We start from the raw sequence: 57,671 nt of genomic DNA on the forward strand, positions 1-57,671 counted from the left end.
TCTGTTTTCGCTCTGGTCTTTGCTTTTGCTTTTAACACTCAAGCCGGCCGGTAGGCCGCTGTGCTCTTGCTTTTGATTTTGATCTGCGGGCCCCGTYAACCACGATGGCCGCAAGTAGGCACGGTGGAGCGGGTAAATCGGCAAGGATGCCGATTTAGCCGCGCCGGGCCATGGATGGCCCGTCGCGGCGGCCCGCGCAAGCGTGCCGGAGTGCGGGCATGCCGAGCCTAAGCGAGGCWCCGAGTGGTGGGGCAAAGACCTTTTGGTTACTTTTGGGGCGTTTGCCAAAAGTGACCCGCTGTAAGAGCGGAACCCTAAGCCGCCGTTACCGCAGCAACGGATATGTACACCACACCACACCACAACCCCCCCACCCCCTGTTGGCCCACCTCTTGCTAAAGAATCCCCACAGGTAGCCAACGGCGGTTGCCCCCTCCACGACAAAGACGTCGCACACCCGGTTTGCCCCAGCGAACCCGGTGGCGGCGTTTTTTCGTTTTGGCCCCATAGCCCGGGGCCGATGGGGCGGCCACAGCCGCTCCATCACCAGGCCTTCTCATAAGACCCCTTACCGCTGAGGTGCGTGATGAAATCAAGCTTCTGGAAATCCGGTCACACCCCGACCCTGTTCGCCGCGTTCCTGTATTTCGACCTGAGCTTCATGGTCTGGTACCTGTTGGGCCCATTGGCGGTACAAATCGCCGCCGACCTGCACCTCACCACCCAACAACGCGGCCTGGTGGTCGCCACCCCCATCCTGGCCGGCGCAGTGCTGCGGTTCCTGATGGGCATGCTCGCCGACAAACTCTCCCCCAAGACCGCCGGCCTGATCGGCCAGGTGATTGTCATCGGCGCCTTGTTCGTCGCCTGGAAACTCGGAATCCACAGCTACGAGCAAGCCCTGCTGCTGGGCATGTTCCTCGGCATGGCGGGAGCCTCGTTCGCCGTCGCCCTGCCCTTGGCGTCCCAGTGGTACCCCGCCGAGCACCAGGGCAAGGCCATGGGCATCGCCGGCGCCGGCAACTCCGGGACGGTGTTTGCGGCCCTGCTGGCACCGGTGCTCGCCGCCGCGTTTGGCTGGAGCAATGTGTTCGGCTTCGCACTGATCCCGCTGATCCTGACGCTGATCGTCTTCGCCTGGCTCGCCCGCAACGCCCCGCAACGACCCAAGGCCAAGTCCATGGCCGACTACTTCAAAGCCCTGGGCGACCGCGACAGTTGGTGGTTCATGTTCTTCTACAGTGTGACCTTCGGTGGTTTCATCGGCCTGGCCAGCGCCCTGCCCGGCTATTTCAACGACCAATACGGCCTGAGCCCGGTCACCGCCGGCTACTACACCGCCGCCTGCGTATTCGGCGGCAGCCTGATGCGGCCTTTGGGCGGCGCCCTGGCCGACCGTTTCGGCGGGATTCGCACCCTGCTCGGCATGTACGGCGTGGCAGCGATCTGCATCGCGGCGGTGGGGTTCAACCTGCCAAGCTCCTACGCAGCACTGGCGCTTTTTGTGTGCACCATGCTCGGTTTGGGTGCCGGTAACGGTGCAGTCTTCCAACTGGTGCCCCAACGCTTTCACCGCGAGATTGGTGTGATGACCGGCCTGATCGGCATGGCCGGCGGCATCGGCGGTTTCGCCCTGGCGGCGGGCATGGGCGCGATCAAGCAAAGCACCGGCAGCTATCAGTTGGCGCTGTGGCTGTTCGCCAGCCTGGGCGTGCTGGCCTGGTTCGGCCTGTACGGCGTCAAGCGTCGCTGGAGAACCACCTGGGGCTCGGCTGCGGTGACGGCTGCACGGGTCTGATGAGCCTGCAACTGAGCTTCGCCCAAGCCAGCGCCACCGGCCCACGGCAGGAAAACCAGGACGCCTTGCGCCTGGTCACCCCCGCCCCGGAGCTGGCCGCCAGCAAAGGCTACCTGTGTGCCATCGCCGATGGCGTCAGCCAATGCGCCGATGGCGGACTGGCTGCACGCTCGACCTTGCAAGCGCTGGCCCTGGACTATTACGCCACGCCGCAAACCTGGGGCGTGGCCCAGGCCCTGGAACGCTTGCTGGTGGCCCAGAATCGCTGGCTGCAAGCCAACGGCGGCGGCCAGCCGTTGCTGACCACCCTCAGCGCCCTGGTGTTTCGCGGCCAGCGTTTCACCCTGGCCCATGTGGGTGATTGCCGGGTGTATCGCTGGCTCGATGGCCAGTTGCAGCGCCTGAGCCAGGAGCATGTGTGGGAGCAACCGGGCATGCAGCATGTGCTCAAGCGCGCCATGGGCCTGGATCAGCATCTGGTGCTGGATTTCCTCGACGGCGAGTTGCAGGCAGGCGAGTGTTTCCTGCTGCTCAGCGACGGCGTGTGGGCGACCCTGGATGACAACAACATCAGCGCAATCCTGCGGGAACAGTCGGACCTGGACCTCGCGGTAAACACCCTGGTCAGCGCCGCGCACCTGGCCGGTAGCCAGGACAACGCCAGCGCCCTGCTGGTCCGCGTCGACCAGCTTGGCGCCGCCACCCTCGGCGATGCGCTGGTGCAGTTGCAGCAATGGCCACTGCCGCCCCCTCTGAAACCCGGCCAGCGCTTCGAAGGCTGGCACGTAGAGTCGCTGTTGGGGCAAAGCCGCCAATCCTTGCTCTATCGGGTGCGCGATGCCCATCAACAGGCGTGGCTGCTGAAGACCTTGCCGCTCAGCCACGACGATGACGTGTTCGCCGCCCAGGCATTGCTGTCAGAGGAATGGTTCCTGCGCCGGGTCGCCGGCCGCGCGTTTCCTGAAGTCCATCCAGCCAGTGGCCGTCAGCATTTGTACTACGTGATGCGTGAATACTCCGGCCAAACCCTGGCCGAACTGTTCAAGCACCAGGGCCCATTGCCCCTGGCGCAGTGGCAAACCCTGGCCGAGCGCCTGTTGCGTGCCGTCGGGCTGCTGCACCGCCGGCAGATCCTGCACCGCGACATCAAGCCGGAAAACCTGCTGCTGGGCGAGGATGGCGAATTGCGTGTGCTGGACTTCGGCCTGGCCTACTGCCCCGGGCTCTCGGAGGATCGCGCGCACCTGTTGCCTGGCACGCCAAGCTTTATCGCCCCGGAAGCCTTCAACGGCGAACGCCCTACCCCGCAACAGGACTTGTATAGCGTCGGTGTGACCTTGTATTACCTGCTCACCGGGCATTACCCCTATGGCGAAATCGAAGCTTTCCAGCGTCCCAGGTTCACTACGCTTGTCGGCGCCAGCCGTTACCGCCCCGACCTGCCCGACTGGCTGCAACAGAGCCTGGAGCGCGCAGTCGCCGCGCAACCCGAGCAACGTTATGAAACTGCCGAGGAATGGTTGCTGGTACTGGAGCAGGCGGATCGCCGCGAGTTGAGCACGCGACCAAAACCGCTGCTGGAGCGCGAACCGCTGAAGGTCTGGCAAACGTTGGCCGTGCTGTCGTTGCTGATCAATCTGGTGCTGTTGTACTGGCTGTTGCACCACTAAGAGGCGAAATTTCTCGATACATCGCCGCGCCACTTAACAAAACCGGCCAAAATCCTACTTGGCACAACCGCTGCATTAGCTTTCCCATCAACACACATATAGCCGCACCTTCAACGTCGAAGGTCGGGCTTCCCGAGAGAACGGGACCAGGACAAAGGCGTCCTCGCTACTTACGTAGCGGGGACGCCTTTTTTTGTTGCGCACGATTTGTCGAGCCACTGCGGAGAACGACATGAAGAAACTCAAACTGGTGATGATCGGCAACGGCATGGCCGGGGTTCGCACCCTTGAAGAATTGCTCAAGCTGAGCAGCGACCTGTACGACATCACCGTTTTCGGCGCCGAGCCCCACACCAATTACAACCGCATTTTGCTGTCGCCGGTGCTGGCCGGTGAGCAGACCTTCGAAGAGATCGTGCTCAATGACTTGAGCTGGTACCTCGATAACAACATCAAGCTGTTGCTTAACCGCAAAGTGGTGCAGATCGACCGGGTCAAACGCAAAGTCATCGCCGAAGACGGCAGCGAGGCCGAGTACGATCGCCTGCTGATCGCCACCGGCTCCACGCCTTTTATCCTGCCGATCCCGGGCAATACGTTGCAGGGTGTGATCGGCTACCGCGACATCGCCGACACCCAGGCCATGATCGACACCGCCAAGACCCACAAGCACGCGGTCGTCATCGGCGGCGGCCTGCTGGGCCTGGAGGCCGCCAACGGCCTGATGCTGCGTGGCATGCACGTGACCGTGGTGCATATCGGCGAGTGGCTGCTGGAACGGCAATTGGACAAGACCAGCGGCCAGTTGCTGCAAACCGAACTGGAAAGCCGTGGCCTGGTGTTTCGCTTGAAGGAGCAGACCGAGGCGCTGCATGACGCCGGCAACGGCCGCGTCGGCTCGGTGCAATTCAAGAATGGCGATGTGATCCCCGCCGACCTGGTGGTGATGGCTGCGGGCATCCGCCCCAACACCGAACTCGCGGAAAAATCCGGCATCCCGTGCAACCGTGGGATTCTGGTCAACGACACCCTGCAAACCTACGACCCGCGCATCTATGCCATCGGCGAATGCGCCAGCCATCGCGGGATCGCCTACGGCCTGGTGGCACCGCTGTTCGAGCAGGCCAAGGTCTGCGCCAACCACCTCGCCCAACTGGGTTTCGCGCGCTATCAAGGCTCGGTGACTTCGACCAAATTGAAAGTCACCGGCATCGACCTGTTCTCCGCCGGGGACTTCATGGGCGGCGAAGGCACGGAGACCATCACGCTTTCCGACCCGATTGGCGGTGTGTACAAGAAGCTGGTGATCAAGGACGACATCCTCGTCGGCGCCTGCCTGTACGGCGATACGGCTGACGGCGGCTGGTATTTCCGGCAGATCCGTGAGAACCATGCCATTGGCGAGATCCGCGATCACCTGATGTTCGGTGAAAATGCTTTGGGCGATGTAGGCCACCAAGGCCAGGACAAAGCCATGAGCATGGCCGACACCGCCGAAGTCTGCGGCTGCAACGGCGTGTGCAAGGGCACCATCGTCAAGGCGATTCAGGAACACGGTCTGTTCAGCGTCGACGACGTGAAGAAGCACACCAAGGCTGCCAGTTCCTGCGGTTCCTGCGCCGGGCTGGTGGAACAGATCCTGATCAACACCGTGGGCGGCGCGGCGGACGTCAAACCGAAAAGCGAAAAAGCCATCTGCGGCTGCAGCGACCTCAACCACGGGCAAATCCGCCAGGCCATCCGCGACCAGCACCTGCTGACCATCGCCGGCACCATGAGCTACCTGAACTGGCGCACCCCGAACGGCTGTGCCACCTGCCGCCCGGCACTCAACTACTACCTGATCTCCACTTGGCCCGGCGAGGCAAAAGACGATCCGCAATCGCGCCTGATCAACGAACGCGCCCACGCCAATATTCAGAAAGACGGCACCTACTCGGTAGTCCCAAGGATGTGGGGTGGTGTGACCAATCCGTCGGAACTGCGGCGCATCGCTGATGTGGCCGACAAGTACAACGTGCCGATGGTCAAGGTTACCGGCGGGCAGCGCATCGATTTGCTGGGCATCAAGAAGCAGGACTTGCCCGGCGTGTGGAAAGACCTCGATATGCCATCCGGCCATGCCTACGGCAAATCCATCCGCACCGTGAAGACCTGCGTCGGCAGCGAGTTCTGCCGCTTTGGTACGCAGAACTCGACGCAACTGGGGATTGAGCTGGAACATGACCTGTTCAATATGTGGTCGCCCCACAAGGTCAAGCTGGCAGTGTCCGGCTGCCCGCGCAACTGCTCGGAAGCGGGGATCAAGGACGTGGGAATCATCGGCGTCGATTCCGGCTGGGAGATGTACATCGGCGGTAACGGCGGGATCAAGACCGAGGTCGCCGAGTTCTTCGTCAAGCTGAAAACCGCCGAAGAAGTGCGCGAATACAACGGCGCTTTCCTACAGCTCTACCGGGAAGAAGCCTTCTACCTGGAGCGCACCGTGCACTACCTGCAACGGGTCGGCATGGAGCACATCAAGAAGGCTGTACTGGAAGACCCGGCGCGGCGCCAGGCGTTGAATGAACGCCTGCAATTCTCCCTGTCGTTCGAGCAGGACCCGTGGAAAGAACGCCTGGAACAGCCGCTGCTGAAAAAGGAATTCGACACCATCCCCGTCAAACTGCTGGAGGTGCCGGCATGAACTGGCTGGATATATGCGCCCTCGAAGAAATCAACGCCCTGGGCTCGCGCATCATCAGCGGGCCAAAAGGCGACATCGCGATTTTTCGTACCAGTGACGACGAGGTTTTCGCCCTCGACGACCGCTGCCCGCACAAGGGTGGCCCGCTGTCCCAAGGCTTGATCTACGGCAAGCGCGTGGCCTGCCCGCTGCACAACTGGCAGATCGACCTGGAGTCCGGGGAGGCCCAGGCACCGGACGTCGGCTGCGCCCATCACCACCCGGCCCGTGTGGAAAACGGCCGGGTGATGTTGGCGCTGCGGGACGCCGGTTGATGAACCGCCAGACCACCGCGTCCACCTGCTGCTACTGCGGGGTCGGTTGCGGCGTACTGATCGAGCATGATGGCTCGCAGATCCTCGGCGTCAGTGGCGATCCGAGTCATCCGGCCAACTTCGGAAAATTGTGCAGCAAGGGCTCCAGCCTGCACCTCACCGGAGACCTCACGGCCCGCGCGTTGTACCCGGAACTGCGGCTGGGCAAAGGCCTGGCCCGCAGCCGCACCGACTGGGATACCGCCCTGGAGCACGCGGCGAACGTGTTTGTCGAAACCATCGCTGAACACGGGCCGGACAGCGTCGCGTTCTATATTTCCGGGCAGTTGCTGACCGAGGATTACTACAGCTTCAACAAACTGGCGCGGGCGCTGGTGGGCACCAACAACATCGACAGCAACTCGCGGCTGTGCATGTCTTCGGCGGTGGTCGGCTACAAGCGCAGCCTGGGGGCCGACGCGCCACCGTGCAGCTACGAGGACCTGGAGTCGAGCGACTGCGTGATGATCGTCGGCAGTAACATGGCCTACGCGCATCCGGTGTTGTTCCGACGCCTGGAGGAAGCCAAGGCCCGCCGGCCACAGATGAAAGTGCTGGTAATTGATCCCCGGCGCACCGACACCTGCGACTTGGCGGACCTGCATCTGGCGATTCTGCCGGGTACGGATGTCGCATTGTTCCATGGGATCCTGCACTTGCTGTTGTGGGAAGACTGGATCGACCGCGACTTTATCCAGGCCCATACCGACGGCCTGGTCGAACTCAAACGCCTGGTTCACGACTACACACCGCAAATGGTCACGCAGTTGTGCGGGATCAGTGTCGAGCAACTGCACCTGTGTGCGGAATGGGTCGGCACCTCGGCGAGTTTTCTGTCGTTGTGGTGCATGGGGCTCAATCAGTCCACCGCCGGCAGCGCGAAGAACAGCGCCTTGATTAACCTGCATTTGGCGACCGGCACCATCGGCCGCCCTGGCTGCGGACCTTTCTCCCTGACGGGTCAGCCGAATGCCATGGGTGGGCGGGAAACCGGCAGTTTGTCGAATTTACTGCCTGGCCATCGTGAGGCTGCCAACCCCGAACATCGGGCAGAAGTAGCCGCGTATTGGGGGGTCGACCAACTGCCGGCCAGCACCGGGCTGACCGCCATCGAATTGTTTGAACAGATGCAGGCCGGCAAGATCAAGGCCTTGTGGATCGCGTGCACCAACCCCGCCCAATCCCTGCCCGACCAGAACACCGTGCGCCAGGCCCTGGAAGCGTGTCCGTTCGTGGTGCTACAGGAAGCCTTTCGTACAACCGAGACGGCGCGTTACGCCGACCTGTTGCTGCCAGCCGCGAGCTGGGGCGAGAAGGAAGGCACAGTGACCAACTCTGAGCGGCGCATTTCCCACGTTCGCCGAGCCATCGCCCCACCTGGGGAAGCGCGGCCGGACTGGGCAATCACCGTGGATTTTGCCCAACGCCTGGAGCAGCGTCTTTGTCCCGGAAAACCGGGGCTTTTTGCCTTTGAGCAACCGGCACAGATCTTTGATGAATACAAGCTGCTGACCCGTGGGCGGGACCTGGACCTGTCGGGTATCAGCCACGCGCTGCTGGACCGGATAGGCCCGCAGCAATGGCCATTCCCGGCCGATGCGGTGGGCGGAACACCAAGGCTGTACACCGACGGATTTTTCCCTACGGAGACTGGCCGCGCGCACTTTGTCGCCGACCCTTATCGCGCCGCCAAGGAGCAGCGTGACGCGCGCTTCCCACTCACCCTGATCACCGGCCGCCTGCGGGACCAATGGCATGGCATGAGCCGCACCGGCACCGCTGCGCAGCTGTTCGGCCATGTCAGTGAAGCAGTGCTCAGCCTGCACCCGGACGAACTGCGTCGCCATCGCTTGAAGGAAGGGGATCTGGTCAGCCTGAAAAGCCGGCGCGGCAGCGTGATTGTGGCCGTCGGCAGCGATGACAGCGTGCGTCCCGGCCAGGCTTTCCTGCCGATGCACTGGGGCGACCGTTTTCTTAAAGGCGGCGTAAATGCGCTGACCCAGCCGGCATTCGACCCGCTGTCCAAACAGCCGGAACTCAAGCACAGCGGCGTGCGCCTGGAGGCGGTGCGGCTGCCCTGGCACTTGTTTGCGCTGATTGAAGGCGATGTGCAGCAACACTTCGAAGCGTTGCGACCGCTGTGTGACGGCTTTGCCTACGTCAGCCTGAGCCTGACCGGACGCGAGCGGCCTGCCCTGCTGATTCGTGCGGCGCATCACGAGGCGCCCGCCCTTGAACTGCTCAAGCAGATCGACCAACTGCTGGGCCTCAACGACGGCCCCGTGATGGCGTACGACGACCCGCGGCGCTCCATTGGCAAGCGGGTAAAGATTGAAAAAGGCCGTATCACCGCGATCCGCCTGGCTGGCGAAACCCTGGCTCGCCACTGGCTGCAAAGCCTGTGGCTGGAAGGTCGCACCGATGAGCAGTTACGCCGCTGGTTGTTGGCGCCATTGAGTGCGCCACCGGGGGGCGGCTCAAGCAGCAACAAGACGCTGTGCAACTGCAAGAACGTCAGCGAAAGCGCGGTCTGCGCCGGCATTGCCCGGGGCCTGGACCTGAACGGGCTGAAGCAGGAACTGGGTTGCGGCACGCAATGCGGCTCCTGTGTGCCGGAAATCAAACGGTTATTGGCGAGTGGCAAGCAGCCAATCGCGATCAGAGTGTGAGGCAAGCATATGAGCGCAAAAGTCTGGCTGGTGGGCGCAGGCCCCGGCGATCCGGAACTGCTGACACTCAAGGCGGTGAGAGCCCTGCGGGAAGCCGATGTGGTGCTGATCGATGATCTGGTCAACCCGGCGCTGCTGGAGCATTGCCCCGCTGCACGGCTGATCACCGTGGGCAAACGCGGTGGCTGCCGTTCCACCCCACAGGCGTTTATCCATCGCCTGATGTTGCGTTATGCCCGGCAGGGTAAATGCGTGGTGCGGCTCAAGGGCGGCGACCCGTGCATTTTTGGTCGCGGCGGCGAAGAGGCGGCGTGGCTCAGGCAGCAAGGGGTGGAAGTGGAGTTGGTCAACGGCATTACGGCAGGGCTGGCCGGGGCAACGAACTGCGATATCTCGCTGACGTTGCGCGGTGTCAGCCGTGGCGTCACGTTGGTCACGGCCCATACCCAGGACGACAGCAGCCTCAATTGGCGGGCCCTGGCCGAGGGCGGCACGACGCTGGTGATCTATATGGGGGTGGCGAAACTGGGGGAAATCCGCCGGCAATTGCTGGAAGGTGGCATGAGCGATGACATGCCGGTGGCGATGATTGAAAACGCTTCACTGCCACAACAGCGCGAATGCCGCAGCAGCCTCGCCCGGATGCAGGATGATGCGCACGAATTCGCGCTCAAGAGCCCGGCTATCCTGGTGATTGGCCGGGTTGCGCAAGCGACGCAGGCGCTTGCGGCCCTGGCCAGCGCCACGGCCTGAGGCAAATTACAGGCGAAAAAAAGCCCGGCCTAAGCCGGGCTTTTTTCTACAACTCAGTAATTACTGAGCTGCTTGTGCTTCTACCGAGGCTTCTACGCGACGGTTGATAGCACGGCCAGCTTCAGTTGCGTTGTCAGCAACTGGGCGGGATTTGCCATAACCAACCGAGCTTACACGGTTAGGAGCAATACCGTCTTTGACCAGGACTTGCTTAACAGCGTCAGCACGACGCTGGGACAGCTTCTGGTTGTAAGCGTCAGGACCGACGGAGTCAGTGTGACCTTCAACAACGGTGGTGGTTTGTGGGTACTGTTTCATGAAGTCAGCGAGGTTTTTCACGTCGCCGTAGCTGTTAGGCTTAACAACCGACTTGTCGAAGTCGAACTTCACGTCCAGCTCAACACGAACAACCTGAGCAACCGGAGCTTCTGGCTCTGGGGTTGGCTCTGGAGCTGGTGCTGGGGTAGGAGCTGGAGCAGTTTTGCCAGCGTTGCCGCCGAAGTTTACGCCCAGGCCAACCAGTGCGGAGTAGTCCCACTTGCCGTTGTCGATAGCGTAGTCAGCTTCAACACCAGCACGTGCGAACAGGTTGTCGGTGAAGTAGTACTTCACACCAGCGCCAGCGATAGCCAGGGTCGATTGATCGCGACCTTTGTGACCATCAGCTTCAACGTTGGTACGGCTCTGGTGGCCGAAACCGCCCTCTACGTATGGACGCAGGGAGTCGACGCCAGCTTGACCGAAGTGGTACTGGGCAGTAACGCTGCCGGTATCACCTTTGATCTTCTGGTTGCCAGTACCGTCGTTCGAACGGGTGTGGTTGGTAGTGTCGTAGTTCAGGTTGATCGACACGTCGTCGGTCAGGAAGTAACCGATGCTGGCGCCAGGATTGAAGCCGTCTTCGATATGTTTGACGCTATCGTTGAACTGCTTTTTGTAAAACAGCTGGCCTTCAACTGCGCCTTGGCCTTGTGCCAGAGCGCCGACAGAAGTGGCAGCAATAAGAGTACCAATGGCCAAGCCCAAGGTGTTTTTCAGTTTCATCCGTTAAATCCCCATCTGGTGATTGTAAAGCAGTCCCACATACCGGGGGACAACTCGGCGACAAGTCTAACAGAACTTGCCTACACGTAAGAGATATTTGCCACGCACTAAGTTTCAGTGCTGCCCGCAAATTTCTCACGTAATTTATCAAGAGCGCGTTTGTAACGCATTTTTGTAGCACTCAAACCCATATGCATGATGTCAGCGATCTCCTGAAACTCCAGCTCTGCGACAAATCGTAGCACCAGAATTTCCCGGTCAATCGGATTCACATGCACCAACCAGCGATCGAGTCCGCCCTTTTCTTCCGGGGTAGGCGCCTTTTCCTCAGACGCTTCCTCAAGGGGGTCCAGACTCAAAGCATCCATCAAGCGACGCTTTCGCCGTTCCTTCCGATACTGCGTGATGCACTCGTTGTACGTGATGCTATAGAGCCATGTCTTGAACTTCGATTTTCCCTCGAAGTTCTTCAGGCCGTATAGCACCTTGAGCATCACTTCCTGACAGACATCATCCGCATCTCTATCGTTCCCTAAATACCTTGAACAAACGTTGAACAGAGTGCGTTGATACCTGCGCATCAATTCTTCGTACGCGCGTGTTACGTGAAACAGCTCCGTGTGTGCGCGCGCGACCAACTCCTCATCAGAGAGCTCACGGGGGTCATAGCGCGTGGACAGCGTTTGGGCTTTATTCAAAACAAGTCGTGCCGACAGTCAGGTCAATGTCCGCCATGGCCTGGATACCCAGGTTTGCGGCGGCGTACATTAGCAGGATTCGCCGGGTTAGCGGCTAGTCACATGCTGTTCCAGCAGGATCCGGTTCGAAAGCGAAACCAGTTCGCCATCGTCCGTCAGCACTGTCGTCTTGACCGTGCCGATCTCCTCGATCTGCCCTTCGACCTCGCCCACACGCACTTGTTGCCCAACCTGATATAGCTCACGCACATAGATTCCCGCAAGAATCTGCCCGGCAATTTCCCGGCTTCCCAGTCCCATGGCCAGCGCAACGGCCAGACCAACGGTAATCAAAACAATCACAATCACATGGTTCAGCAGGTCGGTCTTGACCTCCAGCTGGCTGATCGCGACCGAAATACTGATGATAATCACCAGACCCTGGGCAATTCGCCCCAGGCCGCTGGCATAATCCAGACCCACGCCTTCAGCCGCCCCACGCACCAGGCCATTGGCCAGTTGCGCCAGCAAAACCCCTACCAGCAACACCAGCGCGCCACCGAATACTTTCGGCAAATACAGCGCCAGCATGTCGAGCGTAGCTGAAACTCGCTCAAGTCCAAGGGATTCAGCCGCAGAAACCAGAAAAATCAGCAAAACAAACCAATAAACGATCTTGCCGATCAGGGTCGAGATCGGCACTTGCAACCCGGCACGCCCCAAAATCTTGGTCAGGCCGGTGCCACCCATCAATCGATCAAGACCCAGCTTAGCCAGCAACTTGGAAAGCAGGGTGTCAAGCAGCTTGGCCACGACAAAACCCAGCAGTACCACCACCAGTGCACCAAACAGGTTGGGAATGAAATTCGCCACCTTGGTCCACAACGCAGTCATTGCAGTTACCAGACTCTGGGTCCAGAGATCGAGTTCCATATTCATTCAGCCTTATCAGCAGTGCGAGCAAGAGGTTTACGACGGGAAACCGGTGAGACATGGGCCGAACCATTGTTCAAGGCCATCATCAACGCCGGCAACCAGCGGCCAAGCAGACCGAACAGATCCCCCGCCCCGACCTGGCGGTTGGCGGTTTTCAAGACGCGACCCAGGCAAGCATCGTCGTCCCGGTTGGACGGCGAGGCATTGAGCATGTCACGCAAAGACTGTTCGAACGGATCGTGCATAAAAAACCTCTCGCAAGTGATTTAAAAGACGAGGGTAAAATTCTTCGGGTCACATGACCTCTTTCCACGTTCAGGTCACATTCAGCTCAAACCCAACGTAACCGTCGAAACAACCACCATTGCCCGACCGCCACCGTGACCATCATCAGGCAGGCAATCAGGAACCCGTAAGGGCTGGAGGAGAACGGAATTCCGCCTACATTGATGCCCAGCAAACCGGTCAGGAAACTCATCGGCAGGAAGATCCCGGTGATGATCCCGAAGCGGTACATGGTGCGGTTCATGCGCAGGCTCAAACGCCGGTCTTCGGTCTCCAGCACAAGCCCCACGCGCTCCCGGGCCAGCTCAAGCTCTTCCAGGTAGCGGGTCAGGCTGTTGTTCAATTCGTTCCAGTAGTCAGCATCGTCGTCACAGAACCAGGGCAATTTGATCCGGGTCAACTGCGCGAAAATATCCCGCTGCGGCGACAGGAAACGTTTAAGCCCGGCGGCGCGCCGACGGATCTGCAAAACGCTGCCGTGCTCCGGAGTATACCGTTCGTCGGCATCCAGTTTTTCTTCTTCGATATCGACGATTTCGGACAAGTCGCTGACCAGATCCTGAACCTTGTTGGTCAGGTACTGCGCCATATACAGGACCAGTTCCGAGGAAGTCTTCGGCCCCTTGCCGTCTGCCAGTTGCACCAGCAACTCGTCGGTGGCGCGCAATGGGCGCAAACGCAGGGAAATCACCCGCGCTGCCGAGGCAAAGATCCGCACCGAGACCATGTCTTCCGGTTCGGCGCCGGGATTGAGGTTGACCCCGCGCAAAAACAGCAGCAGTTCGGCATCCGGCAGCGGCAACAGGCGTGGGCGAGTGTTCTCCTCCAGCAGCAGGTCACAGGCGAATTCGCTGAGGCCGCTGGATTTGCGCAACCAGGTCTGGGTCTGGGGATGGCTACGGTCCCAATGCAGCCACAGGCTTTCCTGAGGCTGCAGTTGCAGCTCATCAAGCTCTGTCCGGGCAATCGAACGCGCACCACCTTTACCGTCCAGCACCAGGGCATGCACCAGCCCCCACTGCGCGTTTTCTTCCTCGAACATCCTCACCCCTGTCGGCTACTGCTGTTTATTCAGGCATCTTCAGCGGGCTGGGGGAGACGATCACACCGTTATTGTCGGCGTACACGTACTCGCCCGGGCGGAAGGTCACGCCGGCGAATGTCACCGCCACGTTCAAATCGCCAATACCGCGCTTATCAGTCTTCATCGGGTGGCTGGCCAGGGCCTGCACGCCCAGGTCGGTCTGGGCGATTACGTCGACATCGCGGATGCAGCCGTAGATCACCAGCCCTTCCCAGCCGTTTTTCGCGGCTTTCTCGGCGATCATGTCGCCCAGCAACGCGCGGCGCAGGGAACCCCCACCATCGACCACCAGCACCTTGCCGGCCCCATTGAGCTCGGCTTGTTCCTTGACCAGGGAATTGTCTTCAAAGCACTTGATGGTCACGATCTCGCCACCAAAGGAGTCCCGGCCGCCGAAATTGCTGAACATCGGCTCAACCACCTGCACCAGCTCCGGATAGGCGTCACACAGGTCGGGGGTAAGGTAATGGTTCATCGAGAAACTCCTGTAGGTGAAAGAAGGTGTCAAACATCCCACTGTTTACTTACATCTGGAAACGCTTTGCCGTGAAGGTTCTTTAATCCGGGCCGAATAGTCAGGCCCATCGGATAGCAACGCAAGACCCACTGCGCGACTGAATATGACCAGAACCACCCAACGCGTCATATCTTAGCCTCTACGGCAAACAAGCGAAACGCCCCTGATAGAGCCTCGCGCTCAAACCGCTGCCAGTTCCTGCGCCTGCGCCCCCAGCAAAGGTGTAAGCGGATTTTTCAACCAGCGCGTCACCAGCGGCCACACTTCAGCCTGGGCGGCCTTGCTGACGAGCATCTCGACATGCCCGAAATCCCCGCTGAACCCTTGCTGGCGCCCCAGGCACAGGTATTGGCGATGCCCGGAGCCGACCTGCTCAAAGAGCTTGCGACAGGCCCAGTCCGGGTCCTGGTGATCGCCGGCGGCGCTCACCGCCAACAGCGGCACGTCAACCTCGGCCAGGCCTTTCCACCAATCCTGCTTACCTTCGCCAAAGCGGCCGAACAGCCCATTCCAGCGCATGGCTTCAATCAATACACCCGCCGGCTCGTCCTCCGGGCCGCGTTTCCACCGAGCGCCGGACAATTGGCCGAAACGTTTCAAGAGCAGGCGACCGGTCCACTCCACCGGTGGCAACTTCAACGGCCAATGCGTGCGACTGACTTGGCAGCCAAACAGCGCCACCGAGGCCACTGCCGGCGCGCCAAGGTGCTGCCCACCCAAGGCCGCAGCCAGGGTTGTGCCACCCAGGGAATGCCCGATCCAGTGGGGAATCTGCCCGCTTTGCTCACGCACGAAGGCGGCAATGGCCGGCAAGTCGTAGCGAGCATAGTCGGCGACACGATTCCTGGCGTAGTCCTGATTGCGCCGGGACAGCCCGTGACCGCGCATTTCCGGGATCCAGACGTCAAACCCTTCGCGCGCCAGGTAGGCGCCCAGGCCGATCCCCTTGGGCGAGTACCAGAAGCGGCGGTTGGAAAAACTGCCATGCAACAAAACCACCGGCACGCCCCGGTTTTCCGGGACGTCAGCCAGGCCCAGGCGGGTCACGGCCAGCTCGACGGTACCGTCAGGGCTGTTGCCGGGTTTCAGCCGATACACATCTTCACTCAGGTCGCCACGACGCTCAGCGCTGATCAAGGCGACGGGAAACAGGTTGCTGCTGCTTTGCATAATGCTCTTGCACAAAAAAGGGCGGCGTCCGGAAGGAGTTCCGCCCTGTACAGAATGAGAAATGCCGGCCAACCGCAAGGTTGACCGGCACTTTTGGGTGTTGCGTATTACGCCTGGGCTTGACCTTCAGCCAGGAAGAACCAGGTTTCCAGTACGGAATCGGGGTTCAGCGAGACGCTTTCGATGCCCTGCTCCATCAGCCACTTGGCCAGGTCCGGGTGATCGGAAGGGCCTTGGCCACAGATCCCGATGTACTTGCCGGCCTTGTTGCACGCCTGGATGGCGTTGGCCAGCAGCTTCTTGACCGCAGGGTTACGCTCGTCGAACAGGTGGGCGATGATCCCGGAGTCGCGGTCCAGGCCCAGGGTCAGCTGGGTCAGGTCGTTGGAACCGATGGAGAAGCCGTCGAAGAACTCCAGGAATTCTTCAGCCAGGATGGCATTGGATGGCAGCTCGCACATCATGATGACGCGCAGGCCGTTCTCGCCACGGGACAGGCCGTTTTCAGCCAGCAGGTCCACCACCTGGCTCGCTTCACCCAGGGTGCGCACGAACGGCACCATGATTTCGACGTTGGTCAGGCCCATCTCGTTGCGCACGCGCTTGAGGGCACGGCATTCCAGCTCGAAGCAGTCGCGGAAGGCTTCGCTGATGTAGCGCGAGGCGCCACGGAAGCCCAGCATCGGGTTTTCTTCTTCCGGCTCGTAAAGCTTGCCGCCGATCAGGTTGGCGTACTCGTTGGACTTGAAGTCCGACAGGCGCACGATGACCTTTTTCGGGTAGAACGCCGCTGCCAGGGTGCTGATGCCTTCCACCAGCTTCTCGACGTAGAAGCCCACCGGGTCGTTGTAGCCGGCGATGCGCTTGTCGACGCTTTCCTTGATGTCCGGCGGCAGGCCGTCGTAGTTCAGCAGGGCCTTGGGGTGCACACCGATCATGCGGTTGATGATGAACTCCAGGCGGGCCAGGCCCACACCGGCGTTCGGCAATTGCGCGAAATCGAAGGCGCGGTCCGGGTTGCCGACGTTCATCATGATCTTGAACGGCAGGTCGGGCATGGCGTCGATGGAGTTTTGCTTGATATCGAAGCCCAGCTCACCTTCGAAGATGAAGCCGGTGTCGCCTTCAGCGCAGGACACGGTCACGCCCTGGCCGTCTTTCAACAGTTGGGTGGCGTTACCGCAACCGACCACTGCCGGAATCCCCAGCTCGCGGGCGATGATCGCCGCGTGGCAGGTACGCCCGCCACGGTTGGTGACGATGGCGCTGGCGCGCTTCATCACCGGTTCCCAGTCCGGGTCGGTCATGTCGGAGACCAGCACGTCGCCTGGCTGGACCTTGTCCATCTCGGACACGTCCTTGATGATCCGCACCTTGCCGGCGCCGATGCGCTGGCCGATGGCACGGCCCTCCACCAGCACGGTGCCGGTTTCTTTCAACAGGTAGCGTTCCATGACGTTGGCCGAGGTGCGGCTCTTCACGGTCTCAGGGCGGGCCTGGACGATGTACAGCTTGCCGTCGTCGCCGTCCTTGGCCCATTCGATGTCCATCGGGCACTTGTAGTGCTTCTCGATGATCATCGCTTGTTTGGCCAGTTCGCTGACTTCGGCGTCGGTCAGGCAGAAACGCGCGCGTTCGGCCTTGTCGACATCAACGGTTTTCACCGAGCGACCGGCCTTGGCCTCGTCGCCGTAGATCATCTTGATCGCCTTGCTGCCCAGGTTGCGGCGCAGGATGGCCGGGCGGCCGGCTTCAAGGGTGTGTTTATGGACGTAGAATTCGTCCGGGTTCACCGCGCCTTGTACGACGGTTTCGCCGAGGCCGTAGGCGCCGGTGATGAACACCACGTCGCGGAAGCCCGATTCGGTGTCCAGGGTGAACATCACGCCGGCGGTGCCGGTTTCCGAACGCACCATGCGCTGCACACCGGCAGACAGGGCCACCAGCTTGTGGTCGAAACCCTGGTGTACGCGGTAGGAAATAGCACGGTCGTTAAAGAGGGAGGCAAACACTTCCTTGGCTGCGCGGATCACGTTTTCCACGCCGCGGATGTTCAGGAAGGTTTCCTGCTGGCCGGCAAAGGAGGCGTCCGGCAGGTCTTCGGCGGTGGCCGAGGAGCGCACGGCGACAGCCATGTCGGGGTTACCGGCCGACAGCGTGGCAAACGCGGTGCGGATCTCGGCGTTGAGCTTCTCGGGGAATTCGGCCTCCATGATCCATTGACGGATCTGGGCGCCAGTCTTGGCCAGGGCGTTGACGTCATCGACGTCCAGCGCATCGAGGGCGGCATGGATCTGATCGTTGAGGCCGCTCAACTCGAGGAAATCACGGTAAGCCTGGGCAGTGGTGGCAAAACCACCTGGCACCGATACACCGGCACCCGCAAGATTACTGATCATCTCGCCCAGGGATGCGTTCTTGCCCCCTACGTGCTCTACATCATGGACGCCGAGCTTATCGAGGGAAACTACGTACTCTACCAAGGTGATCTCTCCACTTTCTGTGTTGGAAAAGCTCAGGACGCCGGCGGCTCAGTAGGAGCGGTTACCGGCGTTTGTGGCCTGGACCTGGAAAATAAGTGAGAATGCGGCCCACTGCGGGACGGCAAAATCGCGCCTATCATATCCAAGATTCGTCATCAGCTTAAGGCCCAAGGCTCAAATGAAACGATCTGCTTTCTTTATCTCCGACGGCACCGGCATTACAGCCGAAACCCTGGGTCAAAGCCTGCTGGCGCAGTTCGAAAACATTACCTTCAGCAAATTCACGCGACCCTATATCGATAGCGTGGATAAAGCGCGAGCCATGGTACAACAAATCAATCTGGCGGCCGAAAAAGACGGATTTCGTCCGATCATTTTCGACACCATCGTCAATCAGGACATTCGTGAGATCCTCGCCACCTCCAATGGTTTCATGATCGACATCTTCTCTACCTTCCTGGCGCCGCTGGAACAAGAGTTAAGTGAACATTCGTCATACTCTGTCGGAAAATCTCACTCCATTGGCCATAACTCCAACTATATGGAGCGGATCGAGGCGGTGAACTTCGCCCTCGACAACGACGACGGCGCCCGCACCCACTACTACGACAAGGCTGATTTGATCCTGGTGGGCGTGTCCCGCTGCGGCAAGACGCCGACCTGCCTTTATATGGCCATGCAGTTCGGGATTCGCGCGGCCAACTACCCGCTGACCGAAGACGACATGGAGCACCTGACGCTGCCGAGCGCCCTGCGCGCGCACCAGCACAAGCTGTTCGGGCTGACCATCGACCCGGACCGCCTGACGGCGATTCGCAACGAGCGCAAGCCCAATAGCCGTTACTCCAGCTATGCGCAGTGCGAATTTGAAGTGCGGGAGGTGGAAAATCTGTTCCGCCGGGAAAATATTGCGCACATCAATTCCACGCATTTTTCGGTGGAAGAGATTTCGGCGAAGATTCTGGTGGAGAAAGGGGTGGAGCGGCGGTTCAAGTAACTCCGCGCTCTGGCCAAGGTGCTTGTGTGGCGAGGGAGCTTCTGTGGCGAGGCAGCTTGCTCCCGCTCGACTGCGCAGCAGTCGCAAACCAGACGACTGGTATTTAGTGAATGGCTTTGGGGCTGCTTCGCAGCCCAGCGGGAGCAAGCTCCCTCGCCACAGGGGTCATGTTCACAACAAGCTGTTGGGTTCACAGGTGAAACCGCCCCCCGCCCTGCCCCAGCGCCGTCGCCAGCGCATCGAACCCATCCAGCAGCAACTGATCATCCCCCGACGTATTGCAGATGCTCGCCCGAATGAATTGCGGCACCGCCGTCTGCCCCACCGCGAACGCTTCGGCTGTCGCAATCAGGTAATTGTTCTGCTTTAACTCCGCTTCGATTTCCGACGCGCGCCATGGCTCCGGGACTTCGATCCAGAAGTGCGGGCTGTTCAGGTGAGTGCGGTACTCCAGCCCGATCAACAAACCTTCCACCAGTGCCTTGCGGCGGCTGATTTCCTGGATCTGCTGGTGCAACAGGTGTTCCGCCGTGCCGTTTTCGATCCACTGGGTCGCCAGTTCCAGGGTGACCGGCGTGGCCATCCAGCAGGTGGAACGCAAGGCCGCAGAAATCCGGCTGACCAGCGCCGGCGGTGCATGCACGTACCCAACGCGCAAGCCTGCCGATACCGCCTTGCTCAGGCTGCTGATCAGAATCGTACGCTCCGGGGCAAAATGACTCAGGGGCGGCGGACGGTCTTCCACCAGCACACCGTGGGCCTCGTCCTCGAGAATCAGCAGATTGTGCTCGCGGCACACTTTGACCAGCGCCTCACGGCGCGCGACCGATAGCACCGCCGTCGTAGGATTCTGGATGGTCGGCGTGCAGTACAACGCCGACACCCGGTGATTGCGGCAGACTTCATCCAGCGCCCCCGGCAGCAGCCCTTCTTCATCCATTTCCAGGCCGATCAGGCGGATGCCCAGCATGCGCGCGGCGGTGATCAACCCTGGATAGGTCAACTGTTCGGTCACCACCGTATCGCCGGCTCGCAACAGCGCCATCATTGCGCAGAGCAACCCATGCTGGCCGCCGTTCACGCAAATCACCTGCTCGGGAATCGGGTGGAAATCCCGCTGCACCAGCCACTGCGCACCCGCCGCCCGGTAACGCGGCAGCCCGGCATCCGGTGTGTAGGCACTGATGTCCTGCAGGAACTTGGCGTTGTTCGCCAGCGTCTGGAAGCTCTGGGCCAGGAACGTGGTCTCCTGCCCGGGGATGTGCATGTTGCGGCTCATATCAAAGTATTGCCGCGGCTCGTCGCTGAAGTTGCGAAAGCCTTCATCCCGCTGGCGCTCCATCCCACGCTTGCGTACGAAAGTGCCGTCGCCCACCCGCGCCACTACCAGCCCCAGGCGTTCCAGCTCACCGTAGGCGCGGCTGATGGTGCCAATGGTTACCCCCAGATTGTCGGAAAGCACCCGATGAGGCGGCAGTTTTCTTCCCGGTTCAATCAAGCCTTCAAGGATGCCTCGCTCCATGACATCGGACAGGCGCTTGTACTTCACGCCCTGCCCGTTGGAGAGTCCTTCTCGCATAATTGACACCATGTCAATATTTGTTTTGACAGCCATCATTCGCCCTAATAGTGTGCTTTTACGGGTTCAATCACCGAATCATGGCACTCAATATAGAGGTCAATTCGGTCTCATGGAAGCAATGTCACGATGCCAATGTCCGCCGTTCTCGAAAATGCTGAAAAAACAAAAACTCACAAGCAGTGGTTGGCCGGGCTGATTACCAGTGTGATGTTCCTGATCGTGTGTCTCAGCTGGGGCACTACCTGGCTGGGCATCAAGATCGCTGTGGAAAGCGTGCCACCGCTGACCTCCGCCGGGCTGCGGTTCCTGATCGCGTTTCCGCTGTTCCTGTGTTTCGCCTGGGTGCGCCGCGAGCCGATCCTGTTTCCCCGGGAAAGCCGCTGGTTCTTCGTGTTTGTGACGCTGTCCTACTTCAGCGTTCCGTATTACCTGCTCAACTACGGCGAGATGCATGTCTCGTCCGGCCTCACCGCGCTGCTGTTCAGCTGCATGCCGGTGTTTATCCTGATTTTCTCCGCGCTGTTCCTGCGCGAGCGCATCTACTTTTCCCAGGTGATCGGTATCGCCATCGGGTTCGGCAGCCTGTACATGATCATCAAGAGCCAGGGCCTGCACCTGGACCACGCCGAGTTCTTCGGGGTGCTGGCGATCCTGGCTGCGGCGATCATGCATGCCTTGTGCTACGTGATTACCAAGAAACAAGGCAGTGCGATCAGCGTTATCACCTACAACACCCTGCCCATCGGCATTGCCGGGTTGATGCTGTTTGTCGCGGGGCTGTGGTTTGAAACCCCGACCTTTGAAGACATCACCCTGCGTTCCTGGAGTGCGCTGTTCTACCTCGGGCTGGTGGCCTCGGTGGGCGGCTTTATCGTGTATTTCATGCTGCTCAAGCGCCTGAGCCCGATCATTCTGTCCTTCGTGTTCATCATCTTCCCGGTGTTCGCGGTGATCATCGGGGCCTGGTACGAGGGCGTGCAGATTTCCAGGGACCTGATGATGTATTCGGCGATCCTGCTGGCCGGCTTTGCCATCACCAAGCTGCCCATCGAAAAGCTCCTGGCGAAGAAAAACTGAGATGAAGGTCCTGAGCCCAAGCGCACTGGAGCAGATTTACGCCCACGCCGACCGCAGCTACCCCGAGGAATGCTGCGGCTTTGTTTTCGCCGATGGCAGCGTGTACCTGGGCAGCAACATCCAGAACGAGCTGCACCGCAAGAACCCCGAGATGTATCCACGCAGCGCCGCCAACGGCTACACCTTTTCGGTGGCCGACACGCTGATGATGAACAAGGCGTTTCGCGGTGATAACCCGGTGGTGGTGATCTACCACTCCCACCCTGACGTCGGCGCGTATTTCAGCGACGAAGACCAGGACAAGGCCCTTTTCATGGGCGAGCCGATCTACCCCGTAAGCTACCTGGTGGTGGATGTTCGCCAGGGCAAGACCCAAGGTTCCAAGCTGTTTGCCTGGGATGGCAAACACTTCGCCCAAAAACCCTTCAACGACCTGCAAACGGAGTTGTGCATGAACGCTGTCTCTTTCCCCGACATCCTGGTCCGCGTGGCCAAGCTGCCAGCATCGACCCTCGAGGGTGCCGGATCGACATTGCGCGAAGTCATTGAAAACCTCTGCATCGAGCACCCGCAATTGCGGGCGCACCTGCTCTACGAGAACAACCAGCTCAAGGAACACTTCCTGTTCACCGCCGAAGAGGAACTGATCGACGCCAACGACCGGTTGCCCGAAAAAGCCAAAATCGAAGTGTTGCTGGCCACTTCCGGCGGCATGGACGTCGACCAACTGAGCAACGAAGAAGTGCAGCGCTACGTGCGCCACATCACCCTGCCCGGCGTCGGCCGCGAAGGCCAGTTGAACCTGAAGAAAGCCCGCGTGCTGATCATCGGCACCGGCGGCCTCGGTTCGCCCATCAGCCTGTACCTGGCGGCAGCCGGCATCGGCACCCTGGGGCTGGTGGATTTCGACGTGGTGGAAAGCAGCAACCTGCAACGCCAGATCGTCCACGGCAACAGCACCCTGGGCCTGCCCAAGGTCGAGTCCGCCAAGCAGCGCTTGCAGGACCTCAACAGCCACATCCAGATCAACACCTACGACACCGCCTTCAACACCGACAACGCCCTGGAACTGGTGGGCGCCTATGACCTGGTGATCGACGGCACCGACAATTTCGAAACCCGCTACCTGGTCAACGACGCCTGCGTGCAGTTGGGCAAGCCGTTGGTGTACGGCGCCATCTACCGCTTCGACGGGCAGATCAGCGTGCTCAACTATAAAGGCGGGCCGTGCTATCGCTGCCTGTTTCCCCAGGCACCACCGGCGGAACTGGCGCCCAACTGCAGCGCCGGCGGGGTCATCGGCGTATTACCCGGGGTGGTCGGGATGATCCAGGCCACCGAGGCGATCAAGCTGCTGATCGGCATTGGCGAACCACTCTCGGGCCGGCTGATGCGCTTTGATGCGCTGGCGATGAAGTTCAGCGAGATCCGCTTCAAGCGCCGCGCCGACTGCCCTTGCTGCTCGGAACTGCGCCACAGCCAAACCATCGCCCCCGCCGTCTGCGCCGACGCCCTGCCAAGCCAACCGTCGCTGGCTGAAGAGCGCTACATCAAGCCGCGGGTGCTCAAGCAACTGCTCGAGCAACACAGCAAGGCCGACGTACTGCTGGATGTGCGGGACGCCAGCGAGCTGGAAGTGTGCAAGTTGCCGGGGGTGGTGCACATCCCGCTGGCCGAGCTCGACGGGCAACTCGCCAACCTCAGCCGCGACAACACCCACTACCTCATCTGCTACGCCGGGACCCGCGCGGAGCAAGCCGCCAGCACCTTGCTGGCCGCCGGATTCGCCAACACAAAAGTACTGCAAGGTGGCATGAAACACTGGGTTCGCGACGTCGAACCCGACATGCCTTTGTACTGATCAGCGGCCATGGGCTCTTACTTGATGTTGCATAACTCGATACTCGACGCCATTGGCCAAACGCCCATCGTGCGCCTGGAACAGTTTTCCGAAGACCTCGGCATCGAGGTCTACGCCAAGCTGGAATCCCTCAACCCCGGCGGAAGCCACAAGGCACGCATCGCCCTGGGCATGATCCTCGACGCCGAGCGCCGGGGCATTCTGATTCGTGGCTCAGGCCAGACCATCATCGAGCCCAGCGGTGGCAACACCGGCATCGGCCTGGTGATGGCCGGTAACGTGCTGGGCTACAAAGTGGTGCTGGTGATCCCCGACAACTACAGCCCCGAGAAGCAGAAACTGCTGCGCCTGTACGGCGCCAGGGTGGTGCTGTCGGACAGCCGCCTGGGCAACAATTCCCACGGCGAAAAGTGCATGGAGCTGCAGCTGGCAAACCCCAGCTACGTGATGCTCAACCAGCAGCGCAACGGCGCCAACCCGCAGACCCACCGTGACACCACCGCCCGGGAAATCATCCGCGCCTTCGGCGAGCTGCGTGTGGACTACTTCGTCAGCGGCATCGGCACCGGGGGCCATATCACCGGCATCGGCGAAACCCTCAAGAGCACCTGGCCGGCGATCCGCGTGATGGGGGTGGAGCCGGAAGAGTGCGACCTGCTCAGCGACCGCCATGCGCCGCACCATATCCAGGGCCTGTCGATCGGCTTGATCCCGAGCATTCTCAACGTCGCGATCATTGACGGAATGCTCAAGGTGTCGCGCCAGGAATGCCTCGACATGATCAAACGCATCATGCGCACCGACGCCATCAGCCTCGGGCTGTCGTCGGCCGCCAACATGGTAGCCATCGCCAAGCTGGCGCCGGAGCTGCCCACCGACACCGTCGTGCTGACCATGGTTTACGACAGTGCCGACAGCTATCTGCCCTGTTTTGAATAACAACTATTGCGGGGGTGCCTCCATGGGGGGCTTTATCGACATGCAACAACTGCACGATGAGTTGCTCACCCACCTCATCACCACGCTTACGCCTGCGCAGTTGAAGCAGCTGGAGGCGCATCTCGCGCCGCTGATCCAGGCGGCGGCCCAGGCGGTGGCCGAAGACCTGATCGCCTATGCCTGGCGCGACCCGGCGTCCCGTGGGCGCGGAGAGCTGATCCTGGAGTCCTACGCCTCGTTCAAGGCCGTGCTGTATTACCGCCTGGCGCACCTGGTGTGGAATTTCCCGGACAAGAACAACGGCGTGTTTTCCGCCATCGCCCTGAAGCTGAGCAACCAGGGCAAGATCCTGTCCGGCGCCGAAATTCACCCCGCAGCGCGGATCGGCCGGCGCTTTGTGCTGGACCACGGTTACGGCACGGTCATCGGTGAAACCTGCGAGATCGGCAACGACTGCTACATCCTCTGCGGCGTGACTCTCGGCGCCCGGGGCATCGCCAACAACCCGGACGGCAAGCGCCACCCGCGGCTGGGCAACAACGTGGAAGTCGGCTCCGGCGCACGGGTGCTCGGTTACGTGCTGATCGGCGACAACGTGTTCATCAGCCCGTCCTGCGTGATCACCCAGGACGTGCCGGCCGGCACCAAGGTCAAGGTGGTCAACCAGATCCAGTTGCAGAAAAACGATGAGTCGGACCACAGCAATTACCTCGGCGCGTTTGCCCTCGACGAACGCCTGCACGTGGTGGGCGAAGTCAACGCCAGCCACAAGGTGACGGTATTGGACGCTGACTTTCATCCCCTGCCCGGCCTGCTGCTGGAGCCGACAGTCAAGGAACGTCATCACCTGCAATTCCGCCTGCGGCACATCGAAACCAACGCCTACCCGCCGCGCCTGCCGCTGAACCTGAAAGTGACCGGGCCCGAATTTGAAATCACCCTGCTATCTCCTCCTGGCTTGAGCGCGATGGTTCGTCGCCTGCTGCAAGCCAGCCCACTGATCGTCGGAGGTTGAACATGTCCGTGCACACCATGGAAACCCTCGCGCTGTTCGACAGCGCGCCTTACCAGAATGCCTTCAGTGCGCGGGTGATTGCCGTCAGCGAACAGGGAATCGCCTTGGAGCACACGCTGTTCTACCCCACCGGCGGCGGCCAACCGGGGGACACCGGTCATTTCATCCTGCCCGACGGCAGCCGCGTCGACATCACCGGCACCGTGCGTGACCCGGTGCTGCGCTCGATCATCTGGCACCAGGTAGAACACTGCCCCGAGCAACTGGCCGCCGGGATGCAGGTAGACGCCAGCCTGGACTGGGAACGTCGCTACCAGCACATGAAAATGCACACCTGCCTGCACCTCCTGTGCTCGATCATCGACGCTCCGGTGACCGGTTGCAGCATCGGCGCCGACAAGGGCCGCCTGGATTTCGACCTGCCGGAAATGACCCTCGACAAAGAGACCATCACCCGTGACCTCAATGCCTTGATCGAACAGGCTCATGGGGTGAAAACCCTGTCCATGCCCGCCTCGGAGTATTCAACCCTGCTGCAGATCACTCGCACCCAGGCGGTGGCGCCACCGGTCATCCAGGGGGCAGTACGGGTGATTGAAATCGCCGGGATCGATATCCAGCCCTGCGGCGGCACCCATGTGACCAATACCGAGGAAATCGGCCGGGTGTTCTGCGAAAAAATCGAGAAGAAGAGCAAACACAATCGCAGGGTGATCCTGCGGTTTGAATAACCGCCGAGCGACGACCGGGGCGCCGACGCCCTAGTCGCCGTTCGTACAGGAAACTGACAGCAAATTTATGCGCTTGTAACATTCAGAAACGTACAATCCCGCCAGCAACGCCTCGTTGCCCCTGACTCGCGAAAACAGCGCCCGCCCTTCTCGGTGGGTCATTCGTGCAGCAGCTAAGCTCACTCCCATCACGCCCCTGAACCTGAACGCTGCAGGAATGACTGCCTATGAAAAGAGTGTTCCGTCACTACATCCCTGCATCCACATTGCGCTTGCTACCCAACCGCTGGGATTTGGTCGCCCTGCCCCTGGTGATCGGCTTTTTACTGTTTTTCTCCATCACTGCGCGGGAAACCTGGGCGCCTATCGCCACCTTGCAGAGTGAAGTGATCTCGCTGGACCCGGCCAACCTGCCGGAATACGCGATGCGCACCACGATGCGCATGCTGGCGGCGATGGTTGCAGCGCTGGTGTTCACCCTGTTGTACGGCACCCTGGCCGCCAAAAGCCGGCGCGCCGAGAAACTGCTGGTGCCCGTGCTCGACATCCTGCAATCAGTACCAGTGCTGGGTTACATCTCGTTCACAGTGACGTTCTTCCTGCTGCTGTTCCCCGGGCGTGTGCTCGGCGCGGAGTTCGCGGCCATCTTTGCGATTTTCACCAGCCAGGCCTGGAACATGACGTTCAGCTTCTACCAGTCGCTGCGCATGCTGCCCCATGACCTGGTGGAAGTGTCGACCAACCTGCGACTTTCCGGTTGGCAGCGGTTCTGGAAGCTCGACGTGCCCTTCGCCATGCCCGGGCTGGTGTGGAACATGATGATGAGCATGTCCGGCGGCTGGTTTTTCGTGGTCGCCTCCGAGGCCATTACCGTCGGCGACAAGACCATCACCTTGCCGGGCGTGGGCTCATACCTGGCCCTGGCGATTGCCCAGAAAGACCTGCACGCCGTGGGTTACGTGATCCTGGCGATGATTGTGGTCATCCTGATGTACGACCAGTTCCTGTTCCGCCCGCTGGTGGCCTGGGCCGACAAATTCCGCATGGAAACCACCGCCTCCCAGGGTGCCGCGCCGCAATCCTGGCTGCTGAACCTGATCCAGCGCACGCGCATCGTCCAGCGCATCCTGCGGCCTGTCACCCGCGCCATCAGCCGCATTGGCAACAAGCGCTTCAGCCTGGCGGGCGGTGCACTCAAGGCGCTGCCGGCAGAAACCCCGAAAGCGTCAAAAGTGATCGACTGGGTATGGGGCGCACTCATCGCGCTGCTGGCCGCTTATGCGCTGTACCACATCGTGCAGTACGTCGGCACCGAAGTGACCCTGGCCGAAGTCGGCCATGTATTCGTGCTAGGGCTGATCACGTTGTTGCGGGTGGTCGGCCTGATCCTGATCGCCTCGCTGATCTGGGTGCCGCTGGGCGTGATGATCGGCTTGCGCCCTGCGCTTGCGGAAAAAATCCAGCCGCTGGCGCAGTTCCTTGCGGCCTTCCCGGCGAACCTGCTGTTCCCGGTGTTCGTCATCGTGATCCTGCACTACAACCTCAACCCGGATATCTGGCTGAGCCCGCTGATTGTGCTGGGCACCCAGTGGTACATCCTGTTCAACGTGATCGCCGGAGCCAGCGCGTTCCCGAATGACTTCAAGGAAGCCGCCGCCAACTTCCGCATTCGCGGCTGGTTGTGGTGGCGCAAGGTGATGCTGCCGGGGATTTTCCCGTACTACGTCACCGGCGCGATTACCGCCTCGGGCGGTGCCTGGAACGCCAGTATCGTGTCCGAGTACGTGTCCTGGGGCCACGACAACGTGGTCGCCCACGGGCTGGGCGCCTACATCGCACAAACCACCGCGGCCGGCGACTTCCCGAAGATCGCCCTGGGCGTGGTGGTGATGTCGATCTTCGTGGTGGCGTTCAACCGCGCTGTGTGGCGGCCGATGTACGCCATGGCTGAAAACAAACTTCGTCTGAATTGATGGGACTCGCTGTGATGACTACCTATACCGAGCATGCCGCCGACACTCCGGAAATCTACTCGTTGAAAAACGTGAACCGGGTGTTCGGCAAAGGTAAAGACGAGCTGCAAGTCCTCAGCGGCGTGAACTTGAGCCTGCACGAAGGCGAGATTGTCGGCATGCTCGGCCGGTCCGGCTCGGGCAAGTCGACCTTGCTGCGCATCATCGCCGGGCTGATTCAGCCGTCGTCGGGCGAAGTGCGCTACAACGGCGCGCCACTCACCGGCCCGGCCGAAGGCGTGGCCATGGTGTTCCAGACCTTCGCGCTGTTCCCGTGGCTGACCGTGCTGGAAAACGTCGAGGCCGGCCTGCAAGCCTTGCAGGTCGAGCGCAAGGAATCCCGCAGGCGCGCCCTGGCGGCCATCGACCTGATCGGCCTGGACGGTTTTGAAAACGCCTACCCGCGCGAACTGTCCGGCGGCATGCGCCAACGCGTGGGTTTCGCCCGCGGGCTGGTGGTGAACCCGACCCTGCTGCTGATGGACGAACCGTTCTCGGCGCTGGACGTGCTCACCGCTGAAACCCTGCGCACCGACTTGCTGGATCTGTGGAGCGGCAAGCAACTGCCGATCAAGTCGATCCTGATCGTGACCCACAACATCGAAGAAGCGGTGCTGATGTGCGACCGTATCCTGGTGCTGTCGTCCAACCCTGGCCGGGTGGTGGCCGAGATCAAGGTGCCGTTTGCCCACCCGCGCAACCGCCTGGACCCGACCTTCCGGCAAATGGTCGACGACATCTACGCCCTGATGACCGACCGCCGCAGCGCCGACGCGAGCAGAGGTTTGCCTGAGCTGAAAATGGGCAGCCTGTTGCCGGAAGTCTCCACCAACCTGATGGCTGGCCTGATCGAAACCCTGGCCGCCGAGCCCTACAACGGCCACGCCGGCCTGCCGACCGTGGCTGAACGGCGTTTGCTGGAAGTCGACGATCTGTTCCCGGTGGCGGAGATGCTTGAGCATTTGGGCTTCGCCGAACTCAAGGGTGCCGATATCACCCTGACCGATGCCGGCAAACTGTTCGCCGACTACGGCACCCAGGAGCGTAAAACCCTGTTCGCCGAACACTTGATCCGCCACGTGCCATTGGCCGCGCGCATTCACCAGGTGTTGCTTGAGCGCAGCGGCCACCGGGCGCCACGGGTGCGCTTCGAGCAGGAACTGGAAGACTCGATGACGGAAGCCTTTGTGGAGAAAACCCTGGAAAGCGTGGTGGCCTGGGGGCGGTATGCGGAGATCTTCTCCTATGACGACCATACCGAGACGTTCAGCCTGGATGATGTGGAAGGCAGCATGTAGGTTTAATGTGGGAGCGGGCTTGCTCGCGAATGCGGAGTGTCAGCCAATGCATATATGGCTGATCCACCGCATTCGCGAGCAAGCCCGCTCCCACATTTGACCAGTGGTGTTCTTCAGATGACGAACAGGTCCACAAACCGGTTTACCGCAGTGGCCTCAAGCCGTGCCTGATCCTTGCACAGCGCAAAAATCTCGGCACTGCGCTGCGCGGTAAACCGGGTCGCCAGGTTGGCCTTGAACTTGTCTTCCAGCAACGGAATGCCATCCACCCGACGGCGACGGTGGCCAATCGGGTATTCCACGGCCACCTGTTCGGTGCTGGAACCATCCTTGAAGAACACCTGCACCGCATTGGCGATGGAGCGCTTGTCGGCCTCCAGGTATTCGCGGCTGTAGCGCGGCTCCTCGACGATGACCATCTTTTCGCGCAGCTCATCGATGATCGGATGGGCCGCGTGGAATTCATCTTCGTATTGCTCGGCCACCAGGTTGCCAAACGCCAGCGGTACGGCGGTCATGTACTGCAGGCAATGATCGCGGTCCGCAGCGTTGGCCAACTGCCCGACCTTGGAGATGATCCGGATCGCCGATTCGTGGGTGGTGATCACAATCCTGTCGATCTCATGCAGGCGGTGCTTCACCTGTGGGTGCAGGGTGACTGCTGCCTCGCAGGCGGTTTGTGCGTGGAACTCGGCGGGGAAGCTGATCTTGAACAGTACGTTCTCCATCACATACGTGCCATAGGGCTGCGACAGGCTGAAGGCGCGCTTGTCTTCGGGCTTGAGCGCCAGGTCCTTGTTGGTGTGGCTGAACAGCACGTCATAGAAGCCCCACTGCGGCGCGCTCAACACACCGGGAATGCCCATCTCGCCGCGCATGGCGATATCCGCCAGGCGCACCCCGCGACTCGACGCGTCCCCCGCCGCCCACGACTTGCGCGAACCGGCGTTCGGCGCATGACGGTAAGTACGCAATGCCTGGCCATCGACAAACGCCTGGGACAGGGCCGACAGCAGTTGCTCACGGTTGGCGCCCATCAGCTTGGCGGTGACGGCGGTGGAGGCGACTTTCACCAGCAGCACGTGGTCAAGGCCGACACGGTTGAAGGAGTTTTCCAGGGCAATCACACCCTGGATTTCGTGGGCCATGATCATCGCCTCAAGCACTGCCCGCACGGTCAGCGGTGCGTCGCCGTTGGCCACGCGTTTTTGCGAGAGATGGTCGGCGACCGCGAGGATGCCACCGAGGTTATCGGAAGGGTGACCCCATTCGGCGGCAAGCCAGGTGTCGTTGTAGTCGAGCCAGCGCACGATGCAGCCGATGTCCCATGCGGCCTTGACCGGGTCCAGGCGGAACGAGGTGCCCGGCACCCGTGCGCCGAACGGCACCACCGTGCCTTCGACGATCGGCCCCAGGTGCTTGGTGCACTCCGGGAAACGCAGGGCCAGCAGGCCGCAACCGAGGGTGTCCATCAGGCAGTTGCGGGCGGTGTCGAGGGCATCGCGGGATTCGATCCTGAAACTCAGTACGTAGTCGGCGATGTCCTGCAGGACTTGGTCGTAGTCGGGGCGGTTGTTCTGGTCGACGTTGGCGCTCATGGCAGTACTCCAAAGTGGGTTAGGTGTGGTCCATCCTCAGGGTCAGGGTGTTCGTTCCCACGCTCTGCGTGGGAATGCCGCCTTGGACGCTTCGCGTCCCGTACGGCGCAAGGGTGACGCAGAGCGTCACGGGATGCATTCCCACGCAGAGCGTGGGAACGATCGGTTAGAAAGCGTCGCCGGGGACGCGTACGAACCCTTCCATCAACACTCGCGCACTGCGGCTCATGATGGCTTTTTTCACGACCCATTCACCGTCGACCTGGCTGGCCTCGGCGCCTACGCGCAACGTCCCGGAGGGATGCCCGAACCGCACTGCATTACGCTCCACGCCGCCCGCCGCCAAATTCACCAGCGTGCCGGAAATCGCCGCCGCCGTGCCAATCGCCACCGCCGCCGTGCCCATCATCGCGTGGTGCAACTTGCCCATGGACAGCGCCCGCACCAGCAGGTCGACATCACCCGCCCTGATCGCCTTGCCGCTGGACGCCACGTAGTCCGCAGGCCGCGCCACAAACGCCACCTTCGGCGTGTGCTGACGCTGGGCCGCTTCGTCCAGGTGTTTGATCAAGCCCATGCGCAGCGCACCATGGGCGCGGATGGTTTCAAACATCGCCAGGGCCTTGGGGTCGCCATTGATCGCGCCCTGCAACTCGGTACCGGTGTAACCCAGGTCCTGGGCGTTGATGAAGATGGTGGGAATCCCGGCGTTGATCAGCGTCGCCTTGAATGTGCCGACACCCGGCACGTCCAGGTCATCCACCAGGTTGCCGGTAGGGAACATCGAGCCACCGCCGCCCTCTTCTTCCGCCGCCGGGTCCATGAATTCCAGCTGCACCTCGGCGGCCGGGAAGGTCACGCCGTCGAGTTCGAAGTCGCCGGTTTCCTGCACCGCACCGTCGGTGATCGGTACGTGAGCGATGATGGTCTTGGCGATATTCGCCTGCCACACCCGCACCACGGCCACGCCGTTGTGCGGAATGCGCGCGGCATCTACCAGGCCGGCGCTGATGGCGAACGAACCCACCGCCGCCGACAGGTTGCCGCAGTTGCCACTCCAGTCCACGAACGGTTTGTCGATGGACACCTGGCCGAACAGGTAGTCCACGTCGTGATCGGCGCGGGTGCTTTTGGCCAGGATCACGGTTTTGCTGGTGCTGGAAGTCGCGCCGCCCATGCCGTCGATTTGCTTGTCATACGGGTCGGGGCTGCCGATCACCCGCAACAACAACGCATCCCGCGCCGCGCCCGGCACCTGGGCCGACTCGGGCAAATCCTTGAGGCTGAAAAACACGCCTTTACTGGTGCCGCCACGCATGTAGGTGGCGGGAATCTTGATCTGCGGTACGTGTGCCATGGTGGTCCTCATGGGCCGGGGCGTTGACCCCGGCCGCAGTTATCAGGCAGTTACAGCCGATTCCAGGAAGTCCTGGGCAAAACGTTGCAACACGCCGCCCGCCTCGTAGATCGACACTTCTTCAGCCGTGTCCAGCCGGCAGGTCACCGGCACCTCGACACGCTCGCCGTTCTTGCGGTTGATCAGCAACGTCAGTTGCGCACGCGGGGTGCGTTCGCCGATCACGTCGTAGGTTTCCGTGCCGTCGATCTTCAGGGTCTTGCGGTCGGTGCCCGGCAGGAACTCCAGCGGCAGCACGCCCATGCCCACCAGGTTGGTGCGGTGGATGCGCTCGAAACCTTCGGCGGCAATCGCTTCAACACCGGCCAGGCGTACGCCCTTGGCCGCCCAGTCCCGGGACGAACCCTGGCCGTAGTCGGCGCCGGCAATGATGATCAGCGGCTGCTTGCGCTCCATGTAGGTTTCGATGGCTTCCCACATGCGCGTGACCTTGCCTTCCGGCTCCAGGCGCGCCAGCGAACCCTGCTTGACCTTACCGTCTTCAACCACCATTTCATTGAACAGTTTCGGGTTGGCGAAGGTGGCGCGCTGCGCGGTCAAGTGGTCGCCACGATGGGTCGCGTAAGAGTTGAAGTCGACTTCCGGCAGGCCCATTTTCGCCAGGTATTCGCCCGCGGCGCTGTCGAGCATGATCGCGTTGGACGGCGACAGGTGATCGGTGGTGATGTTGTCTGGCAGCACCGCCAGCGGGCGCATGCCCTTGAGCGGACGTGCACCGGCCAGGGCACCTTCCCAGTACGGCGGGCGACGGATGTAGGTGCTCTGCGGGCGCCAGTCGTACAGCGGCGTGACCTTCGGGCCAATGTCTTCGTGGATCGCGAACATCGGGATGTACACCTGGCGAAACTGCTCCGGCTTGACCGACGCCTTGACCACCGCGTCGATTTCTTCGTCGCTTGGCCAGATGTCCTTGAGGCGGATTTCCTTGCCGTTGGCGTCCAGGCCCAGCACGTCTTTTTCGATGTCGAAACGGATGGTGCCGGCAATCGCATAGGCCACCACCAGCGGCGGCGACGCGAGGAACGCTTGCTTGGCGTACGGGTGGATACGGCCGTCGAAGTTGCGGTTACCCGAAAGCACGGCGGTGGCGTACAGGTCGCGGTCGATGATCTCTTGCTGGATCACCGGGTCGAGTGCACCGGACATGCCGTTGCAGGTGGTGCAGGCGAACGCCACCACGCCGAAACCCAACTGCTCCAGCTCGGTGGTCAGCCCGGCTTCGTCGAGGTACATCGCGACGGTTTTCGAACCCGGTGCCAGGGACGACTTGACCCACGGCTTGCGGGCCAGGCCGAGCTTGTTGGCATTGCGTGCCAGCAGGCCGGCGGCAATCACGTTGCGCGGGTTGCTGGTGTTGGTGCAACTGGTGATGGCGGCGATGATCACCGCGCCGTCGGGCATTTGCCCCGGCACGTCATCCCACTGGCCGGAGATGCCCTTGGCCGCCAGGTCGCTGGTGGCGACGCGGGCGTGGGGGTTGCTCGGGCCGGCCATGTTGCGCACCACCGAGGACAAATCGAAGCTCAGGCCACGCTCGTATTGCGCGCCCTTGAGGTCGTCCGCCCACAGGCCGGTGTGGCGAGCGTACTGCTCCACCAGGGTGACTTGCTCGTCTTCACGGCCGGTGAGCTTCAGGTAGGCGATGGTCTGTTGGTCGATGTAAAACATCGCGGCGGTGGCGCCGTATTCCGGGGCCATGTTGGAAATGGTGGCACGGTCGCCCAGGGTCAGCGCCGAAGCACCTTCACCGAAGAACTCCAGCCACGCACCGACGACCTTCTGCTTGCGCAGGAACTCGGTCAGCGCCAGCACCATGTCGGTGGCGGTGATGCCCGGTTGCAGCTTGCCCGTCAGCTCCACGCCAACACTTTCCGGCAGGCGCATCCACGAGGCGCGGCCGAGCATCACGCTCTCTGCTTCAAGGCCGCCAACGCCGATGGCGATCACGCCCAAGGCATCAACGTGAGGCGTGTGGCTGTCGGTGCCGACGCAGGTATCCGGGAAGGCCACGCCGTCACGTACCTGGATCACCGGAGACATTTTCTCCAGGTTGATCTGGTGCATGATGCCGTTGCCCGGCGGGATCACGTCGACGTTCTTGAAGGCCTTTTTGGTCCACTCGATAAAGTGGAAACGGTCTTCGTTGCGACGGTCTTCGATGGCGCGATTTTTCTCGAACGCCTGCGGGTCAGAACCACCGGCTTCGACGGCCAGGGAGTGGTCGACGATCAGTTGGGTCGGCACCACCGGGTTGACCTGGGCCGGGTCACCGCCTTGCAGGGCGATGGCGTCGCGCAGGCCGGCAAGGTCCACCAGGGCGGTCTGGCCGAGGATGTCGTGGCACACCACGCGGGCCGGGAACCATGGGAAATCGAGGTCGCGTTTGCGTTCGATCAGTTGGCTCAAGGAGGCATTGAGGGTTGCGGGGTCGCAGCGACGCACCAGGTTTTCCGCGAGTACGCGGGAGGTGTACGGCAGTGTGGCGTAGGCGCCGGGGGTGATTGCATCGACTGCCGCGCGGGCGTCAAAGAAATCGAGGCGGCTGCCGGGGAGCGGTTTGCGGTGTTCAGTGTTCATCGTCAGGACTCGGTCACGGTAGTTGCAAAAGGAAGAACCGGTGCTGATCCAAGGTGGAATGCGATCAAAATGTGGGAGCGGGCTTGCTCGCGAAGGCGGTGTGTCATTCAACACACATGGCGACTGTCACACCGCCTTCGCGAGCAAGCCCGCTCCCACCTTTTTGATCCGTTTTCACCCCAAGATCAGCGGTTTCTCCACTCAGCGACGTTCGATTGGCACGAACTTGCGCTGCTCAACGCCGATGTACTCGGCGCTCGGACGGATGATGCGGTTGTTGGCACGCTGCTCGAACACGTGAGCTGCCCATCCTGTCAGCCGCGAGCAGACGAAAATCGGGGTGAACAGCTTGGTCGGGATGCCCATGAAGTGGTACGCCGAGGCATGGTAGAAGTCGGCGTTGGGGAACAGTTTCTTCTGCTCCCACATGGTCTTGTCGATGGCTTCGGAAACCGGGAACAACACGGTGTCGCCCACTTCGTCGGCGAGTTTTTTCGACCAGGCCTTGATCACTTCATTACGCGGGTCGCTGTCTTTATAGATCGCGTGGCCAAAGCCCATGATCTTGTCCTTGCGCGCCAGCATGCCGAGGGTGCCTTCCACCGCTTCCTGGGCGGAAGAGAAACGCTCGATCATCTCCATCGCCGCTTCGTTGGCACCACCGTGCAGCGGGCCACGCAAGGAGCCGATGGCGGCAGTCACGCAGGAATACAAGTCCGACAGGGTCGACGCACACACGCGGGCGGTGAAGGTCGAGGCGTTGAATTCGTGCTCGGCGTAGAGAATCAGCGACACGTTCATCACCTTGACGTGCAAGTCGCTGGGCTTCTTGTCGTGCAGCAGGTGCAGGAAGTGCCCGCCGATGCTCGGCTCGTCGGTCACGCAGTTGATGCGCTGGCCGTCGTGGCTGAAGCGGTACCAGTAGCACATGATCGCCGGGAACGCGGCCAGCAGGCGGTCGGTCACGTCGCGCTGCACGCTGAAGTCTTTCTCCGGCTCGATGTTGCCCAGGAACGAGCAACCGGTGCGCATCACGTCCATCGGGTGCGCGTCGGCGGGGATGCGTTCCAGCACTTCTTTCAGCGCCTGGGGCAGGTCGCGCAGTTTGCCGAGCTTGGCGGTGTAGGCGGCCAGTTCGGCTTTGGTCGGCAGTTCGCCGTAGAGCAGCAGGTAGGCGACTTCTTCAAACTGGGCATCGGCGGCGAGTTCGCGCACGTCGTAGCCGCGATAGGTCAAGCCGGCACCGGCCTGGCCCACGGTGGACAGTGCGGTTTGCCCGGCAACCTGGCCACGCAGGCCAGCTCCACTGAGTACTTTTGCTTCGGCCATGGTTATCTCCAATCTTGTAGTTATTAGTGAGGCGCTCGCGTTACTTCTTGGCGGCGAACAGCGCGTCGAGCTTCTGCTCGAAGGTGTGGTAGTCGATGCGATCATAAAGCTCCATGCGGGTTTGCATGGTGTCGATCACGTTCTGCTGGGTGCCGTCGCGACGGATCGCGGTGTAGACGTTCTCGGCGGCCTTGTTCATGGCGCGGAAGGCCGAGAGCGGGTACAGGACGATGGAAACATCCGCAGATTTCAGTTGATCGACGGTATAGAGAGGTGTCGCACCGAATTCGGTGATGTTGGCCAGGATCGGCGCTTTCACGCGAGAGGCGAACAGCTTGTACATCTCAAGCTCAGTGATGGCTTCCGGGAACACCATGTCGGCACCGGCCTCGATGCAGGCGGCGGCACGTTCCAGGGCGGATTCCAAACCTTCCACGGCCAGTGCGTCGGTGCGGGCCATGATCACGAAGCTGTCATCGGTACGCGCATCCACCGCAGCCTTGATGCGGTCGACCATTTCCTGCTGGGACACGATTTCTTTGTTCGGGCGATGGCCGCAACGCTTGGCGCCCACCTGGTCTTCGATATGGATCGCCGCCGCGCCGAACTTGATCATCGACTTGACGGTGCGCGCCACGTTGAACGCGGAGGAGCCGAAACCGGTGTCCACGTCCACCAGCAGCGGCAGGTCGCACACGTCGGTGATGCGGCGCACGTCCGTCAGCACGTCATCCAGGCCGGTGATGCCCAGGTCCGGCACACCGAGGGAGCCGGCAGCCACCCCGCCACCCGACAGGTAGATCGCCTTGAAGCCGGCGCGCTTGGCCAGCAGCGCATGGTTGGCGTTGATCGCGCCGACTACCTGCAACGGGTGCTCGCTGGCAACCGCGTCACGGAAACGCTGGCCTGGAGTGGTGTTGTTATTGGAACTCATGACTCACCTCGTGATTGGGGAGCGCCGTCCGGGAAGTGACGGGCAATGTTGCGTTTGGAGGCACCGATATGCCGGCGCATCAACAACTCGGCCAGTTCACCGTCGCGATCGGCAATCGCGTCAAGAATGCGGTGATGCTCGGCAAAGGCCTGGCGTGGACGATTGGGGGTGGCGGAGAACTGGATGCGGTACATGCGCACCAACTGATACAGCTCGCCGCACAACATTTGGGTCAGGGTGCGATTACCGGCGCCTTGAATTATCCGGTAATGAAAATCGAAGTCGCCTTCCTGCTGGTAGTAGCCGACACCGGCCTGGAAGGCCGCATCGCGCTCGTGGGTGTGCAACACCTGGCGCAGCTCTTCGATCTCGGCGTCGGTCATGCGCTCGGCGGCCAGGCGGCAGGCCATGCCTTCCAGGGATTCGCGGATTTCGTAGAGTTCGATCAGTTCTTCATGGCTCAACGAGACCACTCGCGCGCCCACATGGGGGATGCGCACCAGCAGGCGCTGGCCTTCCAGGCGATGAATCGCCTCGCGCAGCGGGCCACGGCTGATGCCATAGGTGCGCGCCAGTTCCGGCTCGGAGATCTTGCTGCCGGGGGCGATTTCGCCCTTGACGATGGCGGCCTGGATACGCCGGAAGACGTTCTCGGACATGGTCTGGGAATCGTCTTGGGCCATCACTGGGGTTTCCAGTTGATCCAGCATATTGTCGACACCTTCAAAAGCAATGCCGCAAAAACTAGCCAATCAGCCCCGGATAGTCAAAGAATAAATAAACATTGTCGACAATCGTCTAATAACCCGCCTTGCACTCTATCGGGGCATGGCCGGCTGCCAGCGCTGGCGCCAGAAAACCTTCATGTTAGAATGCCGGCCACTTTTGCCTCACATCCCTGGATGAAAAGGCGCACGAGGGAGCTTGCGCAGCAATGCCAGTCGCCTTGAATTGAACATCGCACTGCACCGCGTCAGGATTTATGAGACTCAAGCCCTTCCCCCTTTTGCTTCTACTGTTTATCCCGGGCCTTGGCGTTGCTGCCGAGAAGACCGTTTATGGACTCAATGAATACGCCAAGTTGGCCGGCATTGACCTGGAAGTGGCCGCCAAGCTCGACACCGGGGCCAAGACCGCGTCCTTGAGCGCCCGTGACATCAAGCGCTTCAAGCGCAACGGCGAGTCCTGGGTGCGCTTCTACCTGGCCATCGACACCGCACACTCCCACCCCATCGAGCGTCCCCTGGCCCGCGTGAGCAAGATCAAGCGCCGCGCCGGTGACTACGACCCCGATGAAGACAAGAACTACACCGCCCGTCCAGTCATCGCCCTGGACATCTGCATGGGCACCGCTTTACGCAGTATCGAAGTGAACTTGACTGACCGCAGCGCCTTCCAATACCCGCTGCTGATCGGCTCCGAAGCGCTGAAACGCTTTGATGCGCTGGTCGACCCCAGTCTCAAATACGCGGCGGGCAAACCTGCCTGCGCCTCCGACGCTCATACCGCTGAGTAATTTGAATGCGCTCTCTTAATCTGCACCTGAAAATCCTGATCGCCGTTTTGGTGGTCTTGGGCATTTCGGTCACCGCCTATCAGATTTTCGTGCTGGGGATTCCCGTCACCGAGGACGCCACCGACGACCTGTGGAACATCGACGCCAAGGTCGAGTTCGTCGCCAGCGCCAAGGACCCGGTGAAAATCCAGATGTTCGTGCCGCCCCTGAGCCGCGACTTCGTCAGCCTGAATGAAAGCTTTATCTCGAATAACTACGGCGTCAGCGTCAATCGCCTCGACGGCAACCGCAAGGTCACCTGGTCGGCACGCCGGGCCAAGGGCAACCAGACCCTCTACTACCGCCTGGTGCTGACCAAGCGTTACAGCGGTGAAAAGATCAAGGTCAAGGGCCCGACCTTCCGCGACAGCATCGCCGTCGAAGGCCCGGAAAAAATCGCCGCCGAAGCCCTGCTGGCGCCGATCCGCCAGCACTCGGCCGACGTCGAGACCTTTATCAGCGAAGCCATCAAGCGCACCAACAACCTCAACGACGACAACGTGAAGCTGCTGCTGGCGGGCGACCCGTCGACGCCGCACAAGGCCAAGATCGTCGAGTTGCTGCTGTCCATCGCCCATGTGCCGGTGGAAAAGGTCCACACCATCCGCCTGGTGGCCGACCAGCCGCAAACCCCGGAACTCTGGCTGCGCAGTTTCAATGGCAACGACTGGCTGTACTTCAACCCCGACACCGGCGAGCAAGGCCTGCCGGCCGACCGCCTGCTGTGGTGGACCGGTGATGAAAACCTGATCACCGTCGACGGCGGCAAGAAGGCCATGGTGACCTTCAGCCTCAACAACAGCGAAATGAACGCGATTCGCCTGGCCAAGCTGACGGACGAAAACACCGACGCCAACTTCCTCGAGTACTCGCTGTACGGCCTGCCGCTGCAAACCCAGCAGACCTTCATGATCATGGTGATGATCCCGATTGGCGTGCTGGTGATCCTGATCCTGCGCAACCTGATCGGCCTGCAGACCCTTGGCACGTTTACCCCGGTGCTGATTGCCCTGGCGTTCCGAGAGACACAGCTGGGCTTCGGGATTGTGCTGTTCACCATTATTACGGCGCTGGGGCTGTCGCTTCGGTCTTACCTGGAACACTTGAAGCTGCAGATGCTGCCGAGGCTCTCGGTGGTGCTGACCTTCGTGGTGGTGCTGATCGCCGCCATCAGTCTGTTCAGCCACAAGCTCGGCCTGGAGCGCGGGTTGTCGGTGGCACTGTTCCCGATGGTGATCCTGACCATGACCATCGAACGCCTGTCGATCACCTGGGAAGAACGCGGTGGCGGCCATGCGATGAAAGTCGCGATCGGCACGCTGTTCGCCGCTTCCCTGGCGCACATCATCATGAGCGTGCCGGAACTGATCTACTTCGTGTTCACCTTCCCGGCGATCCTGTTGATCCTGGTGGGCTTCATGCTGGCCATGGGTCGTTATCGCGGCTACCGCCTGACCGAACTGGTGCGTTTCAAGGCCTTCCTCAAGGCTGACTCGTAATGTTCGGCTTCTGGAAGACCTGGAAGGCCCTGGAAGCGCGGGGGATCATGGGCATCAACCGGCGAAATGCCGACTACGTGCTCAAGTACAACAAGCGCAGCCTGTATCCGATCGTCGATGACAAGATCATCACCAAGGAACGGGCCATGGCCGCCGGCATCCACGTGCCGGAAATGTACGGGGTCATTTCCACCGAGAAGGAAATCGACAAGCTCGACGAGATCATCGGCGGGCGCAGCGACTTCGTGATCAAGCCGGCCCAGGGCGCCGGTGGTGACGGTATCCTGGTGATCGCCGACCGTTTTGAAGGGCGCTATCGAACGGTCTCCGGCAAGATCATCAGCCATGAAGAAATCGAGCATCAGATTTCCAGCATCCTCACCGGCCTGTATTCCCTCGGCGGCCACCGTGACCGCGCGCTGATCGAATACCGGGTGGTGCCTGACCAGATCTTCAAAAGCATCAGCTACGAAGGCGTACCGGACATCCGCATCATTGTGCTGATGGGCTACCCGGTGATGGCCATGCTGCGCTTGCCCACCCGCCAGTCCGGCGGCAAGGCCAACCTGCACCAGGGCGCGATTGGCGTGGGTGTCGACCTCGCCACCGGCCTGACCCTGCGCGGCACCTGGCTGAACAACATCATCACCAAGCACCCCGACACCACCAATGCGGTGGACGGCGTGCAACTGCCCAACTGGGACGGGTTCATGAAGCTCGCCGCCGGCTGCTACGAGCTGTGCGGCCTGGGCTATATCGGCGTGGATATGGTGCTGGACCAGGAAAAGGGTCCGTTGATCCTGGAACTTAACGCTCGCCCGGGGCTGAACATCCAGATTGCCAACGACTGCGGCCTGACCTTGCGCACCCATGCCGTGGAGGCTCGACTGGAAGAGCTGAAGGCGGCGGGCGTAACGGAAACACCGGAGGAACGGGTTAAGTTTGTGCAGGAAATGTTTGGGCATATTCCGGCGGTCGAGGGATAAACCCAGTGACCTGCTCCGTACACCCGCTGCCCTACCGGGCCAACCCTGCCGAATACTTTGCAGCAATCCGCCATGCGCCCGGCGCGGTGCTGCTGGACAGTGGCCGACCGGCGGCCGAGCGCGGCCGTTATGACCTGCTGAGCGCCTGGCCCGAGACGACCCTGGCGGTACTACCCGACGAAAGCGGCATTGATTTCCTGCAGCGCCTGCGGGAAAACCTGACGTTGCTGGGTGAAGCCACGATCCCCGCGCCCTACGAACTGCCGTTTGCCGGCGGCCTCATCGGCTACCTGAGCTACGACTTCGGTCGTCATCTTGAGCACCTGCCGCACCTGGCGGTGGACGACCTGCACCTGCCGGATGCACGCTTTGGCCTGTACGCCTGGGCCTTGATCAGCGATCACCAGGCGCAGACCAGCCAACTGGTGTTCCACCCCAAACTGGCGGAAAGCGAACGGCAACGCCTGATTACCTTGTTCGGTCAGCCGACCATCAGCGCATCGGCCACCTTCAAGCTGCAAGGCCCAATGGCCCCGGACGTGACAGCCGACACCTACCAGCACGCCCTCGCCCGTATCCAGGACTACATCCAGGCCGGTGACTGCTACCAGGTCAACTTTGCCCAACGTTTCCGTGCCCCGTGCAGTGGCGATCCGTGGGTGGCCTACTGCGCCTTGCGCGAAGCCTGCCCGACGCCGTTTTCCGGGTTCCAAAGCTTGCCGGATGATGGCGCGGTATTGAGTTTATCGCCGGAACGCTTCGTCAAAATCAGCCAGCGCCAGGTGGAAACCCGCCCGATCAAGGGCACCCGGCCAAGGGGGGCGACGCCTGAGGAAGATGCAGCCAACGCCGCTGAATTGCTGGCGAGCCCCAAGGATCGTGCCGAAAACCTGATGATCGTCGACCTGCTGCGCAACGACCTGGGCCGCACCTGCCGCACCGGCTCGGTGAGGGTCCCGGAGTTGTTCAGCCTGGAAAGCTATCCCAACGTGCATCATCTGGTGAGCAGCGTGACCGGCGAATTGGCCGACGATAAAGACGCCCTCGACCTGATCGCCGGCAGCTTCCCCGGCGGCTCCATCACCGGCGCACCGAAGATTCGCGCGATGCAGATCATCGACGAGCTGGAGCCGACCCGGCGCGGGTTGTATTGCGGTTCGCTGGTGTATCTGGACGTGCGCGGCGAGATGGACAGCTCCATCGCCATTCGCAGCCTGTTGGTCAAGGATGGTCAGGTGTGCTGCTGGGGCGGCGGCGGGATTGTCGCGGACTCGGAGTGGCAGGCGGAGTATCAGGAGTCGATGACCAAGGTGCGGGTGTTGTTACAAACCTTGGAAAGCCTGTAGCACCCAGCCCCTTCCTGGCTCGCTGACGTAGAGCCACGCAGCAGAAAAGACCTGAATCAGTACCGAAGTAGACGGGGTCGAAGCCGGAGGATAGCGTCCGGTTTCAACCGTCCACCAGCCGTCTGTGAAGGATCACATGAAACGACTGCCTACTTGTCAGGAAAGATTTCCGAGATTGCGCATTCCTTATGAGAGTTTGCTGGCAGGGGTCTAGGCTGTGCAGTGGCCACTCCGGCCCCATCGCGAGCAAGCCCGGCTCCCACAGGGGAGCGCGGTCAACATGTGGGAGCTGGCTTGCCTGCGATGAAGGCGTCAGCCACGCCAAAGAACTTACAGGCTCAACGAACGATTCGACGCCTTGATGAACTCCTTCTTCAAATCCTCAAACGTATGCACCGCCGGGAACTGCGGGAACTCGCGAATCACGTTCTCCGGCGCGTGGAACAGAATCCCACGGTCGGCCTCACCCAGCATGGTGGTGTCGTTGTAGGAATCACCAGCGGCAATCACGCGGTAGTACAGGGTCTTGAAGGCCAGCACCGACTGACGCTTGGGATCTTTCTGACGCAGCTGGTAGCTCACCACCCGGTCACTCTCGTCGGTGATCAACCGGTGGCACAGCAAGGTCGGGAAACCCAGTTGGCGCATCAGCGGCTGGGAGAACTCATAGAAGGTGTCAGACAGGATCACCACCTGGAAGCGCTCGCGCAGCCAATTGACGAACTCGATGGCGCCGTCCAGCGGCTTGAGGGTGGCGATCACTTCCTGGATGTCCGAGAGCTTCAGCCCATGCTCATCAAGAATGCGCAGGCGCTGTTTCATCAGCACGTCGTAGTCGGGGATGTCCCGGGTGGTGGCCCGCAAGGATTCAATACCGGTTTTTTCGGCGAAGGCGATCCAGATTTCCGGAACCAGCACCCCTTCCAGGTCGAGACAGGCAATTTCCACAAGACACTCCCATTTAAAGTTATTGAGTTGAGCGAGCAAAAGGACTGCCGAACTCTAGCGATTCACGCTGGCCGCCGCAACGCAGGCGGGATTTTGTTACCATCGCCCCCCTATAGAGCGCTCAGCGCCACTGACCTGTAGGAACCGTCCTGATGAACCAAGCCTTCGACGTCGCTGAACTCGCCGCGACTTACGCCAACAAATCCGCCCAGGACATTCTCAAGCTGGCCTTCAGCCAGTTTGGCGACGACCTGTGGATCTCTTTCAGCGGTGCCGAGGACGTGGTGCTGGTAGACATGGCCTGGAAGCTGAACAAGAACGTCAAGGTGTTCAGCCTCGACACCGGTCGCCTGCACCCGGAGACCTACCGGTTTATCGAGCAGGTGCGTGAGTTCTACAAGATCGACATCGAACTGATCTCGCCGGACCAGAGCAAGCTGGAACCCTTCGTCAAGGAAAAGGGCCTGTTCAGTTTCTACAAGGACGGCCATGGCGAGTGCTGTGGCGTGCGCAAGATCGAACCGCTGCGCCGCAAGCTGTCCGGTGTAAGCGCCTGGGCCACCGGCCAGCGCCGCGACCAGAGCCCCGGCACCCGCAGCCAGGTGGCCGCGCTGGAAATCGATACGGCTTTTTCCACCCCGGAACGCACCCTGTACAAGTTCAACCCGCTGGCGCAGATGACCAGTGAGGAAGTATGGGGTTACATCCGCATGCTGGAGTTGCCGTACAACAGCCTGCACGAGCGCGGTTTTATCAGCATCGGCTGTGAGCCGTGCACCCGTCCGGTACTGCCGAACCAGCACGAACGCGAAGGCCGTTGGTGGTGGGAAGAAGCAACCCAAAAAGAATGCGGGTTGCACGCCGGGAACATCATCAGCAAGGCATAACGCCTGAGCCAGAATCCTGTACACAGAAATGTCACCATCGGTGCCATTTTTGTGTGCACTTATAAGATCCTGCACCGAAAAGTTACATCCTCCCTCGTCACACCTCTTCTAAAATCCCCGCCCCTCTCTGCGCTACAAAATAAATAGCTGTTCAAACGGTCAATTTATATCGCTTCAAATTCAGCCGGTTATTTCCAATCACGCTAAAAACCAAATCGCCGTGTATTTCACCCGGCGAAAATCTGGCACGCATGTGGCTTAAGGCAAAACACACTTTGTATACAATTAATAAAAAAGATACATACACTTTGACATCAGCCGCTCTCCTGCTGATGTCCAGGAGCCTGCCGGAATGCGTACAAGTCTCTCCAATAACATCGCACTGGATCTGCCCTCCTCCACCCTGAACCCCGAGGCCACGAGCCCCGGCCCGTTGGTCCTCAGCCCGCGCCTGCACAACAAGGACCTGGCGCCCACCAAGGCCGAAGGCCGGCGCTGGGGCCGCTACAGCATCTTTGCCTTGTGGACCAACGATGTGCACAACATCGCCAACTACTCCTTCGCCATCGGCCTGTATGCGCTGGGCCTGGGTGGCTGGCAGATTCTGCTGTCCCTGGGGATCGGCGCGGCGCTGGTGTACTTCTTCATGAACCTGTCGGGCTATATGGGGCAGAAGACCGGCGTACCGTTTCCAGTGATCAGCCGCATCAGTTTTGGCATCCATGGTGCGCAGATTCCGGCACTGATTCGTGCGGTGATCGCGATTGCCTGGTTCGGGATACAGACCTACCTGGCCTCGGTGGTTTTCCGCGTGCTATTGACAGCGGTTCATCCAGGTTTTGCCGACTACGACCACAACTCGATCCTCGGCCTGTCCACCCTGGGCTGGGCGTGTTTTGTGGCGATCTGGTTTGTGCAGCTCGCCATCCTCGCCTATGGGATGGAGATGGTGCGCCGCTATGAAGCCTTCGCCGGGCCGGTGATTCTGCTGACAGTAGCGTCCCTGGCCGGCTGGATGTATTTCCAGGCCGGCGGCCAGATCGCCTGGTCGATCCGCGAGCCGCTGACCGGTGGTGAGATGTGGCGCAATATCTTTGCCGGCGGCGCGCTGTGGCTGGCGATCTACGGCACGCTGATCCTGAATTTCTGCGACTTCGCCCGCTCCTCGCCGTGCCGCAAGACCATCAAGGTCGGTAATTTCTGGGGCCTGCCGGTGAATATCCTGGTGTTCGCGGCCATCACCGTGCTGCTGTGCGGCGGGCAGTTCCACCTCAATGGCCGGGTGATTGAGAGCCCTACGGAAATCATTGCGGCGATACCCAACACATTCTTCCTGGTGCTGGGCTGCCTGGCGTTCCTGATTGTGACCGTGGCGGTGAACATCATGGCCAACTTCGTCGCGCCGGCCTTTGTGCTGAGCAACCTGGCGCCCAAGTACCTGAACTTCCGCCGCGCCGGGCTGATCAGCGCCACCGTGGCGGTGTTGATCCTGCCGTGGAACCTCTACAACAGCCCGCTGGTGATCGTGTATTTCCTCTCGGGGCTGGGCGCACTGCTGGGGCCGTTGTACGGGGTGATCATGGTCGACTACTGGTTGATCCGCAAAAGCCAGGTGGACGTGCCGCAGCTGTATAGCGAAGACCCGAATGGCGCTTATTACTACAGCCGCGGGATCAATTTGCGCGCCGTGGCGGCCTTCATTCCTGCCGCGGTGATCGCCATTCTCCTCGCCCTGCTGCCCGGTTTCGCCCTCGTCTCGCCCTTCTCCTGGCTGATTGGCGCCGGTATTGCAGGGCTGCTGTACCTGCTGTTCGCCAAGCGCCAGCCGTACTACGCCGATGTGAGCGGCGAAAGCATTGCAGTCGATAACGTCAGTCATTAAGTAAGGACATTCCATGCGCATCCTTGTGGTCAACGTCAACACCACCGAGTCCATCACCGAGGCCATCGCCAAACAGGCACGGGCGGTGGCGTCCCCCGGCACCGAGATCGTCGGCCTGACTCCGTTTTTCGGTGCCGAATCGGTGGAAGGCAATTTCGAAAGCTACCTGGCGGCCATCGCGGTGATGGACCGGGTGATGGCTTACGACCAGCCGTTCGATGCGGTAATCCAGGCCGGCTACGGCGAACATGGCCGCGAAGGCTTGCAGGAGTTGCTCAACGTGCCGGTGGTGGACATCACCGAAGCGGCCGCCAGCACCGCGATGTTCCTCGGACATGCCTACTCCGTGGTGACGACTTTGGACCGCACCGTGCCGCTGATCGAGGACCGGCTGAAACTGGCCGGCTTATACCAGCGGTGCGCGTCGGTACGGGCCAGCGGCATGGCGGTATTGGAACTGGAGGAAGACCCGCTGCGGGCCATGGAGGCCATCGTGCGCCAGGCTGAATTGGCGATCAGCGAAGACAAGGCCGAAGTGATCTGCCTGGGCTGCGGCGGCATGGCCGGGCTGGATGAGCAGATTCGCTACCGCACGGGTGTGCCGGTGGTGGACGGTGTGACCTCGGCTGTCACCATTGCCGAAGGCTTGGTGCGGTTGGGACTGTCGACCTCGAAGATCCGCACGTTTGCGACGCCGAGGCCGAAGAAAGTGATCGGCTGGCCCGGAAAGTTCGGACATTGAAGATCCAAAATGTGGGAGCGGGCTTGCTCGCGAAAGCGGTGGATCAGTCGATGCATATGGTGACTGTCACACCGCCTTCGCGAGCAAGCCCGCTCCCACACTTTGATCCCCACAAGGATCAAATGGCGCTGAACCGCCGCCCCAACTCGCGTTCGACAAACTGCTCCAGGATGAAATCCACAAATGCCCGGGTCTTGCCGGGCAGCAGCTTGTGTTCGGCGTAGTACAGCGAGATGTTGCCGTCGTCGACATACCAGTCGGGCAGCACTCGCACCAGTTGGCCGCTATCCAGATACGGCACCGCCATCGGCATGCTGACCAGCGCAATCCCCAGGCCCTGGGCACTGGCGCAGCAGGCGGCGCCCGAGTCGCTCATGGTCATGCGCGGCTTGAGCACCAGCGGGCGTTGTTCGCGCGTGCGGTGGGTGAGTTGCCACGAACGCACGCGCCCGGTTTGCGGTGAGCGGATCAGGATGCCGTTGCACACAGACAAGTCCTCGGGCACGACCACCGGCTTGCGTTTGGCGAGGTATTCCGGTGAGGCCAGCAGGATCCGGTGCGCCGGCGCCAGCTTGCGCGCGACCACGCCCTGGGGCAGCTCAAAACCACCGCCGATCGCGGCATCGAAGCCCTGGCCGATCAGGTCCACCTGGCGGTTATCAAAATGCCAGTCGGGGTTGATATCAGGAAAGCGCTTTAGAAACTCCCCCAGCAACGGCACCACATAACGGTTGCCGAACACCGTGCCCATGCTCACTTTCAGCGTGCCCACTGGCCGCCCTTCGGCACTGGCCAGGTTAGCCACGGCGTTTTGAATGGTGGTGAGGCTGCCGCTGACTTCTTCGAGGAAGAGCTTGCCGGCCTCAGTCAGCGTCAGGCGCCGGGTGCTGCGCTGGAACAGCCTTACACCCAGGCGCGCCTCCAGCTTGGCCACACTTTTGCCCACGGCCGCCGGGGTCAGGCTCAGGTGCCGGGCAGCTTCGGCAAAACTGCCGCCTTCGGCGCTGCGCACGAAGCATTCGATACTGCCAAAGCTTTCCATATCGCCCCACTCTAAACTTTTGGTTTACACAGACTATAGCAATCACGGTCTACCGAGGACGCCACACGAGGTCGATACTCGACTCCAACCTCAACACACCTTTTGGAGAACGACATGACCACACAAAACCTCAGCGGCAAAGTCGCCTTGATCCAGGGCGGTTCCCGCGGTATCGGCGCCGCCATCGTCAAGCGCCTGGCCGCACAGGGCGCTGCCGTCGCCTTTACCTACGTCAGTTCGGCTGCCAAGGCTGAAGAGTTGCAGAACAGCGTGATCAGCCAAGGCGGCAAAGCCCTGGCGATTCATGCCGACAGCGCCGACGCAGACGCCATCCGCAGCGCCGTCAACGCCACCGTCGAAGCGTTCGGGCGCCTGGATATCCTGGTCAACAACGCAGGCGTGCTGGCCGTCGGCCCGCTGGAAGATTTCAAGCTGGAAGACTTCGACCGCACCCTCGCCATCAACGTACGCAGCGTATTTGTCGCCACCCAGGAAGCCGCGCGGCACATGGGCGAAGGTGGCCGCATCATCAACATCGGCAGCACCAATGCCGATCGCATGCCGTTTGCCGGTGGCGGCCCGTACGCCATGAGCAAATCGGCGCTGGTCGGCCTGACCAAAGGCCTGGCCCGCGACCTGGGCCCACGGGGCATCACCATCAATAACGTGCAGCCAGGCCCGGTGGACACCGACATGAACCCGGCAAGCGGTGATTTCGCCGAAAGCCTGATCGGCTTCATGGCCGTGGGCCGTTATGGCCATGTAGAAGAGATCGCCAGTTTCGTCGCCTATCTGGCAGGCCCTGAGGCCGGCTACATCACCGGCGCCAGCCTGACCATCGACGGCGGTTTCGGCGCCTGAACCAACGCTGCGACATCACACCACGCTCCGACCTTGGTCGACACTGACTAACGCCAAGCATCATGCGAGACTGTTCGCCCGGGCCGGGAATGCCCGGGCGTTCTTATGTCTGGAGTTCTCATGACGCTGTCCAGCGGGCTGATCGCCGCCGTTGCCCTGGCCTATATGGCCATTATGTTTGCCATCGCCTTTTACGGTGACCGTCGCCATGCGCCGCTGCCGCCGCGGATGCGTGCCTGGGTGTACAGCCTGTCGCTGGCGGTGTATTGCACCAGTTGGACATTCTTTGGTGCTGTAGGCCAGGCAGCCGAACAGTTGTGGGCGTTTTTACCGATCTACCTGGGACCGGTGCTGCTGTTGGTGCTCGCGCCGTGGGTCCTGCAGAAGATGGTGCTGATCAGCAAGCAGGAAAACATCACCTCCATCGCCGACTTTATCGCCGCCCGTTACGGCAAATCCCAATCCCTGGCGGTGGTGGTGGCGCTGATCTGCCTGGTGGGCGTCCTGCCTTATATAGCCTTGCAACTCAAAGGCATCGTGCTGGGGGTGAACCTGCTGATCGGCGCCAGCGCCGACACTACCGGCACCCGCTCCCAGGACACGGCGCTGATCGTGTCGCTGGTATTGGCGTTGTTCACCATTGTGTTCGGTACCCGCAACCTCGACGCCACGGAACACCACCGCGGCATGGTGCTGGCGATTGCCTTTGAATCGTTGGTCAAGCTGTTCGCGTTTCTCGCCGTCGGTGCGTTTGTGACCTACGGCCTGTACGACGGTTTCGACGATTTGTTCAGCCAGGCGATGCTCGCGCCACGGCTGGAGGAATACTGGAAAGAGACCGTCAACTGGCCCTCGATGGTGGTGCAGACCGGCGTCGCGATGATGGCGATCATCTGCCTGCCCCGGCAGTTCCATGTCACCGTGGTGGAAAATATCGACCCCCAGGACCTGCGGCTGGCCAAGTGGGTGTTCCCGGCCTATCTGATCCTGGCCGCCCTGTTTGTGATCCCGATTGCCCTCGGCGGGAAGATGCTGCTGCCGGGTTCGGTATTGCCGGATTCCTACGTGATCAGCCTGCCGTTGGCCGAAGCCCATCCGGCGCTCGCCGTGCTGGCGTTTATCGGCGGCGCCTCGGCGGCTACGGGCATGGTGATCGTCGCGAGCATCGCCCTGTCGACCATGGTCTCCAACGACATGCTGCTGCCCTGGCTGCTGCGCCGTTCCAGTGCCGAGCGGCCGTTCGAAGTGTTCCGTCACTGGATGCTGTCGGTACGCCGGGTGAGCATTGTCATCATCCTGCTGCTGGCTTACGTCAGTTACCGGCTGCTGGGGTCCTCCGCCAGCCTTGCAACCATTGGCCAGATTGCGTTCGCCGCCGTGACCCAGCTGGCACCGGCGATGCTGGGTGCGCTGTACTGGAAACAGGCCAACCGGCGCGGCGTGTTTGCCGGATTGGCGGCGGGTACGTTCCTGTGGTTCTACACCTTGGTCCTGCCGGTCACCGCGAAAAGTCTGGGCTGGTCGTTCAGCCTTTTCCCGGGCATGACGTGGCTGCATTCGCACCCGCTGGGCTTGTCTGTAACTTCTCTGACGCTGGGCACCGTATTTTCCCTGGCGGGTAACTTCACGTTGTTCGTGTGGGTCTCGATGCTGTCCCGCACGCGGGTGTCGGAGCATTGGCAGGCCGGGCGTTTTATTGGCCAGGAAATCAGCCAGCGGGCCAGCGCCCGCTCAATGCTTTCGGTGCAGATCAATGATTTGCTCAGCCTCGCAGCGCGGTTTGTCGGTGAAGAACGGGCTCACCAGAGTTTTGTGCGCTTCGCCTATCGCCAAGGCAAAGGGTTTAACCCCAACCAGAACGCCGACAATGACTGGATTGCCCACACCGAACGCCTGTTGGCCGGCGTGCTCGGTGCATCGTCGACCCGGGCTGTGGTGAAAGCCGCCATTGAAGGCCGGGAAATGCAGTTGGAGGACGTAGTTCGCATCGCCGACGAAGCGTCGGAAGTACTGCAGTTCAACCGGGCACTGCTGCAAGGCGCCATCGAAAACATCACCCAGGGCATCAGCGTGGTCGACCAGTCCCTGCGGCTGGTGGCGTGGAACCGGCGGTACCTGGAGCTGTTCAATTACCCCGAGGGCCTGATCAGCGTGGGCCGGCCGATTGCCGACATCATTCGCTACAACGCCGAGCGCGGGCTGTGCGGCCCGGGCGAGGCCGAAGTGCACGTGGCGCGCCGCCTGCACTGGATGCGCCAGGGCCGTGCGCATACCTCCGAGCGGCTGTTTCCCAATGGCCGGGTGATCGAGCTGATCGGCAACCCGATGCCGGGTGGCGGGTTTGTGATGAGCTTCACCGACATCACCGCGTTCCGCGAAGCCGAGCAGGCGTTGACCGAGGCCAATGAAGGCCTGGAACAGCGGGTGACCGAGCGAACCCACGAACTGTCGCAACTCAACGTCGCGCTGACCGATGCCAAGGGCGTGGCCGAGACCGCCAGCCAGTCGAAAACCCGGTTCCTCGCAGCGGTCAGTCACGACTTGATGCAACCGTTGAACGCCGCAAGGCTGTTCTCTGCCGCCCTCTCCCACCAGAACGACGGCATGTCGCCGGATGCCCGGCAGTTGGTGCAGCATCTGGACAGCTCGTTGCGTTCGGCGGAAGACCTGATCAGCGACCTGCTGGATATTTCCCGCCTGGAAAACGGCAAGATCAATCCGCAGCGCCAGCCCTTCGTGCTCAATGAACTGTTCGATACGCTGGGCGCCGAGTTCAAGGCGCTGGCTCAGGAGCAGGGCTTGCGCTTCCGCCTGCGGGGCAGCCGTTTGCGGGTCGACAGCGACATCAAGTTGCTGCGGCGGGTGTTGCAGAATTTCCTCACCAACGCGTTCCGGTATGCCGACGGGCCGGTGCTATTGGGTGTGCGGCGCCGTCGCGGCGAGTTGTGCCTGGAAGTATGGGACCGTGGTCCCGGGATTCCCCAGGACAAGCAAAAAGTCATCTTCGAGGAATTCAAACGCCTGGACAGTCACCAGACCCGTGCCGAGAAAGGCCTGGGACTGGGCCTGGCGATTGCCGATGGCCTGTGCCGCGTGCTCGGGCACCGCTTGAGCGTGCGTTCATGGCCGGGCAAAGGCAGCGTGTTCAGCGTGCGTGTGCCGTTGGCGCGCACTCAGGTCAGCGCGCCTGCCAAGCCGGCGCAGGAAAGCGGCCAGCCGTTGAGCGGTGCACAGGTGCTGTGTGTGGATAACGAAGAAAGCATCCTGATCGGCATGCGCAGTTTGCTCACGCGCTGGGGCTGTGAAGTCTGGACCGCCCGCGACCAGGCGCAATGTGCCGCGTTGCTGGCCGAGGGTGTGCGGCCGCAACTGGCCCTGGTGGATTACCACCTCGACCACGGCGAGACCGGCACCGAGTTGATGGGCTGGCTGCGGGCACAACTGGCAGAGCCGATTCCGGGTGTGGTGATCAGTGCCGACGGGCGGCCGGAGATGGTGGCCCAGGTGCATGCGGCAGGGTTGGATTACCTGGCCAAGCCGGTGAAGCCGGCGGCGTTGCGGGCCTTGTTGAGCCGGCACCTGCCGCTTTAGCCCATGTGGGAGCTGGCTTGCCTGCGATGGCATCGCCTCGGTGTATCTGGAGGAACGAGGCGCCTGCATCGCAGGCAAGCCAGCTCCCACAGAGACCGGTGACTATTCTGGCAACTGCGCCACGCCGTCTTCATCGGTCATCGCCCGTTCCAGCAGGTCGGCCGGCAGGCTTTTGCTGGCGCGGGCGCCGAGCAGCTTCAGTTGCTCGGTACGGCTCACCAGGTTTCCGCGTCCGTCGGTCAGCTTGTTGCGCGCTGCGCTGTAGGCTTTGTCCAACTGCTGCAGGCGGTTGCCTACCTCGTCCAGGTCCTGGATAAACAGCACGAACTTGTCGTACAGCCAACCGGCGCGCTCGGCAATTTCCCGGGCGTTCTGGCTTTGCCGTTCCTGTTTCCACAGGCTGTCGATCACCCGCAAGGTGGCCAACAGCGTGGTCGGGCTGACGATCACGATGTTGCGGTCGAAGGCTTCCTGGAACAGGTTCGGCTCGGCTTGAAGCGCCGCCGAAAATGCGGCTTCAATGGGCACGAACAGCAGCACGAAATCCAGGCTGTGCAGGCCTTCCAGACGTTTGTAGTCCTTGCCGGCCAGGCCTTTGACGTGGTTGCGCAAGGACAGTACGTGCTGCTTGAGGGCTGCCTGGCCGATCGCCTGGTCGTCCTCGGCGACGTACTGTTGATAGGCGGTCAGGCTGACCTTGGAGTCCACCACTACCTGCTTGTCCCCCGGCAGCATGATCAACACGTCGGGCTGGAAGCGTTCGCCGTCCGGGCCTTTGAGGTTGACCTGGGTCTGGTACTCGCGGCCCTTTTCCAGACCGGCATGTTCCAGCACCCGCTCCAGGATCAACTCGCCCCAGTTGCCCTGGGTTTTCTGGCCCTTGAGGGCGCGGGTCAGGTTGGTGGCTTCATCGGACAGGCGCAGGTTCAGCTGTTGCAGGCGCTCCAGCTCCTTGGCCAGGGAAAACCGCTCGCGGGCTTCGCTCTGGTAGCTTTCTTCGACACGCTTTTCGAACGACTGGATGCGCTCCTTGAGCGGGTCGAGCAATTGGCCGAGGCGCTGTTGGCTGGTTTCGGCGAAGCGTTGCTCGCGCTCGTCGAAGATCTTCCCGGCGAGTTCAGCGAACTGCGCGCGCAGCTCATCACGGGAACCTTGCAGGTCACTGAGGCGTTGCTGATGGCTTTCCTGTTGCTCGCGCAATTCGGCGCGCAGGGACGCGGACAAGGCATCCAGGCGGCGTAGTTCGGTTTCCTTGGCGGAACGGTCGAGGTTCCAGGCGTGGGCGGCGTCGCGGGCGTTGTCACGGTCGATCTGCAGCAGTTCGACTTCCCGGCGCACGGCGGCCAGATCAGCCTGTTTGGCAGCGTTGGCCTGGCTCAGGTCGCTGATTTCGTCACGGCTGGCGTCCAACTGCGCGGCGAGCCCTTCCTGGGCCAGTTGTGCGGTGGCCAGGCGCTCTTCGAGCAATTCCCAGCCGGCCATTCGCGCGCTCAGTCGGCGCTGAATCTGCCAGCACAGCCCCAACAGCGGCAACCCAGCAGCGGCGAGACCCAGCACAACACTGGTCCAGTCAAAAGCCATAGCGATTCCTGCCGTCACCCGAAAAGAAGAAGGTTAACCAAGCCAGCGCATTGAGGACAGCTCAGTCTTCGATCTGGCCCAGTTCACGCTGGGCGATGCGGTCACCGGCGCGGGCGGCCTGGCGCAGCAGTTCGTGGCCGATACGGCGGTCGCGGGCATTGCCGCACTCGCGGCACATCAACTGGCCCAGACGGCTTTGCGCCACCACCACGCCAGCACGAGCCGGTTGCTTGAGCAAATGCCCTGCAAAATGTTTGACGTTGGGGCTGTGGCCCAGGCGCGGGCTGTCGAGCAACCACAAGGCAACCTTCAGGGAAAAACGCTTGGGTGCGGTAACAACCTGAGGGCTGTCGGTAACAGAAGGTGATACTGAGCGAAACTTCATAAAGCACTGTGGGACAGAACGGAAGGCGCGCCACTCTACTCTTTTTTTCGTACAGGTAAAGCTGAAAAAAGCCTGCACGCCCGTTCTAGAGCAAGCGCTTGGGACAATCCACAGAAGCTGTGGATAACTCAGTGGACAACCGTTCTGTAAGTCCCGCAAAGGCCCATGGAACGGGGGCCGCAGTCAAACTGACGATTTTTTCACCAATAAAAAAAAGCTCGATTTTTCATTGACTTAAATTTTAGTTGCAGGCACCCGGGCGCTTTGCGGGGCGTATGTCAGTTCAGTTACACAGGGCGCCACCAATGTGCACAACTACCCACTTGCCGGTTATATCGACCGCGTTTTTTGCTCAGGCAGCGGCTGAGGAATGTTACCGCCGCACCAGAACCCGAAAAGTTTTTTGCCTATCACACTTCCTTTCATCGTTTCAATCCGTTACTATCCGCAGCGTTAGTACCAAGCTGAAAGTCAATTCTGGTCGAACAACTCCCTCACGGCACCGCCGACAAAAAGGGATCGACCACCTCGATGGTTTCCAGGTATCACTTGCGACGACACGGCCTTTGAACAATGCAAAGGGTGTCGCGAAGTTTCCATACTCTGAAAGAACCAACCTGCAAATTGATCAGGATCTTCACCCCGGGCCCAGAACCTTTGCCCCTGTTGTGTTGCCTGCCCTCCTAAGTACCTACCTGCCAGCCCAAGCGCGCCAACTTAATAGCGCTTCAAACTGGCTGCTTTGTTCCAGTCGGGTTCTTCGTTCGATCAATGGTGATCAACGTCACTGGAACGTTTTAACGTTGCACGGTTCTTAACCGTGTCATTTGTAGGAACACCAATAATATGTCCACTCAAATCCACACTCAGGATGCCATTCGCACCCTCACCAACGCTTTTGCACCAATGAACTGCCTGATCATGGCCGCTCGCAAAGGCTGCTTCAGCTTTACCCTGGTCAACGAACACGGCATCGCTCGTCACAGCGAACGCCTGTACCCCGATCAATACTCCAGCGCAGAACCGCTGCAGGCCGTGATCGATCGTACTCGCCAGGCACTGGTTGCCTGATCGACCCGAATCGCTGAAACACAAAAACCCCGGTTAAAACCCGGGGTTTTTTATTGCCTGAAATTCAGGCGCGCTAAGTTTAAATTGATATAAACGATATAACTAAATGATGAAAATATTTTAAAAACAGTCCTTTACATCGTAAATATGACACTACACTTCAACTCAAGCGGCATGATCCGCTTCCGGCGGACCTGAGATCCGATTCACCGCTGCCAAGCCCTCGCTCAGGTATCGCCGATTAATTTCATGGATTGAGGCATTTATGGGCATCGCCGCCAGCGAATTGTGTCGTTATGTGATCCGGCCCACCCTGCTTTACCTGGGTCGCCATAACCAGACGGCTGAATCCCTGCTGCTGGGCATCGCCGCCAGCCAGTCGGCGCTCGGCTCAGCCCTGCACGACCGCCGCGGCCATGGCCTCTACAGCATCACCGAGCCGCGCCATCGCGCGCTGTGGGATAACTACCTGGCGCTGGACCCCGAGCGCGCCAGCCTGGTACGCGGACTCGCCAGCCAGCATGCCTTCCTCAGCGGGCCGCAGGTTGAGCTGACGGTCAACCTGCGCTACGCCACCGCCATCGCCTGGCTGCTGGTGGAACAACACCGCCCAAACCTGCCACCGGCCGACGACGTATTGGCGATGGCGCGTATCTGGAAAGAAATATTTCACCCTCAAGGCCGGCTCCGGGATTTCACCCAGGCCTGGCAAACCTGTGTTTCACCCATGAATCACGTCGCCTGTTGACCGGGCGATTTGCAAGATTCGGCTAAAAACGTTGATTTTGGTCGGATTGTCCTACAAAACCGCTCTATCTCCTGTGTTTGAGCCTATAGCGCAAACATAAATTTATTGTTACTTTCCGCAGCGGTGATCACCACGGAGTTCTAATAATGAAAAAAGTAATGCTCAAGACGACACTTAGCCTCGCCGTTGCAATGGCATCCTCCCACGTGTTCGCGAGCGGCTTCGCCCTCAACGAACAAGACGTTGCCGGGATGGGTACCGGTTTTGCGGGACGTTCTTCATCTGCCGATAACGCAAGCACTGTTTATGGCAACCCTGCCGGTATGGCTCGCCTTGAAGGCCAGCAAATCACGGGTGGTGTTGCAGCCATCGATGCCTCGACCGACATCAAAGATGCCGGCGGCCGTTCCAGGGGCACCAACAAAGGCGACATGGTGCCCTTCACCGGCGTACCGTTCGGCTTCTACACCAACAAACTCAACGATCAGTGGGCTGTCGGCTTTGGTGTTTACGCACCGTTCGGCCTGGTGACTGATTATGAACGCGGCTTCCAGGGCAGCGGGTTCGGCAGCTACAGCAAAGTATCTGTAATCACTCTGCAGCCAACGGTCAGCTACGCATTCAACGACCGGGTTTCCATCGGTTTCGGTCCTACCATCAACCGGATCTCCGGCAAGCTGGAGTCCGAACTGACCCTGAACCCTGCCGTGCCTTCGACCAACGTCACGATCAAGGGCGACGATACCGCCATTGGTTTCAACGTCGGCGTACTGGTACAGGCCACCGATACCACGCGCGTCGGCCTGACCTACCACTCCAAGGTCAGCTACAAGCTTGACGGCCACACCGAGGTGACAGCGCCTGCCCCGACTGCCGGTGCCATTGGCAGTGGCCGCTACGACGCCTCGCTGAGCATCGACACGCCAGAGTCTTACGACCTGTCGGTAACCCAGGACCTGACTGACGCCTGGAAACTCTATGGCGGTGCTACCTGGACCCGCTGGAGCCGCCTGAAAGACATCACTGTCAAGAACCAGGGTGTAACGGGCGCCAAC

The 57,671-nt window shown here is 61.1% G+C and carries 45 protein-coding genes (1 of these 45 running past the window's edge); 26 read left to right on the forward strand and 19 right to left on the reverse strand.

Annotated features, from left to right (window positions below; all coding sequences use genetic code 11):
• Positions 1–586 precede the first annotated feature (586 nt).
• From A462_RS24810 to cobA, 6 genes are all read left to right on the forward strand, one after another.
• Positions 587–1,798 carry a nitrate/nitrite transporter gene (locus tag A462_RS24810; RefSeq protein ID WP_003215029.1) on the forward strand — a complete coding sequence of 404 codons (1,212 nt, stop codon included), beginning with the start codon at positions 587–589 and terminating at the stop codon, positions 1,796–1,798.
• Positions 1,798–3,468, forward strand: coding sequence for a bifunctional protein-serine/threonine kinase/phosphatase (locus tag A462_RS24805; RefSeq protein ID WP_008432642.1), 1,671 nt, complete (start codon positions 1,798–1,800; stop codon positions 3,466–3,468). Before A462_RS24810 ends, A462_RS24805 begins: the two co-directional genes overlap by 1 nt.
• A gap of 232 nt (positions 3,469–3,700) precedes the next feature.
• Positions 3,701–6,154, forward strand: coding sequence for a nitrite reductase large subunit NirB (gene nirB, locus A462_RS24800; RefSeq protein WP_003215025.1), 2,454 nt, complete (start codon positions 3,701–3,703; stop codon positions 6,152–6,154).
• Positions 6,151–6,468 carry a nitrite reductase small subunit NirD gene (nirD, locus tag A462_RS24795; RefSeq protein ID WP_003215022.1) on the forward strand — a complete coding sequence of 106 codons (318 nt, stop codon included), beginning with the start codon at positions 6,151–6,153 and terminating at the stop codon, positions 6,466–6,468. Before nirB ends, nirD begins: the two co-directional genes overlap by 4 nt.
• Positions 6,468–9,176, forward strand: a complete 2,709-nt coding sequence (locus A462_RS24790; RefSeq protein ID WP_008432645.1) for a nitrate reductase — start codon at positions 6,468–6,470, stop codon at positions 9,174–9,176. Before nirD ends, A462_RS24790 begins: the two co-directional genes overlap by 1 nt.
• Positions 9,177–9,185: 9 nt before the next feature.
• Positions 9,186–9,929: a uroporphyrinogen-III C-methyltransferase gene (gene cobA, locus A462_RS24785; protein WP_003215019.1), complete on the forward strand. Its 744-nt coding sequence runs from the start codon at positions 9,186–9,188 to the stop codon at positions 9,927–9,929.
• A gap of 60 nt (positions 9,930–9,989) precedes the next feature.
• On the opposite strand, the gene A462_RS24780 is transcribed toward cobA, so the two are convergent.
• The 8 genes from A462_RS24780 to ppsA all read right to left on the reverse strand — a co-directional run bounded on the left by A462_RS24780 (position 9,990) and on the right by ppsA (position 18,125).
• Positions 9,990–10,973: an OmpA family protein gene (locus tag A462_RS24780; protein ID WP_003215016.1), complete on the reverse strand. Its 984-nt coding sequence runs from the start codon at positions 10,971–10,973 to the stop codon at positions 9,990–9,992.
• A gap of 107 nt (positions 10,974–11,080) precedes the next feature.
• Positions 11,081–11,671, reverse strand: a complete 591-nt coding sequence (sigX, locus tag A462_RS24775; RefSeq protein ID WP_008432648.1) for an RNA polymerase sigma factor SigX — start codon at positions 11,669–11,671, stop codon at positions 11,081–11,083.
• 87 nt (positions 11,672–11,758) lie between these two features.
• On the reverse strand, positions 11,759–12,583 hold the full coding sequence (locus A462_RS24770) for a mechanosensitive ion channel family protein (protein WP_008432650.1): 825 nt from the start codon (positions 12,581–12,583) through the stop codon (positions 11,759–11,761).
• 2 nt (positions 12,584–12,585) lie between these two features.
• Positions 12,586–12,831, reverse strand: a complete 246-nt coding sequence (locus A462_RS24765) for a hypothetical protein (protein WP_003215011.1) — start codon at positions 12,829–12,831, stop codon at positions 12,586–12,588.
• 86 nt (positions 12,832–12,917) lie between these two features.
• On the reverse strand, positions 12,918–13,913 hold the full coding sequence (locus A462_RS24760) for a zinc transporter ZntB (protein WP_003215009.1): 996 nt from the start codon (positions 13,911–13,913) through the stop codon (positions 12,918–12,920).
• A 25-nt stretch (positions 13,914–13,938) separates the two neighbouring features.
• Positions 13,939–14,430, reverse strand: a complete 492-nt coding sequence (gene rraA / locus A462_RS24755) for a ribonuclease E activity regulator RraA (RefSeq protein ID WP_003215007.1) — start codon at positions 14,428–14,430, stop codon at positions 13,939–13,941.
• A gap of 222 nt (positions 14,431–14,652) precedes the next feature.
• Positions 14,653–15,642 carry an alpha/beta fold hydrolase gene (locus A462_RS24750; RefSeq protein WP_008432653.1) on the reverse strand — a complete coding sequence of 330 codons (990 nt, stop codon included), beginning with the start codon at positions 15,640–15,642 and terminating at the stop codon, positions 14,653–14,655.
• A gap of 107 nt (positions 15,643–15,749) precedes the next feature.
• Positions 15,750–18,125, reverse strand: a complete 2,376-nt coding sequence (gene ppsA, locus A462_RS24745) for a phosphoenolpyruvate synthase (protein ID WP_003215003.1) — start codon at positions 18,123–18,125, stop codon at positions 15,750–15,752.
• 178 nt (positions 18,126–18,303) lie between these two features.
• Between ppsA and ppsR the strand changes: the two genes are divergently transcribed.
• Positions 18,304–19,122 carry a posphoenolpyruvate synthetase regulatory kinase/phosphorylase PpsR gene (gene ppsR, locus A462_RS24740; protein ID WP_003215001.1) on the forward strand — a complete coding sequence of 273 codons (819 nt, stop codon included), beginning with the start codon at positions 18,304–18,306 and terminating at the stop codon, positions 19,120–19,122.
• 190 nt (positions 19,123–19,312) lie between these two features.
• Here ppsR and A462_RS24735 read toward each other — a convergent pair whose 3' ends face one another.
• Complete coding sequence (locus A462_RS24735; RefSeq protein ID WP_032899027.1) at positions 19,313–20,737, reverse strand: aminotransferase-like domain-containing protein; 1,425 nt, start codon at positions 20,735–20,737, stop codon at positions 19,313–19,315.
• Positions 20,738–20,887: 150 nt separating this feature from the next.
• Here A462_RS24735 and A462_RS24730 point away from each other — a divergent pair, with 150 nt between their 5' ends.
• The 7 genes from A462_RS24730 to A462_RS24700 all read left to right on the forward strand — a co-directional run bounded on the left by A462_RS24730 (position 20,888) and on the right by A462_RS24700 (position 29,637).
• Entirely contained in the window at positions 20,888–21,781 is an 894-nt protein-coding gene (locus tag A462_RS24730) for a DMT family transporter (RefSeq protein ID WP_166742189.1), read from the forward strand.
• A gap of 1 nt (position 21,782) precedes the next feature.
• Positions 21,783–23,642 (forward strand): molybdopterin-synthase adenylyltransferase MoeB, encoded by a 1,860-nt coding sequence (gene moeB, locus A462_RS24725; RefSeq protein ID WP_008432662.1) that lies wholly within the window; start codon positions 21,783–21,785, stop codon positions 23,640–23,642.
• A gap of 24 nt (positions 23,643–23,666) precedes the next feature.
• Positions 23,667–24,581 (forward strand): PLP-dependent cysteine synthase family protein, encoded by a 915-nt coding sequence (locus A462_RS24720; protein WP_032899029.1) that lies wholly within the window; start codon positions 23,667–23,669, stop codon positions 24,579–24,581.
• A gap of 22 nt (positions 24,582–24,603) precedes the next feature.
• The gene (locus tag A462_RS24715; RefSeq protein ID WP_003214992.1) at positions 24,604–25,596 is read left to right on the forward strand and encodes a serine O-acetyltransferase; all 993 of its coding nucleotides are present in this window, start codon (positions 24,604–24,606) and stop codon (positions 25,594–25,596) included.
• A gap of 2 nt (positions 25,597–25,598) precedes the next feature.
• Positions 25,599–26,327 carry an alanyl-tRNA editing protein gene (locus A462_RS24710; RefSeq protein WP_003214990.1) on the forward strand — a complete coding sequence of 243 codons (729 nt, stop codon included), beginning with the start codon at positions 25,599–25,601 and terminating at the stop codon, positions 26,325–26,327.
• A gap of 227 nt (positions 26,328–26,554) precedes the next feature.
• Positions 26,555–28,300 (forward strand): ABC transporter permease, encoded by a 1,746-nt coding sequence (locus A462_RS24705; RefSeq protein WP_003214988.1) that lies wholly within the window; start codon positions 26,555–26,557, stop codon positions 28,298–28,300.
• 14 nt (positions 28,301–28,314) lie between these two features.
• Positions 28,315–29,637, forward strand: coding sequence for an ABC transporter ATP-binding protein (locus A462_RS24700; protein WP_008432668.1), 1,323 nt, complete (start codon positions 28,315–28,317; stop codon positions 29,635–29,637).
• 113 nt (positions 29,638–29,750) lie between these two features.
• Here the strand turns inward: A462_RS24700 and prpD are convergent, their stop codons facing one another.
• The 6 genes from prpD to A462_RS24670 form a co-directional block, all read right to left on the reverse strand.
• Entirely contained in the window at positions 29,751–31,235 is a 1,485-nt protein-coding gene (gene prpD, locus A462_RS24695) for a 2-methylcitrate dehydratase (protein WP_008432670.1), read from the reverse strand.
• Positions 31,236–31,401: 166 nt separating this feature from the next.
• On the reverse strand, positions 31,402–32,592 hold the full coding sequence (prpF, locus tag A462_RS24690; RefSeq protein WP_008432672.1) for a 2-methylaconitate cis-trans isomerase PrpF: 1,191 nt from the start codon (positions 32,590–32,592) through the stop codon (positions 31,402–31,404).
• 42 nt (positions 32,593–32,634) lie between these two features.
• On the reverse strand, positions 32,635–35,229 hold the full coding sequence (acnD, locus tag A462_RS24685) for a Fe/S-dependent 2-methylisocitrate dehydratase AcnD (protein WP_008432674.1): 2,595 nt from the start codon (positions 35,227–35,229) through the stop codon (positions 32,635–32,637).
• A gap of 201 nt (positions 35,230–35,430) precedes the next feature.
• Entirely contained in the window at positions 35,431–36,558 is a 1,128-nt protein-coding gene (prpC, locus tag A462_RS24680; protein WP_008432675.1) for a bifunctional 2-methylcitrate synthase/citrate synthase, read from the reverse strand.
• 40 nt (positions 36,559–36,598) lie between these two features.
• Entirely contained in the window at positions 36,599–37,492 is an 894-nt protein-coding gene (gene prpB / locus A462_RS24675; RefSeq protein ID WP_003214976.1) for a methylisocitrate lyase, read from the reverse strand.
• Positions 37,489–38,202, reverse strand: coding sequence for a GntR family transcriptional regulator (locus A462_RS24670; RefSeq protein ID WP_008432676.1), 714 nt, complete (start codon positions 38,200–38,202; stop codon positions 37,489–37,491). The genes prpB and A462_RS24670 overlap by 4 nt, the downstream gene beginning before the upstream one ends.
• A 272-nt stretch (positions 38,203–38,474) precedes the next feature.
• Between A462_RS24670 and rloA the strand changes: the two genes are divergently transcribed.
• From rloA to pabB, 4 genes are read left to right on the forward strand one after another with little or no spacing between them, the layout of a single operon-like run.
• Entirely contained in the window at positions 38,475–39,008 is a 534-nt protein-coding gene (gene rloA, locus A462_RS24665; protein WP_023659091.1) for a retropepsin-like aspartic peptidase RloA, read from the forward strand.
• Positions 39,009–39,013: 5 nt separating this feature from the next.
• Positions 39,014–40,546, forward strand: coding sequence for an osmotic stress tolerance membrane protein RloB (rloB, locus tag A462_RS24660; protein WP_008432680.1), 1,533 nt, complete (start codon positions 39,014–39,016; stop codon positions 40,544–40,546).
• The gene (locus A462_RS24655; RefSeq protein ID WP_003214969.1) at positions 40,546–41,532 is read left to right on the forward strand and encodes an alpha-L-glutamate ligase-like protein; all 987 of its coding nucleotides are present in this window, start codon (positions 40,546–40,548) and stop codon (positions 41,530–41,532) included. The genes rloB and A462_RS24655 overlap by 1 nt, the downstream gene beginning before the upstream one ends.
• 5 nt (positions 41,533–41,537) lie before the next feature.
• On the forward strand, positions 41,538–42,878 hold the full coding sequence (gene pabB, locus A462_RS24650) for an aminodeoxychorismate synthase component I (protein ID WP_008432683.1): 1,341 nt from the start codon (positions 41,538–41,540) through the stop codon (positions 42,876–42,878).
• Positions 42,879–43,208: 330 nt separating this feature from the next.
• Here the strand turns inward: pabB and thrH are convergent, their stop codons facing one another.
• Positions 43,209–43,826, reverse strand: a complete 618-nt coding sequence (gene thrH, locus A462_RS24645; RefSeq protein ID WP_008432686.1) for a bifunctional phosphoserine phosphatase/homoserine phosphotransferase ThrH — start codon at positions 43,824–43,826, stop codon at positions 43,209–43,211.
• Between the two features lie 152 nt (positions 43,827–43,978).
• Between thrH and A462_RS24640 the strand changes: the two genes are divergently transcribed.
• The 3 genes from A462_RS24640 (at position 43,979) to A462_RS24630 (ending at position 47,337) form a co-directional block, all read left to right on the forward strand.
• Positions 43,979–44,713, forward strand: coding sequence for a phosphoadenylyl-sulfate reductase (locus tag A462_RS24640; RefSeq protein WP_003214958.1), 735 nt, complete (start codon positions 43,979–43,981; stop codon positions 44,711–44,713).
• Positions 44,714–45,065: 352 nt separating this feature from the next.
• Positions 45,066–46,595: an NCS1 family nucleobase:cation symporter-1 gene (locus tag A462_RS24635; protein ID WP_008432689.1), complete on the forward strand. Its 1,530-nt coding sequence runs from the start codon at positions 45,066–45,068 to the stop codon at positions 46,593–46,595.
• 13 nt (positions 46,596–46,608) lie between these two features.
• Positions 46,609–47,337 (forward strand): aspartate/glutamate racemase family protein, encoded by a 729-nt coding sequence (locus A462_RS24630; protein ID WP_008432690.1) that lies wholly within the window; start codon positions 46,609–46,611, stop codon positions 47,335–47,337.
• 118 nt (positions 47,338–47,455) lie between these two features.
• Here A462_RS24630 and A462_RS24625 read toward each other — a convergent pair whose 3' ends face one another.
• Positions 47,456–48,379, reverse strand: coding sequence for a LysR family transcriptional regulator (locus tag A462_RS24625; RefSeq protein ID WP_008432691.1), 924 nt, complete (start codon positions 48,377–48,379; stop codon positions 47,456–47,458).
• A 114-nt stretch (positions 48,380–48,493) separates the two neighbouring features.
• Between A462_RS24625 and A462_RS24620 the strand changes: the two genes are divergently transcribed.
• Together A462_RS24620 and A462_RS24615 are read left to right on the forward strand one after the other, a co-directional pair.
• Positions 48,494–49,240: a 3-oxoacyl-ACP reductase family protein gene (locus tag A462_RS24620; protein ID WP_008432692.1), complete on the forward strand. Its 747-nt coding sequence runs from the start codon at positions 48,494–48,496 to the stop codon at positions 49,238–49,240.
• A 120-nt stretch (positions 49,241–49,360) separates the two neighbouring features.
• Positions 49,361–52,831, forward strand: coding sequence for a hybrid sensor histidine kinase/response regulator (locus A462_RS24615; protein WP_003214948.1), 3,471 nt, complete (start codon positions 49,361–49,363; stop codon positions 52,829–52,831).
• A 102-nt stretch (positions 52,832–52,933) separates the two neighbouring features.
• Here A462_RS24615 and rmuC read toward each other — a convergent pair whose 3' ends face one another.
• Both rmuC and A462_RS0132340 read right to left on the reverse strand, forming a co-directional pair.
• Positions 52,934–54,298 carry a DNA recombination protein RmuC gene (rmuC, locus tag A462_RS24610; RefSeq protein WP_173406092.1) on the reverse strand — a complete coding sequence of 455 codons (1,365 nt, stop codon included), beginning with the start codon at positions 54,296–54,298 and terminating at the stop codon, positions 52,934–52,936.
• A gap of 175 nt (positions 54,299–54,473) precedes the next feature.
• Positions 54,474–54,797 (reverse strand): sel1 repeat family protein, encoded by a 324-nt coding sequence (locus A462_RS0132340; protein WP_023659092.1) that lies wholly within the window; start codon positions 54,795–54,797, stop codon positions 54,474–54,476.
• 846 nt (positions 54,798–55,643) lie between these two features.
• On the opposite strand from A462_RS0132340, the gene A462_RS24605 reads away from it, so the two are divergent.
• The 3 genes from A462_RS24605 to A462_RS24595 form a co-directional block, all read left to right on the forward strand.
• A complete protein-coding gene (locus tag A462_RS24605; protein ID WP_003214941.1) occupies positions 55,644–55,868 on the forward strand; it encodes a hypothetical protein in 225 nt (74 codons plus the stop codon).
• Between the two features lie 265 nt (positions 55,869–56,133).
• Positions 56,134–56,616 carry a hypothetical protein gene (locus tag A462_RS24600; protein WP_003214935.1) on the forward strand — a complete coding sequence of 161 codons (483 nt, stop codon included), beginning with the start codon at positions 56,134–56,136 and terminating at the stop codon, positions 56,614–56,616.
• Between the two features lie 146 nt (positions 56,617–56,762).
• Positions 56,763–57,671, forward strand: the 5' portion of a protein-coding gene (locus tag A462_RS24595; RefSeq protein ID WP_026078188.1) for an OmpP1/FadL family transporter. Its footprint extends 366 nt past the window's final position; only the first 909 of its 1,275 coding nucleotides appear in the window; the start codon lies at positions 56,763–56,765; its stop codon lies off the right edge, out of view.

This window comes from Pseudomonas sp. Ag1 (genome assembly GCF_000278565.1).
In the GTDB taxonomy this organism is placed as follows: domain Bacteria; phylum Pseudomonadota; class Gammaproteobacteria; order Pseudomonadales; family Pseudomonadaceae; genus Aquipseudomonas.

Excerpts from the sequence above, each read along its gene's own strand:
- A462_RS24600 (WP_003214935.1), top strand. The coding sequence starts at position 56,134 with ATGGGCATCGCCGCCAGCGAATTGTGTCGTTATGTGATCCGGCCCACC.
- A462_RS24700 (WP_008432668.1), top strand. The coding sequence starts at position 28,315 with ATGACTACCTATACCGAGCATGCCGCCGACACTCCGGAAATCTACTCG.
- acnD (WP_008432674.1), bottom strand. The coding sequence starts at position 35,229 with ATGAACACTGAACACCGCAAACCGCTCCCCGGCAGCCGCCTCGATTTC.
- A462_RS24790 (WP_008432645.1), top strand. The coding sequence starts at position 6,468 with ATGAACCGCCAGACCACCGCGTCCACCTGCTGCTACTGCGGGGTCGGT.
- rloA (WP_023659091.1), top strand. The coding sequence starts at position 38,475 with ATGAGACTCAAGCCCTTCCCCCTTTTGCTTCTACTGTTTATCCCGGGC.
- A462_RS24765 (WP_003215011.1), bottom strand. The coding sequence starts at position 12,831 with ATGCACGATCCGTTCGAACAGTCTTTGCGTGACATGCTCAATGCCTCG.
- ppsR (WP_003215001.1), top strand. The coding sequence starts at position 18,304 with ATGAAACGATCTGCTTTCTTTATCTCCGACGGCACCGGCATTACAGCC.
- A462_RS24750 (WP_008432653.1), bottom strand. The coding sequence starts at position 15,642 with ATGCAAAGCAGCAGCAACCTGTTTCCCGTCGCCTTGATCAGCGCTGAG.
- A462_RS24770 (WP_008432650.1), bottom strand. The coding sequence starts at position 12,583 with ATGGAACTCGATCTCTGGACCCAGAGTCTGGTAACTGCAATGACTGCG.
- A462_RS24735 (WP_032899027.1), bottom strand. The coding sequence starts at position 20,737 with ATGGCTGTCAAAACAAATATTGACATGGTGTCAATTATGCGAGAAGGA.
- A462_RS24760 (WP_003215009.1), bottom strand. The coding sequence starts at position 13,913 with ATGTTCGAGGAAGAAAACGCGCAGTGGGGGCTGGTGCATGCCCTGGTG.
- rraA (WP_003215007.1), bottom strand. The coding sequence starts at position 14,430 with ATGAACCATTACCTTACCCCCGACCTGTGTGACGCCTATCCGGAGCTG.
- A462_RS24720 (WP_032899029.1), top strand. The coding sequence starts at position 23,667 with ATGTTGCATAACTCGATACTCGACGCCATTGGCCAAACGCCCATCGTG.
- A462_RS24805 (WP_008432642.1), top strand. The coding sequence starts at position 1,798 with ATGAGCCTGCAACTGAGCTTCGCCCAAGCCAGCGCCACCGGCCCACGG.
- A462_RS24620 (WP_008432692.1), top strand. The coding sequence starts at position 48,494 with ATGACCACACAAAACCTCAGCGGCAAAGTCGCCTTGATCCAGGGCGGT.
- A462_RS24640 (WP_003214958.1), top strand. The coding sequence starts at position 43,979 with ATGAACCAAGCCTTCGACGTCGCTGAACTCGCCGCGACTTACGCCAAC.
- A462_RS24705 (WP_003214988.1), top strand. The coding sequence starts at position 26,555 with ATGAAAAGAGTGTTCCGTCACTACATCCCTGCATCCACATTGCGCTTG.
- prpC (WP_008432675.1), bottom strand. The coding sequence starts at position 36,558 with ATGGCCGAAGCAAAAGTACTCAGTGGAGCTGGCCTGCGTGGCCAGGTT.
- A462_RS24605 (WP_003214941.1), top strand. The coding sequence starts at position 55,644 with ATGTCCACTCAAATCCACACTCAGGATGCCATTCGCACCCTCACCAAC.
- prpF (WP_008432672.1), bottom strand. The coding sequence starts at position 32,592 with ATGGCACACGTACCGCAGATCAAGATTCCCGCCACCTACATGCGTGGC.
- cobA (WP_003215019.1), top strand. The coding sequence starts at position 9,186 with ATGAGCGCAAAAGTCTGGCTGGTGGGCGCAGGCCCCGGCGATCCGGAA.
- A462_RS0132340 (WP_023659092.1), bottom strand. The coding sequence starts at position 54,797 with ATGAAGTTTCGCTCAGTATCACCTTCTGTTACCGACAGCCCTCAGGTT.
- nirB (WP_003215025.1), top strand. The coding sequence starts at position 3,701 with ATGAAGAAACTCAAACTGGTGATGATCGGCAACGGCATGGCCGGGGTT.
- A462_RS24655 (WP_003214969.1), top strand. The coding sequence starts at position 40,546 with ATGTTCGGCTTCTGGAAGACCTGGAAGGCCCTGGAAGCGCGGGGGATC.
- A462_RS24630 (WP_008432690.1), top strand. The coding sequence starts at position 46,609 with ATGCGCATCCTTGTGGTCAACGTCAACACCACCGAGTCCATCACCGAG.
- prpB (WP_003214976.1), bottom strand. The coding sequence starts at position 37,492 with ATGAGTTCCAATAACAACACCACTCCAGGCCAGCGTTTCCGTGACGCG.
- rloB (WP_008432680.1), top strand. The coding sequence starts at position 39,014 with ATGCGCTCTCTTAATCTGCACCTGAAAATCCTGATCGCCGTTTTGGTG.
- A462_RS24715 (WP_003214992.1), top strand. The coding sequence starts at position 24,604 with ATGGGGGGCTTTATCGACATGCAACAACTGCACGATGAGTTGCTCACC.
- A462_RS24810 (WP_003215029.1), top strand. The coding sequence starts at position 587 with ATGAAATCAAGCTTCTGGAAATCCGGTCACACCCCGACCCTGTTCGCC.
- A462_RS24625 (WP_008432691.1), bottom strand. The coding sequence starts at position 48,379 with ATGGAAAGCTTTGGCAGTATCGAATGCTTCGTGCGCAGCGCCGAAGGC.
- nirD (WP_003215022.1), top strand. The coding sequence starts at position 6,151 with ATGAACTGGCTGGATATATGCGCCCTCGAAGAAATCAACGCCCTGGGC.
- prpD (WP_008432670.1), bottom strand. The coding sequence starts at position 31,235 with ATGAGCGCCAACGTCGACCAGAACAACCGCCCCGACTACGACCAAGTC.
- A462_RS24710 (WP_003214990.1), top strand. The coding sequence starts at position 25,599 with ATGTCCGTGCACACCATGGAAACCCTCGCGCTGTTCGACAGCGCGCCT.
- moeB (WP_008432662.1), top strand. The coding sequence starts at position 21,783 with ATGAAGGTCCTGAGCCCAAGCGCACTGGAGCAGATTTACGCCCACGCC.
- A462_RS24615 (WP_003214948.1), top strand. The coding sequence starts at position 49,361 with ATGACGCTGTCCAGCGGGCTGATCGCCGCCGTTGCCCTGGCCTATATG.
- A462_RS24780 (WP_003215016.1), bottom strand. The coding sequence starts at position 10,973 with ATGAAACTGAAAAACACCTTGGGCTTGGCCATTGGTACTCTTATTGCT.
- A462_RS24670 (WP_008432676.1), bottom strand. The coding sequence starts at position 38,202 with ATGCTGGATCAACTGGAAACCCCAGTGATGGCCCAAGACGATTCCCAG.
- A462_RS24635 (WP_008432689.1), top strand. The coding sequence starts at position 45,066 with ATGCGTACAAGTCTCTCCAATAACATCGCACTGGATCTGCCCTCCTCC.